At 70.9% G+C, this 55,388-nt stretch carries 53 protein-coding genes (1 of these 53 cut by a window edge); 29 read left to right on the top strand and 24 right to left on the bottom strand.

The genetic code is table 11. The features are described 5' to 3' along the window. Together BGO91_RS14945 and BGO91_RS14950 are read left to right on the top strand one after the other, a co-directional pair. Positions 1-1,002 (top strand): adenosylhomocysteinase (locus tag BGO91_RS14945; protein WP_290473525.1); only part of this gene is annotated, 1,002 nt, incomplete at its 5' end. Further along, on the top strand, positions 1,002-1,550 hold the full coding sequence (locus tag BGO91_RS14950; protein ID WP_290473526.1) for a GNAT family N-acetyltransferase: 549 nt from the start codon (positions 1,002-1,004) through the stop codon (positions 1,548-1,550). The genes BGO91_RS14945 and BGO91_RS14950, both read left to right, overlap by 1 nt. 5 nt (positions 1,551-1,555) lie before the next feature. Here BGO91_RS14950 and BGO91_RS14955 read toward each other — a convergent pair whose 3' ends face one another. Then, positions 1,556-2,470 carry a cyclase family protein gene (locus tag BGO91_RS14955; protein WP_290473527.1) on the bottom strand — a complete coding sequence of 305 codons (915 nt, stop codon included), beginning with the start codon at positions 2,468-2,470 and terminating at the stop codon, positions 1,556-1,558. 7 nt (positions 2,471-2,477) lie between these two features. Next, entirely contained in the window at positions 2,478-3,317 is an 840-nt protein-coding gene (locus tag BGO91_RS14960) for an RDD family protein (protein ID WP_290473528.1), read from the bottom strand. A 17-nt stretch (positions 3,318-3,334) separates the two neighbouring features. Between BGO91_RS14960 and BGO91_RS14965 the strand changes: the two genes are divergently transcribed. Then, positions 3,335-4,330, top strand: coding sequence for a stage II sporulation protein M (locus BGO91_RS14965; protein WP_290473529.1), 996 nt, complete (start codon positions 3,335-3,337; stop codon positions 4,328-4,330). A gap of 7 nt (positions 4,331-4,337) precedes the next feature. Here BGO91_RS14965 and BGO91_RS14970 read toward each other — a convergent pair whose 3' ends face one another. Genes BGO91_RS14970 through BGO91_RS14990 form a run of 5 tightly spaced genes read right to left on the bottom strand, consistent with a single transcriptional unit; the run spans position 4,338 to position 10,005 of the window. Further along, positions 4,338-5,669, bottom strand: a complete 1,332-nt coding sequence (locus BGO91_RS14970) for a DUF58 domain-containing protein (RefSeq protein ID WP_290473530.1) — start codon at positions 5,667-5,669, stop codon at positions 4,338-4,340. A 7-nt stretch (positions 5,670-5,676) separates the two neighbouring features. Then, the gene (locus tag BGO91_RS14975) at positions 5,677-6,675 is read right to left on the bottom strand and encodes a MoxR family ATPase (protein WP_290473531.1); all 999 of its coding nucleotides are present in this window, start codon (positions 6,673-6,675) and stop codon (positions 5,677-5,679) included. Beyond that, positions 6,672-7,943, bottom strand: a complete 1,272-nt coding sequence (locus BGO91_RS14980) for a DUF4350 domain-containing protein (RefSeq protein WP_290473532.1) — start codon at positions 7,941-7,943, stop codon at positions 6,672-6,674. The genes BGO91_RS14975 and BGO91_RS14980 overlap by 4 nt, the downstream gene beginning before the upstream one ends. Continuing rightward, positions 7,940-8,578 (bottom strand): DUF4129 domain-containing protein, encoded by a 639-nt coding sequence (locus BGO91_RS14985; protein ID WP_290473533.1) that lies wholly within the window; start codon positions 8,576-8,578, stop codon positions 7,940-7,942. The genes BGO91_RS14980 and BGO91_RS14985 overlap by 4 nt, the downstream gene beginning before the upstream one ends. 5 nt (positions 8,579-8,583) lie before the next feature. Next, on the bottom strand, positions 8,584-10,005 hold the full coding sequence (locus BGO91_RS14990) for a hypothetical protein (RefSeq protein WP_290473534.1): 1,422 nt from the start codon (positions 10,003-10,005) through the stop codon (positions 8,584-8,586). Between the two features lie 215 nt (positions 10,006-10,220). Between BGO91_RS14990 and mtrA the strand changes: the two genes are divergently transcribed. From mtrA to secA, 6 genes are all read left to right on the top strand, one after another. Then, complete coding sequence (gene mtrA, locus BGO91_RS14995) at positions 10,221-10,904, top strand: MtrAB system response regulator MtrA (RefSeq protein WP_290473535.1); 684 nt, start codon at positions 10,221-10,223, stop codon at positions 10,902-10,904. 16 nt (positions 10,905-10,920) lie between these two features. After that, positions 10,921-12,573, top strand: coding sequence for an MtrAB system histidine kinase MtrB (gene mtrB / locus BGO91_RS15000; RefSeq protein ID WP_290473536.1), 1,653 nt, complete (start codon positions 10,921-10,923; stop codon positions 12,571-12,573). Continuing rightward, a complete protein-coding gene (locus BGO91_RS15005; protein WP_290473537.1) occupies positions 12,570-14,264 on the top strand; it encodes a GerMN domain-containing protein in 1,695 nt (564 codons plus the stop codon). Before mtrB ends, BGO91_RS15005 begins: the two co-directional genes overlap by 4 nt. A gap of 91 nt (positions 14,265-14,355) precedes the next feature. After that, entirely contained in the window at positions 14,356-15,072 is a 717-nt protein-coding gene (locus BGO91_RS15010) for a ComF family protein (RefSeq protein ID WP_290473538.1), read from the top strand. A 110-nt stretch (positions 15,073-15,182) separates the two neighbouring features. Beyond that, positions 15,183-15,884 carry a ribosome-associated translation inhibitor RaiA gene (raiA, locus tag BGO91_RS15015; RefSeq protein WP_290473539.1) on the top strand — a complete coding sequence of 234 codons (702 nt, stop codon included), beginning with the start codon at positions 15,183-15,185 and terminating at the stop codon, positions 15,882-15,884. Between the two features lie 218 nt (positions 15,885-16,102). After that, positions 16,103-18,910 (top strand): preprotein translocase subunit SecA, encoded by a 2,808-nt coding sequence (secA, locus tag BGO91_RS15020; protein WP_290473540.1) that lies wholly within the window; start codon positions 16,103-16,105, stop codon positions 18,908-18,910. A 61-nt stretch (positions 18,911-18,971) separates the two neighbouring features. Here the strand turns inward: secA and BGO91_RS15025 are convergent, their stop codons facing one another. Beyond that, the gene (locus BGO91_RS15025; RefSeq protein ID WP_290473541.1) at positions 18,972-19,577 is read right to left on the bottom strand and encodes an Rv3235 family protein; all 606 of its coding nucleotides are present in this window, start codon (positions 19,575-19,577) and stop codon (positions 18,972-18,974) included. A gap of 274 nt (positions 19,578-19,851) precedes the next feature. Here BGO91_RS15025 and BGO91_RS15030 point away from each other — a divergent pair, with 274 nt between their 5' ends. Then, positions 19,852-21,345 (top strand): sensor histidine kinase, encoded by a 1,494-nt coding sequence (locus BGO91_RS15030; RefSeq protein WP_290473542.1) that lies wholly within the window; start codon positions 19,852-19,854, stop codon positions 21,343-21,345. A 146-nt stretch (positions 21,346-21,491) separates the two neighbouring features. Here BGO91_RS15030 and BGO91_RS15035 read toward each other — a convergent pair whose 3' ends face one another. Next, on the bottom strand, positions 21,492-21,740 hold the full coding sequence (locus BGO91_RS15035; protein ID WP_018190103.1) for a WhiB family transcriptional regulator: 249 nt from the start codon (positions 21,738-21,740) through the stop codon (positions 21,492-21,494). Between the two features lie 225 nt (positions 21,741-21,965). On the opposite strand from BGO91_RS15035, the gene BGO91_RS15040 reads away from it, so the two are divergent. The 7 genes from BGO91_RS15040 (at position 21,966) to BGO91_RS15070 (ending at position 28,198) form a co-directional block, all read left to right on the top strand. Next, on the top strand, positions 21,966-22,373 hold the full coding sequence (locus BGO91_RS15040) for a hypothetical protein (RefSeq protein WP_290473543.1): 408 nt from the start codon (positions 21,966-21,968) through the stop codon (positions 22,371-22,373). Positions 22,374-22,409: 36 nt separating this feature from the next. Then, complete coding sequence (locus tag BGO91_RS15045; protein WP_290473544.1) at positions 22,410-23,183, top strand: DUF1684 domain-containing protein; 774 nt, start codon at positions 22,410-22,412, stop codon at positions 23,181-23,183. 53 nt (positions 23,184-23,236) lie between these two features. Continuing rightward, entirely contained in the window at positions 23,237-24,739 is a 1,503-nt protein-coding gene (locus BGO91_RS15050) for an ABC transporter substrate-binding protein (RefSeq protein WP_290473545.1), read from the top strand. Positions 24,740-24,814: 75 nt separating this feature from the next. Beyond that, the gene (locus BGO91_RS15055) at positions 24,815-25,777 is read left to right on the top strand and encodes an ABC transporter permease (protein WP_290473546.1); all 963 of its coding nucleotides are present in this window, start codon (positions 24,815-24,817) and stop codon (positions 25,775-25,777) included. Continuing rightward, positions 25,774-26,652: an ABC transporter permease gene (locus BGO91_RS15060; RefSeq protein WP_290473547.1), complete on the top strand. Its 879-nt coding sequence runs from the start codon at positions 25,774-25,776 to the stop codon at positions 26,650-26,652. The genes BGO91_RS15055 and BGO91_RS15060 overlap by 4 nt, the downstream gene beginning before the upstream one ends. Continuing rightward, positions 26,649-27,437, top strand: a complete 789-nt coding sequence (locus tag BGO91_RS15065; protein ID WP_290473548.1) for an ABC transporter ATP-binding protein — start codon at positions 26,649-26,651, stop codon at positions 27,435-27,437. Before BGO91_RS15060 ends, BGO91_RS15065 begins: the two co-directional genes overlap by 4 nt. Further along, positions 27,434-28,198, top strand: a complete 765-nt coding sequence (locus tag BGO91_RS15070) for an ATP-binding cassette domain-containing protein (RefSeq protein ID WP_290473549.1) — start codon at positions 27,434-27,436, stop codon at positions 28,196-28,198. Before BGO91_RS15065 ends, BGO91_RS15070 begins: the two co-directional genes overlap by 4 nt. 24 nt (positions 28,199-28,222) lie before the next feature. Here the strand turns inward: BGO91_RS15070 and bcp are convergent, their stop codons facing one another. Genes bcp through aroA form a run of 3 tightly spaced genes read right to left on the bottom strand, consistent with a single transcriptional unit; the run spans position 28,223 to position 31,161 of the window. Next, complete coding sequence (bcp, locus tag BGO91_RS15075; protein WP_021759695.1) at positions 28,223-28,696, bottom strand: thioredoxin-dependent thiol peroxidase; 474 nt, start codon at positions 28,694-28,696, stop codon at positions 28,223-28,225. Positions 28,697-28,738: 42 nt separating this feature from the next. Beyond that, positions 28,739-29,797, bottom strand: coding sequence for a ribosome small subunit-dependent GTPase A (gene rsgA / locus BGO91_RS15080; RefSeq protein WP_179699757.1), 1,059 nt, complete (start codon positions 29,795-29,797; stop codon positions 28,739-28,741). Further along, positions 29,794-31,161 carry a 3-phosphoshikimate 1-carboxyvinyltransferase gene (gene aroA / locus BGO91_RS15085; RefSeq protein WP_290473550.1) on the bottom strand — a complete coding sequence of 456 codons (1,368 nt, stop codon included), beginning with the start codon at positions 31,159-31,161 and terminating at the stop codon, positions 29,794-29,796. The genes rsgA and aroA overlap by 4 nt, the downstream gene beginning before the upstream one ends. Positions 31,162-31,341: 180 nt before the next feature. Here aroA and BGO91_RS15090 point away from each other — a divergent pair, with 180 nt between their 5' ends. Further along, the gene (locus tag BGO91_RS15090) at positions 31,342-31,950 is read left to right on the top strand and encodes a sigma-70 family RNA polymerase sigma factor (RefSeq protein ID WP_021759688.1); all 609 of its coding nucleotides are present in this window, start codon (positions 31,342-31,344) and stop codon (positions 31,948-31,950) included. Further along, positions 31,947-32,192 carry a zf-HC2 domain-containing protein gene (locus BGO91_RS15095; RefSeq protein WP_021759686.1) on the top strand — a complete coding sequence of 82 codons (246 nt, stop codon included), beginning with the start codon at positions 31,947-31,949 and terminating at the stop codon, positions 32,190-32,192. The genes BGO91_RS15090 and BGO91_RS15095 overlap by 4 nt, the downstream gene beginning before the upstream one ends. 13 nt (positions 32,193-32,205) lie before the next feature. On the opposite strand, the gene BGO91_RS15100 is transcribed toward BGO91_RS15095, so the two are convergent. After that, a complete protein-coding gene (locus BGO91_RS15100; protein ID WP_290473551.1) occupies positions 32,206-33,138 on the bottom strand; it encodes an aldo/keto reductase in 933 nt (310 codons plus the stop codon). A 78-nt stretch (positions 33,139-33,216) separates the two neighbouring features. On the opposite strand from BGO91_RS15100, the gene BGO91_RS15105 reads away from it, so the two are divergent. Continuing rightward, the gene (locus BGO91_RS15105) at positions 33,217-33,804 is read left to right on the top strand and encodes a TetR/AcrR family transcriptional regulator (RefSeq protein WP_290473552.1); all 588 of its coding nucleotides are present in this window, start codon (positions 33,217-33,219) and stop codon (positions 33,802-33,804) included. 25 nt (positions 33,805-33,829) lie between these two features. Here BGO91_RS15105 and BGO91_RS15110 read toward each other — a convergent pair whose 3' ends face one another. Further along, entirely contained in the window at positions 33,830-34,606 is a 777-nt protein-coding gene (locus BGO91_RS15110; protein WP_290473553.1) for a VOC family protein, read from the bottom strand. A 109-nt stretch (positions 34,607-34,715) separates the two neighbouring features. Beyond that, positions 34,716-38,546 carry a multifunctional oxoglutarate decarboxylase/oxoglutarate dehydrogenase thiamine pyrophosphate-binding subunit/dihydrolipoyllysine-residue succinyltransferase subunit gene (locus tag BGO91_RS15115; protein ID WP_290473554.1) on the bottom strand — a complete coding sequence of 1,277 codons (3,831 nt, stop codon included), beginning with the start codon at positions 38,544-38,546 and terminating at the stop codon, positions 34,716-34,718. A gap of 135 nt (positions 38,547-38,681) precedes the next feature. Between BGO91_RS15115 and BGO91_RS15120 the strand changes: the two genes are divergently transcribed. The 3 genes from BGO91_RS15120 (at position 38,682) to BGO91_RS15130 (ending at position 41,575) form a co-directional block, all read left to right on the top strand. Continuing rightward, the gene (locus BGO91_RS15120) at positions 38,682-40,121 is read left to right on the top strand and encodes a GuaB1 family IMP dehydrogenase-related protein (protein ID WP_290473555.1); all 1,440 of its coding nucleotides are present in this window, start codon (positions 38,682-38,684) and stop codon (positions 40,119-40,121) included. Positions 40,122-40,252: 131 nt separating this feature from the next. After that, entirely contained in the window at positions 40,253-40,915 is a 663-nt protein-coding gene (locus tag BGO91_RS15125) for a DUF3105 domain-containing protein (protein ID WP_290473556.1), read from the top strand. Positions 40,916-40,918: 3 nt separating this feature from the next. Continuing rightward, entirely contained in the window at positions 40,919-41,575 is a 657-nt protein-coding gene (locus BGO91_RS15130; RefSeq protein WP_290473557.1) for a DUF305 domain-containing protein, read from the top strand. Here BGO91_RS15130 and BGO91_RS15135 read toward each other — a convergent pair. Continuing rightward, positions 41,572-41,997, bottom strand: coding sequence for a hypothetical protein (locus tag BGO91_RS15135; protein ID WP_290473558.1), 426 nt, complete (start codon positions 41,995-41,997; stop codon positions 41,572-41,574). The two genes, BGO91_RS15130 and BGO91_RS15135, sit on opposite strands and share 4 nt — an antisense overlap. A 205-nt stretch (positions 41,998-42,202) precedes the next feature. Here BGO91_RS15135 and BGO91_RS15140 point away from each other — a divergent pair, with 205 nt between their 5' ends. Beyond that, positions 42,203-43,543, top strand: a complete 1,341-nt coding sequence (locus tag BGO91_RS15140) for a hemolysin family protein (RefSeq protein WP_290473797.1) — start codon at positions 42,203-42,205, stop codon at positions 43,541-43,543. Beyond that, positions 43,536-44,573 carry a hemolysin family protein gene (locus tag BGO91_RS15145; RefSeq protein WP_290473559.1) on the top strand — a complete coding sequence of 346 codons (1,038 nt, stop codon included), beginning with the start codon at positions 43,536-43,538 and terminating at the stop codon, positions 44,571-44,573. Before BGO91_RS15140 ends, BGO91_RS15145 begins: the two co-directional genes overlap by 8 nt. 38 nt (positions 44,574-44,611) lie before the next feature. Here BGO91_RS15145 and BGO91_RS15150 read toward each other — a convergent pair whose 3' ends face one another. After that, positions 44,612-45,697: an NADH:flavin oxidoreductase/NADH oxidase gene (locus tag BGO91_RS15150; protein ID WP_290473560.1), complete on the bottom strand. Its 1,086-nt coding sequence runs from the start codon at positions 45,695-45,697 to the stop codon at positions 44,612-44,614. 2 nt (positions 45,698-45,699) lie between these two features. Then, positions 45,700-46,323, bottom strand: a complete 624-nt coding sequence (locus BGO91_RS15155; RefSeq protein ID WP_290473561.1) for an HAD family phosphatase — start codon at positions 46,321-46,323, stop codon at positions 45,700-45,702. A 69-nt stretch (positions 46,324-46,392) separates the two neighbouring features. Here BGO91_RS15155 and BGO91_RS15160 point away from each other — a divergent pair, with 69 nt between their 5' ends. The 3 genes from BGO91_RS15160 to BGO91_RS15170 are packed head-to-tail and all read left to right on the top strand — an operon-like array spanning position 46,393 to position 48,951. Further along, entirely contained in the window at positions 46,393-47,286 is an 894-nt protein-coding gene (locus tag BGO91_RS15160) for an ADP/ATP-dependent (S)-NAD(P)H-hydrate dehydratase (protein ID WP_290473562.1), read from the top strand. Between the two features lie 22 nt (positions 47,287-47,308). Next, positions 47,309-48,652, top strand: a complete 1,344-nt coding sequence (locus tag BGO91_RS15165) for a hypothetical protein (protein WP_290473563.1) — start codon at positions 47,309-47,311, stop codon at positions 48,650-48,652. After that, the gene (locus BGO91_RS15170) at positions 48,649-48,951 is read left to right on the top strand and encodes a thiamine-binding protein (RefSeq protein ID WP_290473564.1); all 303 of its coding nucleotides are present in this window, start codon (positions 48,649-48,651) and stop codon (positions 48,949-48,951) included. The genes BGO91_RS15165 and BGO91_RS15170 overlap by 4 nt, the downstream gene beginning before the upstream one ends. Before the next feature lie 15 nt (positions 48,952-48,966). Here BGO91_RS15170 and BGO91_RS15175 read toward each other — a convergent pair whose 3' ends face one another. Together BGO91_RS15175 and BGO91_RS15180 are read right to left on the bottom strand one after the other, a co-directional pair. Continuing rightward, entirely contained in the window at positions 48,967-49,932 is a 966-nt protein-coding gene (locus BGO91_RS15175) for a hypothetical protein (RefSeq protein ID WP_290473565.1), read from the bottom strand. Continuing rightward, positions 49,929-50,345: a hypothetical protein gene (locus BGO91_RS15180; protein WP_290473566.1), complete on the bottom strand. Its 417-nt coding sequence runs from the start codon at positions 50,343-50,345 to the stop codon at positions 49,929-49,931. Before BGO91_RS15180 ends, BGO91_RS15175 begins: the two co-directional genes overlap by 4 nt. A 287-nt stretch (positions 50,346-50,632) precedes the next feature. Between BGO91_RS15180 and BGO91_RS15185 the strand changes: the two genes are divergently transcribed. Then, positions 50,633-51,910 carry an MFS transporter gene (locus tag BGO91_RS15185; RefSeq protein WP_290473567.1) on the top strand — a complete coding sequence of 426 codons (1,278 nt, stop codon included), beginning with the start codon at positions 50,633-50,635 and terminating at the stop codon, positions 51,908-51,910. A gap of 15 nt (positions 51,911-51,925) precedes the next feature. Here the strand turns inward: BGO91_RS15185 and BGO91_RS15190 are convergent, their stop codons facing one another. The 4 genes in view from BGO91_RS15190 to BGO91_RS15205 are tightly spaced (at most 31 nt apart) and all read right to left on the bottom strand, a layout consistent with a single transcriptional unit that may run on beyond the window. After that, on the bottom strand, positions 51,926-52,579 hold the full coding sequence (locus BGO91_RS15190; RefSeq protein WP_025155480.1) for a response regulator transcription factor: 654 nt from the start codon (positions 52,577-52,579) through the stop codon (positions 51,926-51,928). Between the two features lie 31 nt (positions 52,580-52,610). Then, the gene (locus tag BGO91_RS15195) at positions 52,611-53,819 is read right to left on the bottom strand and encodes a hypothetical protein (RefSeq protein ID WP_290473568.1); all 1,209 of its coding nucleotides are present in this window, start codon (positions 53,817-53,819) and stop codon (positions 52,611-52,613) included. Further along, positions 53,816-54,982 carry an ATP-binding protein gene (locus BGO91_RS15200; protein WP_290473569.1) on the bottom strand — a complete coding sequence of 389 codons (1,167 nt, stop codon included), beginning with the start codon at positions 54,980-54,982 and terminating at the stop codon, positions 53,816-53,818. Before BGO91_RS15200 ends, BGO91_RS15195 begins: the two co-directional genes overlap by 4 nt. Before the next feature lie 15 nt (positions 54,983-54,997). Next, positions 54,998-55,388, bottom strand: the 3' portion of a protein-coding gene (locus tag BGO91_RS15205; protein ID WP_290473570.1) for a homoserine O-acetyltransferase. Its footprint extends 815 nt past the window's final position; only the last 391 of its 1,206 coding nucleotides appear in the window; its start codon lies off the right edge, out of view; it ends in the stop codon at positions 54,998-55,000.

Genomic DNA, 55,388 nt, shown 5'->3' on the forward strand with positions numbered 1-55,388 from the left:
CTCGTCCACAAGGGCCGCGAGTTCGAGGCGGCCGGCGCCGTCACGGCCGAGTCCGAGGGCGACAGCCACGAGTACCGCGTCATCCTGTCCGTCCTGCGCGAGTCGCTGGCCGCGTCGCCGGACCGCTGGACCCGCGTCGCCGAGGGCATCATCGGCGTCACGGAGGAGACCACCACCGGCGTCCACCGCCTCTACGAGCTCGCCAAGACCGGCGACCTGCTCTTCCCGGCGATCAACGTGAACGACTCGGTCACCAAGAGCAAGTTCGACAACAAGTACGGCATCCGCCACTCCCTCCCGGACGGCCTCAACCGCGCCACCGACGTGCTGATGGGCGGCAAGGTCGCCTTCGTCGCCGGCTACGGCGACGTGGGCAAGGGCGCCGCCGAGGCGCTCCGCGGCCAGGGCGCGCGCGTGATCGTCAGCGAGGTCGACCCGATCAACGCGCTGCAGGCGGCCATGGACGGGTTCCAGGTCGCACGACTGGAGTCGGTGATCGACCAGGTCGACATCCTCGTCACCGGTACGGGCAACCTGAACGTCGTCACCCTCGACCACCTGCTGGGCCTCAAGCACCTCGCGGTCGTGGCGAACGTCGGGCACTTCGACAACGAGATCGACATGGCGTCGCTCGAGGCGCTGCCGGGCGCGGAGAAGATCGAGATCAAGCCGCAGGTGCACGAGTGGCGCCTGCCGACCGGCCGCAGCATCCTGGTGCTGTCCGAGGGCCGACTGATGAACCTGGGCAACGCCACCGGCCACCCGAGCTTCGTCATGAGCAACTCCTTCGCCAACCAGGTGCTCGCCCAGCTGGAGCTGTTCGTCTCGAGCGAGAACTACCCCGTCGGCGTCTACGTGCTGCCGAAGCACCTCGACGAGAAGGTGGCGCGCCTCCACCTCGACGCGCTGGGCGTCGAGCTGACCGTCCTGACCGAGGAGCAGGCCGCCTACATCGGCGTGCCGGTGGACGGCCCCTACAAGGTCGACCACTACCGCTACTGATGACACTCGAATTCACCGACCGCGAGCTGCCCGGCGGCCTGACCCTGCGCGTGCGCACGGAGCAGGACGCCGCGGCCCTCGCGGCCGCATACGTCCGCAACCGCGGCCACCTGGCGCCGTGGGATCCGACCCGCACCGAGGAGTTCTTCACGGAGGAGGGGCAGCTCGCCCGAACGCGTGAGCTGCTCGCCCTGCGGGACCTCGACTCCGGCCTCCCGCTCGTCCTCGTGGACGGCGACGAGATCGCCGGGGGCATCGACCTCAGCAACATCGTCCGCGGCGCCTTCCAGAGCGCCATGGTGGGCTACTGGCTCGACCGGGCGCACACGGGCAAGGGGCTCGCCTCGACGGCGCTCACCGCCGTGCTGGACGCCGCCCGCGGGTTCGGCCTGCACCGGGTGCAGGCGGCGACACTGCTCGCCAACCACGCGTCGCAGTCCGTGCTGACGCGCGCCGGATTCGAGCGCATCGGCGTCGCGCCCGACTACCTGCAGATCGCCGGACGCTGGCAGGACCACGTGCTCTTCCAGCGCATCCTGCACGACTGAGGCGGTCAGACCTCCGCGAACGCGCGGACGGGGAACGTCCCGAACCCCTCGACGGCGGGCGGCGCGGCGGTGAAACGCGCGCCGCGTGCCGGGAGCTCGCCGAGGCGGGTGAGGTGCTCGACCACGTGCACCCCCTCGGCGAGGAGCAGCGAGTGGACCGGGCGGGAGCCCCCGCTCTCGGTGTCGTCGATGTTGAGCGAATCGATGCCGACCAGCGCGGCGCCCTGCTCGGCGAGGTAGGCCGCTGCCTCCTCGGTCAGGTACGGAGCGCCGCTCGCGTACGCGGGCGTGCCGAAGTGCGCATCCCACCCGGTGTGCACCAGGACGGCCGCTCCCGCGACGTCGCGGTCGAAGAAGACTTCGGCGGGAACGCCGCGGTCGGTCGCGTCGTCGACGTGCACGACCTCGGCCCGGAGGCCGACGAGCGTCGAGAGATCGAGCGACGCCAGATCGCCGCCGTCCGCGTAGCGGTGGTAGGGGCTGTCCAGGTAGGTGCCGGTGTTCCCGATCATGGTGATCACATCCATGGCGAACTCCGTCCCGGGCGCGTATCGCGCGCGGGAGTCCTCGCGGGTGAGGTGCGGCGTGATCACCGGCGCCGGGAGTCCGGGATAGGTGACCAGCCCGGCGCGGATGGGGTGGCTGAGATCGACGACTCTGCGGGCGGCGGGAGCGGCCGGCGTCTCGATGCCGCGACTCCCGCGGTGCTGCTCCGCGACGATGCTCAGGCCGGTCAGCTGGACGCTGCTCACCAGCGCCAGCCCGAGGTGCTGGACGAACAGCCGCGCGACGTCGTCCTCGGTGAGCTCGGCCGAGGGCAGGTCGAGCCGGAACCCCTCCGCACGGAGTCCGCCCCCGTTGGCGAAGGAGACGGTCGCGTCGAAGTGCGCGCGGTACTCGGCGGGTGCGGTCTCGGTCACGGTGCTCCTAGCGGTCGGGGAAGGCGTGCGGGAGTCCCTCCAGGACGGGAGAGAGACGGTCCAGGCGCTCCTGCTCGAGGGCGAGCCCCCGTGCATCGCGCTGACGGCGCAGCAGCGCCACCCCGACGAGGAACGTCTCCGCGTCCACATCCGGAAGGGGCGACACGAACGCCGACGTCTCCCGGGCGAGCTCGGTGCTCAGGCCGTAGCGGGCGGCCGGCGTGAGCTGCGGCGCCTGGCGCACGAACTGTGCGATCCGACGTGAGAGCCGGTCGGGGAGGCGGCCCACGTCGGCCGTCGTCGCCCAGCCGGCGAGTGCGGGCGAGAGGTAGAGGTCGAGGGGTCGCGGTGCGGGGACGCGCACGAGCTGGCTGTACGTCCCGGCGAGCAGATCGCCCAGCCGCTTGGACCGCGCGTTGAGCAGGCCGACCAGGGCCGCGATGCCGCCGACGGTCAGGAAGATCTCCAGGACGCCGGTCAAGGCCCGGATGAACGCGTGACGGAACCCGATCGCGCCGCCGTCGTCGCGCACGATGCGCGCTCCGACGGCCAGCTTGCCGAGCGAGCGGCCGCGCGAGGCGAGCTCGACGGTCAGCGGCAGCACGACGGTCCCGAGGACCAGGATCAGGACGACCAGGGCCTGCACCAGCGCGGCGTCCAGGCCGCCGCCGGTCGCGACGAGCAGCAGCACGCAGCCCAGCATGACGAGCACGTAGACGACCCAGTCGATGAACGTGCCGGCGGCACGCAGGATGTAGCTGGCCGGCTTGACGTCGAGGGTGACGGCCTCGCCGGTCACCAGTTCGCGCTCGACCGGCCCCGGGAACGCGTCCGCCGCTGCCGTCATGGCTATCATTCAAGCAGATGGATCTCGACGCATACACCGCAGCGCGCAGCGCCGACTGGGACCGGCTGGCCCAGCTGGCGAAGAAGGGGCGCCTGGACGGCCACGACGCGGATGAGCTCATCGATCTGTACCAGTCCGGCGCGGCCGATCTGTCGGCCATCCAGACGAGTGCGGGCTCGACCGCCGTGGGCGATCGGCTCTCGCTGACCCTCAGCACCGCGCGGCTGCGCTTCACCGGCGCGAGCGCCAACCTGTTCTCGCAGATCCCGCGCTTCTTCGCCCTCGAACTGCCCGCAGCGCTCTACCGCATCCGCTGGATCGCCGTCGCCGTCGCCGCCGTCACCATCGTCATCGGGACGCTGTACGCGCTGTGGATCACCGGCAACCCGGACGTGCTGCGCAACCTCGGCAGCGATGCGAACCTGCGCCAGTACGTCGACCACACCTTCATCGACTACTACTCGAACAACCCCGCGTCGTCTTTCGCGGGCCAGGTGTGGACGAACAACGCCTGGATCGCCGCCCAGTGCATCGCCTTCGGGATCACGGGCCTCTGGGTTCCGTACGTCATCGTCCAGAACGCGGTCGGCGTCGGGACGGCTGCGGGCGTCATGTTCGCCTACGGCCGCGGGGACGTGATGTTCTCCTACATCCTCCCGCACGGTCTCCTGGAGCTCACGAGCGTCTTCGTCGCCGCAGCGGCCGGCCTCCGCATCTTCTGGGCGTGGATCGCCCCCGGTGCCCGGACCCGGGCGCAGGCGCTCGCTGAAGACGGTCGCGCCCTGTTCACGGTCGCCGTGGGCTGCGCGATCAGCCTGTTCGTCTCCGGCCTGATCGAGGGTTTCGTGACGCCCTCGTCGCTGCCGGTGTGGGCGAAGATCGCGATCGGTGCACTCGCGCTCGCCGCCTTCCTCTTCTACATGATCGTCGTCGGGCGCCGAGCCGTGCGCCTGGGCGAGACGGGGGACCTCGGCGAGTTCGACGCGGGAGCGCGCCGCATCGTCGCGGGCTGACCGGCGTCTACAGCCGTCCGGCCGCCTTGAGCGCCAGGTAGCGGTCGGAGAGCGCCGGAGGCAGGTCCTCGGGCGAGCCCGTCACGACGTCGCCCCCGAGCCGCTGGACGGCCGCCGTCACCCGGCTGATGTCGAGCAGCGAGCGCTCGGCCGCTGCAGCGCGGTACACGTCCGTGCGGTCGGCGCGCTCCCGGGTGGCCAGCAAGGTGTCCGGATCGGTGACGCTCGCCACGACGACGATGTGCTTGCGGGTCAGCTGGGGCAGCACCGCCAGCAGTCCGCGGGATCCGCCGGGGGCGTCGAGCGAGGTCACGAGCACGACGAGCGAGCGCTGGCTCGTCATCGCGGCCACCTGCCCGGGCACCGCGGACCAGTCCATCTCGATGAGCGCCGGGTCGATGGTGGCCATGACGTCGACCATCCGCGAGAGCAGCTCGGGGCCGTTCGCCCCGTGCACCCGTCCCCGCACCACGCGGTCGTAGGCGAGGAAGTCGACGCGATCGCCCGCGCGCGTGGCGAGGGCGGCGAGCAGGAGGGATGCCTCGAACGCCGTGTCGATCCGCGGCTCGTCGGCGATCCGGGCGGCGGAGGTGCGGGCCGTGTCGACCACGACGACCACGCGGCGGTCGCGCTCGGGGCGCCAGGTGCGCACCATGACGCGCGCTCCGCTGCCGCCGGTCGGGTCGTGCCGCCGGGCCGTCGCGCGCCAGTCGATGGAGCGGACGTCGTCCCCGCGCACGTACTCGCGGAGTGAGTCGAACTCGGTGCCCTGTCCGCGCAGGAGCACGCTCGTGGTGCCGTCGAGCTCACGCAGCCGCGCCAGCCGGGAAGGCAGATGCTTGCGGGACGAGAACGGCGGGAGCACGCGGATGCGGCCGGGTGCGGCGAGCGTGGCCTGCCGGGCCCAGAGATGCAGGGGGCCCCAGGCCCGCACGGTGACCTGGGTCACCCGGCGCTCTCCGCGCCGCCACGGCCGCAGCGCGACCGTGAGGCGCCGGCGCTCGCCCGGGGGGAGGTGGAGGGCCTGGCGGGACGTCGAGGCACCCGCCGAAGGCTCCCAGGCGTCGCGCAGCGTGCCGCGGATGGTGCGCCGGCCGGTGTTGGTCACGAGCAGCTCGGACACCGTCTCGGCGCCGAGGCGCACGCGATCCGGCAGGGAGCGTTCGAGGACGACCCGGCGCGGCGAGGCGGCGACGGCGAGGTCGACGACGCCCAGCACGAGGCAGAGCGCGACCCAGCCGCCGAGGGCGGCATAGGCGAGCGGGGCCTCCCCGCCCAGCAGCACGACGGGGACGACGCCGAGCGCGAGCAGGGCGACGAAGCGTCCGGATACGGTCATGGCGGGCCTAGATCGGAACCTGGACCTGCTGGACGATCGAGCGCAGGATCGCGTCGGCGCCCACTCCCTCGAGCTCCGCCTCCGGCCGCAGCTGGATGCGGTGCCGCCAGACCGGGACGAGCATCGCCTGCACGTGGTCGGGCGTGATCGACTCGTAGCCGGACAGCCACGCCCAGGCCTTGGCCGCGGCGAGGAGCGCGGTGGTGCCGCGCGGGCTCACGCCCAGGCGGACCGACGGACTCCGGCGGGTGGCGCGGGCGAGGTCCACGATGTAGCCGAGCACATCGGGGTTCGCCCCGACGGCAGCCGCCGATTCGCGCGCGGCCTGCAGTTCGGCGGCCGTCAGGACCGGGGTGACGCCCGCGGCGACGAGATCGCGCGGGTTGAAGCCCGCGGCGTGACGTCGCAGCACCTCCACTTCGGTCTCGCGCTCGGGCACGTCGAGCGTGAGCTTGAGCAGGAAACGGTCCAGCTGGGCCTCGGGCAGCGTGTAGGTGCCCTCGTACTCGATCGGGTTCTGGGTCGCTGCGACGATGAACGGGTCGGGCAGGCGGCGGCTCACGCCGTCGACGCTCACCTGACGCTCCTCCATCGCCTCCAGCAGCGCGGACTGCGTCTTGGGAGGGGTGCGGTTGATCTCGTCCGCCAGCAGGATGTTCGTGAAGACCGGTCCTTCGCGGAAGACGAACCCGCCGGTCTGCGCGTCGTAGACCAGCGAACCGGTCACGTCGCCCGGCATGAGGTCGGGGGTGAACTGCACGCGCTTGGTGTCGAGGCTGAGAGCCTGGCTGAGCGAGCGCACCAGAAGGGTCTTGGCGACACCGGGCACACCCTCCAGCAGGACGTGCCCGCGGGCGAGCAGCGCGATGATCAGCCCGGTGACGGCTCCGTCCTGTCCGACGACGGCCTTGCCGACCTCGGCGCGCACGCGGGCGAGCGTCTGGCGCAGGGCGGCGGCGTCCGCGGGTGCGGGATGTGCGGGGGCTCCGGTCGTGACGTCGGTCATGGCTCCATTCTTCCGGTCGGGCCCGCATCGGCGGGGGAGACGGCGGCAGCGGCGGCTCGTTCGAGCTCCGCGAGGTGGTCGGAGAGGGCGACGAGGTCGCCGTCGGTGCGGGGGATGTCGTCGACCAGCAGCCCGCGGATCTGCTGGCGGTCCCGGCCGACGAGGGCCGCGATCGCGTCGGCGACCTCGGTGGTGGTCGCGGTCCGGGGGAGGCCGGCGACGGCGGCGAGCCGGCCGACGGTGCCGATGCGGAGGGAATCGGCGGCGCGCAGGCGCGCGGAGGACCGCTGGTAGAGCCGGGCCCGCCCCTCCCGCGTCTCGCCGGCGCGGACGACGACGGGGAGGTTCTCGACGACGAGCGGTCCGAACCTCCGGCCGCGCCAGACGGCCGCGGCGACGAAGACCAGGACGAGCAGGAGCAGCACGGGCGTCACCCAGCCCGGGGTGAGCGCGGCGATGTCGGGCGGCCCCGTCACCGGGCGGTCGTCCAGACCGGGCAGATACCAGACCAGCGTGCGGTGCTGGCCGAGGAGGGTGAGGCCGAGGGCGGCGTTGCCCTCGCGATCCACCCCGTCGTTCATCAGCAGCGGGGCCGAGCCGACGAGGTAGACGGTGGTCCCCGTGAAGGTCGTGCGCACGAGGGAGGCCGCACCGGACGCGTCGGCGAAGCACGCGGCGCCGTCGTCCTGGAGCCGGAACGTTCCCGGCACCGTCGACCCGGCGGTGTTGGCGGTGGCGCGGGGGTCGATCCGCTCGGCGCGCTGCGCGGCGGCCACTCCGCATCCGGCGTCCGCCGGTCCGGTCGGCTCGCCGCTCGCCCGTGCACCCGGCGCCACTTCGCGGAGGGTCTGGAACGAGGGCTCCACGATGACAATGGTCTTTGCGAGCTGCGCGAGCTCGCGGTAGGCGGACGCCTCGAGGTTGCCGGCGTCGTCGAAGACGAGGACCGTCGCGTCCCCGCCGGCGGTGTCCGTGCGGACCTGTTCCAGGGAGGTGGCGCTCCGGACGTCGACTCCTCGCGCGCCGAGCACCTGGGCGAGCGCCTTGCCGCCGGTGGGCGCCGCACTGCCCGGATCGAGCGGGGCGCCGGAGTGCGAACGGCCGCCCGTGAGGAGGATGCCCGCCAGCGCGACGACCACCGCGATCGCGCCCAGCACGACCCACGGCAGCGCTCGCCTGCCCGTCTGCCGCACCGTGGGCGAGACGGAGGTGGCCTCGACGGGAGCGGAGGTCTCCGTCGGGCGGTCGGGCGTACGGGTCGTCGTCATGACACCGCCACCGGCAGCGCGGGGCGGGCCTGCTGCAACCGCTGGTCGAGAGCGACGAGCTGCTGATAGGCCGCGGCCGTGCCGGGCCGGTCGAGGTAGCGCACGGCGTCGAACGACCGCGCGGCCTCCGTCAGCTGCTCCCGTTCCGCCGGGAGGACGGCGGCGGCCGTCGCGGCGAAGTGGGTCGCCGTGGTCCCCGGCGTCACCGCGACGAGGGTGCGCTCATCCAGACCGACCGCGATCGCCCGGAACTGCTCCTCGATCGCGAGCACCCAGTCCCCGCCCGAGGCGGCCTCCTGCGCCGACTGCCGCAGCTCGTGCGCGGAGCGCACGTCGTCTGCGCCGAAGAGCGGTCGCCGGTCGAGGGAGGAGCGCCGGTTGATGCGCGGTCGGCCGAAGATGACGAAGGCGGCGACGATCAGAGCCGCGATCACCAGGACGACCACCAGGAGCAGGACGGGTCCCGCGTCACCGGTCGGGCCCTGCAGGAGCGAGTTGATCCAGTCGGAGACCGCCTTCGAGGCGAGGTCGAACCAGGTCGGCTTGGCGGCCTGGTACTCGGGCCTGGCCAGCTCCTCCCTGATCCACTCCTGGGCCTGCGGGGAGGACGGATCGACGGGGATGTCGAAGCGCACGGGCCTCAGCTACCCGGCCAGGGTGGCGTCGTCGGGGCCGCGGCGGGCGCCGCGGGTGCGGGCACCACGTACGGGTCGGGGAGTTCTTGACCCGCTTGGCGCGCTTCCACGAATCGGACGAGCTGCAGGTCGAGCCCTTCCTTCCGCATCCGCAGGTCGAGGTAGAGCAGGGAGACCGCGGCGGTCTCCACGACGCTCCCGATCGCTCCGACGACGGCGCCGACGACGCTCGCCAGCGCGCTGACGCCGAGCTGGCCGACGATGACCTGGGTGAAGGAGGACGCGTCGTCGGTGCTCAGCGAGGTGGGGGCGAAGATGCCGCCCAGCATGCCGCCGATGAGGCTGAAGGGTGTCGCCACGATCTGGGTGACCATGTAGATGATCACTCCGATCAGGGCGATCAGGCCGAACGACTTCCAGAAGTAGCCGTTCGTGAGCCGCCAGGACCGGGCGACGGCCTCGCCGATCCGGAGCCGCTCGAGAACGATGGCGCTCGGCACCAGTGCGATCTTGGTGTTGATCCAGATCGCCAGGGCGACCAGGCCGAAGCCGCCGAGGATGCCGACGGCGACGGCTCCGACGACGCCCGCCCCTCCACCGAGGGCCGCCAGAGCGAAGACGACGGCGACCACGAGGGCGATCGCCACGAACCAGGCGAACGACACGAGGAAGGTCCAGCCGATCAGCGCACCGATCCGGCCGCGCACGAGCTGCCAGAGCGACCGGAACGTCAGCTTCTCGCCGAGCGTCTCGCGCGCCACCTCTCCGACGACGACGCCCTGCAGGAGGGCGCCGGAGATCGCGGAGACGACGAGCGAGAGCAGGCCGAGCACGACGGTGCCGCCGATGGCGCCCGCGAGCAGGGTGTTCCGGTCGGACGCGTCGGAGTTGACCACGCGCTCGAGGAGGAAGTAGACGGCGCCGGCGAGGACGACGGAGACCAGGATGGTCGGGATGCCCTGCAGCAGCAGCGCCGCTCCGACGGTGATCTTGGGGTTGCGGCGCAGCGCCTGGAAGGGGGCGCCGATCAGTGTCCCGAACGACAGCGGGCGCAACGGGATCAGTCCCGGCTTGGGCGGCGGCGCCCAGCCCGGCTGCTGACCGTATGGGCCGTACTGGCCGCCGGCCTGCTGCCACCCGGGCTGCTGCTGCCACGCGGGGGGCTGCTGGCCGTAGCCGGGCTGCTGTCCGTAGCCGGGCTGCTGTCCGTAGCCGGGCTGCTGTCCGTAGGCCGGAGGCTGCTGTCCATAGCCGGGCTGCTGTCCGTACGCCGGAGGCTGCTGCCCGGCCGGCTGCTGACCGTATCCCGGCGCGTACTCGCCGTAACGCGGCTGCTGCTGCCCCTCCGGCGCGCCCGGAGGCGTGCCGCCCTCCGGCGCCGTCCCCCCGGCTGCCTGCGGTGTCTGACCGATCTGCTCGTCGCTCACGCCGTGCCCTCTCATCCCCGCCCGTCGTGCGTTGCTCCCATGCTGGCACATCCGTCGCCGCCGCACTGCCCCGTCCACAGGGGGCGGGAGGCTCGCTCCTTCTCCACAGCGATCGTGCGGACGCCTTCCACGGCTCGACCAGGGGACTCGACTACAGTTGTGCCGTTGCATCCGCGGCCGCCGGCCGCCCGAGAGGGGTTCAGGGAACTTCGCACATGACTAGTCGCATCCTGGTGGTCGACGACGACACCGCCCTCGCCGAGATGATCGGCATCGTGCTGCGCACGGAAGGGTTCGACCCGGTGTTCTGCGAGGACGGCGCACAGGCCGTGGAGACGTTCCACGCCGCCAAGCCCGACCTCGTGCTCCTCGACCTCATGCTGCCCGGTCTCGACGGCATCGAGGTGTGCAGCAGGATCCGCGCCGAGTCGGGGACCCCGATCATCATGCTGACGGCGAAGTCCGACACGGCCGATGTGGTCAAGGGGCTCGAGTCGGGTGCGGACGACTACATGGTGAAGCCGTTCAACCCGAAGGAGCTGGTGGCGCGCATCCGCACCCGTCTGCGCCCGGCCGCCACCACGCCGCCCAGCGAGCAGCTCCGGATCGGCGACCTCGTCGTCGACGTCGCCGGGCACGAGGTGCGCCGCGGCGAGCAGCGCATCGCCCTCACCCCGCTCGAGTTCGACCTCCTCCTGGCCCTGGCCTCCAAGCCGCAGCAGGTGTTCACCCGCGAGATGCTGCTGGAACAGGTCTGGGGATACCACTACAAGGCCGACACGCGTCTCGTGAACGTGCACGTGCAGCGGTTGCGCGCCAAGGTCGAGAAGGACCCGGACAACCCGAAGATCGTCATGACCGTGCGCGGCGTCGGCTACCGCGCCGGCGCGGCGACGTAGCGCGGAGCCGGTCGCGATGCGGTTCCGATGGCCGGACAGGGAGTGGTGGCGGCAGGCGCCGTCGCGCCTCTCCCGGCAATGGCGCCGGTCGCTCCAGCTGCGCACCGTCGCGATCACCCTGGCGCTGACCGGCGTGGCCATCCTGGTAACCGGGATCTACATGGCCCTCAGCATCTCGAACGACCTCTACCAGTCGCGGCTCGACCAGGCGCTGCGCGATTCCAGCCGCGCCACGACCGCCGCCCAGACGACGATGAACGCGTCGGACGTGTCGTCGGCGGACGGCGGACGCAACCTCCTGAACTCGGCGCTGCAGTCGGTGCAGACGTCGACCTCGAGCCGCCTCGTCGCGGCCTACCGGGTCCCGGGGCAGGACACCAGCGTCCTCGCCCCTCCCGACCGGGGGAGCCCGGCGTTGAACTCGGTCATCTCGGAGTCGCTCCGGGCGAAGGTCCAGGGCGGCGGGACCCAGCAGTTCTACCAGTCCGTCGCGCTGCCGGGAGCCTCGGGCGCGACCGATCCGGGCATCGTCGTCGGCACGCAGCTCACCCTTCCGTCGTACGGGCGCTACGAGCTCTACATCGGCTACAACCTGCGGGATTCGGAGAACACCCTCCTCTTCATCCAGAACACGCTCCTGCTCGCCGGGCTCGCCCTGATCGTCCTGATCGGCGCGATCACCTGGGTCATCGTGCGGTTCGTCGTGGAACCGATCCGCGTCGCCGCACGCACGAGCGAGCGGCTCGCCGCCGGCGATCTCGCGGTGCGCATCCCGGAGCGGGGGGAGGACGTCTTCGCCACCCTCGCGCGCTCCTTCAACGGGATGGCGGACAGCCTGCAGAGTCAGATCAACCAGCTGGCGACGCTCTCGCAGCTGCAGCAGCGCTTCGTCTCCGACGTCTCCCACGAGCTGAGGACGCCGCTGACCACGATCCGGCTCGCGGGCGACGTCATCTACGATCAGCGCGCGACCTTCCCGCCCGCGACGGAGCGCACGGCCGAGCTGCTGCACACGCAGGTGGAGCGGTTCGACCGGCTGCTCTCCGACCTCCTGGAGATCAGCCGCTACGACGCGGGGTCCGTCGTGCTCGACCCCGAGCCCACCAATCTCGTCCGGCTCGCCGAAGACGTGATCGACGAGCTCCGCGCGCTCTCCGAGCAGAACGGCTCGCCGCTGACCCTCGACGCCCCCGGAGGTTACTTCGACGTCGGGATGGATCCGCGGCGCATCCGCCGGGTCGTGCGCAACCTCATCGGGAACGCGATCGAGCACGGCGAAGGCCGGCCCGTCGTCGTCACCGTCGACAGCAACGAGACGGCCGTCGCGCTCACCGTCCGCGACTACGGCATCGGGATGAGCCACCAGGACGTCAACCACGTCTTCGACCGGTTCTGGCGCGCCGACCCCTCGCGCAAGCGGACGCTCGGCGGGACCGGCCTCGGGCTGGCCATCTCCCTGGAGGACGCGACCCTGCACTCCGGGTGGCTGCAGGTCTGGTCGATGCCCGGCCAGGGGTCCTGCTTCCGGTTGACCCTGCCGCGCGTCCCCGGCCGCGAGATCGTCGCCTCGCCGCTGCCGCTGCCGCCGGCGGACGCGGGGGAGCTGCCGGACGGCCTGCCGACCGGGGACGCCGCCCTGCCCGCGACCGAGAGCGAGGCCCGCGCATGAGCCGCCGCCCGATCCGCGCGCTCGCCGCGGCCCTCGTCGTCGCGGTCGCCCTCGTGCTCTCCGCGTGCGCGAGCATCCCGGACGCCGGGCCGGTGCGCCCGGGCGGGACCGTCGCGCAGGTGGACGACCCGCTCGACCTCGACTTCAACCCCTCCAAACCCGAGAAGGGCGCCTCCCCGCAGCGGATCGTGCAGGGCTTCATCGACGCCGCCTCCAGCCCGAAGAACAATTTCCAGATCGCTCGCGAGTACCTCACCAGCGCGATGGCGGCGACCTGGAACCCGGACGAGTCGGTGACGGTCGACGACGGCCGCAACCGCACCTACGACCATGACGGCGACCAGTGGAGCGTCGAGGTCGACCCGGTCGCGAGCGTCGACTCCGTCGGCACCTACCACCCGGCGACGACCAAGGCGCCGATCGGTCTGCGCTACGAGCTCGTCAAGCAGGACGGGGAGTGGCGCATCGCCGTCGCCCCCAACGGCGTCGTCATCGACGATCCGACCTTCCGCGCGGTCTACACGCAGCAGACCCTGTACTTCTACAGCCCGGACTTCGGCTACCTCGTCCCCGACGCCCGGTGGTTCCCCGCCCGCGTCGCGACCTCGGCGACCCGGGTGGCGAGCGCCGTCCTCGCCGGCCCGGCGAAGTGGCTCGCGGGAGCGGTGAGCAGCGCGTTCCCCGACGGCACCCAGCTCGCCGTGCCGTCGGTGACGACGGCGGGCGGTGTCGCGCAGGTCGATCTCAGCTCCGAGGCCGGTCGCGCCGACACGGTGCAGCTCCAGCGCATGCAGCTGCAACTGGAGCAGAGTCTGGGCAGCCTGGCCCAGTCGGTGCAGCTGTCCATCGAGGGCAACGTGGAACAGATCTCCCCGCTCAGCTCGGGAGCTGCTCCCCAGCAGGATCCGCCCGTGGACTCGCATCCCATCGTCTACCGCGGAGACACGTTCGGGCTGCTCTCCGGCTCGAGCGTCGCCTCGCTGAGCGGGCTCGGCGACCGGGTCGTCGCGCTGCAGCCCACGGCGGTCGCGTTGGACGCCGCGCGCGATCAGGCCGCCGTGCTGTCCGCCGGCGGCGCCTACCTCGTCAGGCGCTCCGGGGACACGGTGCGGGTGGATGCCCGACCCGGCCTGATCGCGCCGACCATCGACAACAGCGGCTGGGTCCTGTCGGTCCCCGGGGACGCACCGGCCGCCGTGCAGGCGACCGGGTCGAACGGGGAGGCCCACGCGGTCGCCACCGACTGGCCGACGGCCGTCGGGATCCAGTCGATCGCGGTCTCCCGCGACGGCACGCGGATCGTCGCGCTGCTGCAGACCTCCACGGGCTACTCGCTCGTCGCGTCCGGGATCGTGCGGGGCTCGGGGGGAGTCCCGACCTCGCTCACCCAGCCCGTCGAGCTCGCGGTCGGGTCGGGCACGCCGCTCTCGGTCGCGTGGACGAGCGAGCTGAGCGCGGTGCTGCTCACCTCCACGAACGGCGACGCCACGAGCATCGTCGAGCAGACCATCGGCGGTGAGCAGACCGTCACGACCGGACCCGGCGGCGGCCGGACGATCGTCGGGGCCAACGGCCTCGCCCGGTACCTCGTCCTCACGTCGGAGGGGAGCCTCCAGGCGCCGACGGGCACCGGGTGGCAGGCCCAGGCCGACAAGGTGGGAGCGGTCGCCGTCCAGCTCGGGCAGCCGTAGCCGGTCCTCCACAGGGCGTCGCTGTGGGCGCGTCCTCCACAGATCCGGAGATCGTCGCCCCGAGGCCGCCCGGCGTCGCGAGGCTGGACGCATGACTTCACTCACCCTGATCCGTGAATCCGTCCGCGACGCCGCCGCCGTCCTGCTCCCGGTGCGATGCGCCGGGTGCGGCGAACCCGACCGGAGCCTCTGCTCCGCCTGCCGGCGCGCGCTCGCCCCGCGGGTCACGGCGGCGGCCGCCGGCGGCGTGCCGCTCTGGGCGGCGCTCGAATACTCCGGGGTGCCGCGGAAGGTCCTCCTCGCGTTCAAGGAATCGGGGCGGGTCGATGCCGCGCCTGCGCTCGGCCGCGCACTCCGGGCGGCGATCGTCGAGGCCCAGCGCGCGAGCCCGGCGCCGCTCGCCGGGCGGGCGGATGCGCTCCTGCCCGTGCTGATCCCGTCGACCGCCGCCGCGCGCCGGAGACGCGGGTTCCATCCGTCCAGGATGATGCTCGCCCGGGCCCGCATCCTCGTGCCTCCGCTCTGGCGGGCGCTGCGCCTCACCCGGCAGACGCAGGACCAGGCGGGGCTCTCCTCGGCGGGGCGCGCGGCGAACCGCGACGGCAGCCTGGAGGCGTCCCGGCGGCTCCGCGGTCGTCGCTGCCTGATCGTCGACGACATCGTGACGACCGGGGCGACAATCGCCGAGGCGGCGCGGGCCATCGAGGCCGTCGGAGGGGTCGTCGTGGGCGCGGCGGCGGTCGCGCGGACGCCACGCCGGGGTGCGCAGAACCTCCCAGAAGGATTCCGGATGCCTCCCAGCGAATAACATTCGTTTTCCGGTTCCCATACCCAGGGGGGAGCACTACGGTGGTCGAAAAGGCGCGAGGGTCGCCCACCGTGATCAGGGCGGCACCGCGTCGGATCAGGGAGGTCTCCATGGACATCAACATCATCGGACGCAACCTGGGAATCACTGATCGCTTCCGTGAATACGCGACCGAGAAGTCGGACAAGGTCGCGCATCTGGCAGAGCGGGCCATCTCCTTCGAGATCAAGGTCAGCCGCCACAACGAGAAGCTCGGTGGCCAGAACGGGAACGACCGGGTTGAGCTGACGCTCGTCGGACCGGGGGCGGTGGTGCGGTCGGAGGCGACCGGCACCGACAAATACGCGGCGTTCGATCTCGCGCTGGGAAAGCTCCTCGAACGCGTGCGCCGGGCCAAGGACCGCCGCAAGGTGCACCGCGGGCAGCATCGCCCGACCTCGCTGCGCGAAGCGAGCACGGACGGCTTCAGCGCCGTGGGGCTCGCGGCGGCGCCGGTGGCGGTGCTCGACCAGGTCAGGACCGGAAGCGTCCCGGTGGTGCAGGACGAGGAGACGAACGACGAGGCCGGCGAAGAGGAGTACTCGCCCGTCGTGATCCGCAAGAAGGTCTTCGCGTCGCTTCCGATGACCGTCGACGACGCCCTCTATTACATGGAACTCGTCGGGCACGACTTCTACCTGTTCGTCGACCAGGAGACCGAGCGGCCGAGCGTCGTCTACCGACGCAAGGGCTGGGACTACGGCGTGATCGCGCTGGACGACGACGCGGATGAGCTGCAGGAGGTGGCGACCGCCAGCCGCAAGCTCGGCTGACGGCAGCGAGCCGATGGCGTCCGCCCGGGCGGCGGCCGCCATCGGCGCTCACATCCCACGGATTCACCCTCCATTCGGCTGCCTTTCAGCTGACGCAGGAGGAACCGGGCGGCTGATCCCGTACGATGTCTCTAACGTCGGCGGTGCCAGCCGTTCGGCGTGCGTCCGACAGGGACGCGGGCACGATCGGCCCGACCGAACACAAGTGGAGTGCATCAGTGGCCTCAGTTCTGGAAAAGGTTCTCCGTCTCGGCGAGGGGCGCACCCTCCGCCGGCTCGAGGCGTACGCGAAAGCGGTCAACGCCCTCGAGGACGACTTCTCGGCTCTCACCGACGAAGAGCTCATGCACGAGACGGTGGAGCTCCGCGAGCGGTACAGCAACGGCGAGTCGCTCGACGACCTCCTCCCGGAGGCGTTCGCCGCCGTCCGCGAGGCGGCGAAGCGCACCCTCGGCATGCGGCACTTCGACGTGCAGCTCATGGGTGGGGCCGCGCTCCACCTCGGCAACATCGCCGAGATGAAGACCGGTGAGGGCAAGACCCTCGTCGCGACCACCGCCGCGTACCTCAACGCGATCGCCAGCCGCGGCGTCCACGTCATCACGGTCAACGACTACCTGGCCAGCTACCAGTCGGAGCTCATGGGCCGCGTGTTCCGCGCGCTCGGCATGACCACCGGCGTCATCCTCTCCGGTCAGACCCCGGAGGAGCGCCGCGAGCAGTACGCGGCCGACATCACCTACGGCACGAACAACGAGTTCGGCTTCGACTACCTGCGCGACAACATGGCCTGGCAGGCGCAGGACATGGTCCAGCGCGGCCACTACTTCGCGATCGTCGACGAGGTCGACTCGATCCTCATCGACGAGGCCAGGACCCCGCTCATCATCTCCGGACCGTCGTCCGGCGAGGCGAACCGCTGGTTCGTCGAGTTCGCCAACCTCGCCAAGCGCCTCACGGTGGGCGAGGACTTCGAGGTCGACGAGAAGAAGCGCACCATCGGCGTCCTCGAGCCCGGCATCGAGAAGGTCGAGGACTACCTCGGCATCGACAACCTCTACGAGTCGGCGAACACCCCTCTCATCTCGTTCCTGAACAACGCCATCAAGGCCAACGCGCTGTTCAAGCGCGACAAGGACTACGTGGTCATGAACGGCGAGGTGCTCATCGTCGACGAGCACACCGGCCGCATCCTGGTCGGCCGCCGCTACAACGAGGGCATCCACCAGGCGATCGAGGCGAAGGAGGGCGTGGAGGTCAAGGCCGAGAACCAGACCCTCGCCACCGTCACGCTGCAGAACTACTTCCGTCTCTACAAGAAGCTCTCCGGCATGACCGGTACGGCCGAGACCGAGGCCGCCGAGTTCATGAGCACCTACAAGCTCGGCGTGGTCCCGATCCCGACGAACAAGCCGATGCAGCGCATCGACCAGCCCGACCTCGTCTACAAGAACGAGCAGTCCAAGTTCGAGCAGGTCGTCGAAGACATCGCCGAGCGGCACGAGAAGGGCCAGCCCGTCCTCGTCGGCACGACGAGCGTCGAGAAGAGCGAGTACCTCTCGCGCGCACTCGCCAAGAAGGGCGTGCGCCACGAGGTCCTGAACGCCAAGAACCACGCGCGCGAGGCCGCGATCGTCGCCCAGGCCGGGCGTCTCGGCGCCGTCACCGTCGCGACCAACATGGCCGGCCGCGGTACGGACATCATGCTGGGCGGCAACGCGGAGTTCATCGCGGTCGCCGAGATGAACGCGCGCGGGCTTTCGCCGGTGGAGACGCCGGACGAGTACGAGGAGCAGTGGGACGAGGTCTTCTCGAGCGTCAAGGCGAAGGTCCAGGAGGAGGCCGACAAGGTCATCGACGCCGGCGGCCTGTACGTGCTCGGCACCGAGCGCCACGAGTCGCGCCGTATCGACAACCAGCTCCGCGGTCGTTCCGGCCGCCAGGGCGACCCGGGCGAGAGCCGGTTCTACCTCTCCCTGACGGACGACCTGATGCGCCTGTTCAACGCCGGCGCGGCCGAGAGCCTGATGGGCCGCTCCAGCGTGCCGGACGACATGGCGATCGAGTCCAAGGTCGTGAGCCGCGCCATCCGCAGCGCCCAGTCGCAGGTCGAGGCGCGCAACGCCGAGATCCGCAAGAACGTCCTGAAGTACGACGACGTCCTCAACCGCCAGCGCGAGGCCATCTACGGCGACCGCCGCCAGATCCTCGAGGGCGACGACCTGCACGAGCGCGTGCAGAAGTTCCTCACGGACGTGATCGACGACATCCTCGACCAGCACACGGGCGAGGGCAACGGAGACGACTGGGACTTCGACGCGCTGTGGGCGGAGCTCAAGACGCTCTACCCGATCGGCGTGAGCATCGACGAGGTCATCGCCGAGGCCGGCAACAAGGGCCGGATCAACCGCGAGTTCATGCGCCGCGAGATCCTCTCGGACGCCCGCATCGCCTACCAGCGTCGCGAGGAGTCGCTCGGGGAGCCCGCCATGCGCGAGCTCGAGCGCCGCGTCGTCCTGTCGGTCATCGACCGCCGCTGGCGCGAGCACCTCTACGAGATGGACTACCTCAAGGACGGCATCGGCCTGCGCGCCATGGCACAGCGCGACCCGCTGGTCGAATACCAGCGCGAGGGCTACGCCATGTTCCAGCAGATGATGGGCGCCATCCGGGAGGAGACCGTCGGCTTCCTGTTCAACCTGGAGGTCGAGGTCAACCAGGCTCCCGGCGAGGTCGAGTCGCCGTCCGTCGCCGCCAAGGGCCTCGCCCGCGGCGAGGGGGAGCAGGCCCTCAGCTACTCCGCGCCCGGCGAGGGCGGTGGCGTCGAGGTCCGCAACCAGCGCGGACAGATCGAGAAGGCCGCCACCGCGCGGGCCCAGCGCGCGCAGCAGCAGGCCGCCCCGCAGGCCGCGGCGCCGCAGCAGGCGGCGACCCAGCGCGGAGCGTTCGGCCAGGCCGTCCCGGCCGACGCCGACGAGGCGCCCGCCAACCGCGCGGAGCGTCGCGCGCAGTCCAAGAAGCGCTGACCCGAAAGGTCTCGCAGTACCGTATGGCGGCCCTCCGGGGCCGCCATACGGCGTTTGCGGGTCAGAGGACGCTGATCGCGGTCGCCCGCCAGCGAGCACGGTGACGTTCGAGCCGGAGGGCGATGGCCCGCGAGCGCGACGCCTGATGCACCATCACGACGGCTTCGACGACCCCCTCGGCCGGATGGGTGAGCAGCGGGGTGCCGATGGAGAACCTCGGTCGCATGGCCTCCTGGGCGGAGACGGCGCGCGAGCGCGCGGCGATCACCGTGCGCCGCAGCAGGTGGACGAAGACGGAGTCGGTGACCCACCGGCCGATCTGGTCGAGCGCCCGGGCGCCCGCCAGGATCTCGACGACGCACAGGGCGAGATTGGCGCACAGCAGCGCAGGGTCCTGGTCGAGCCTCGCCTGCTCGGCGTCCTCGTCGGCAGCGCTCTGCGCGGACGGAGCGGCCGGCCGTGAGCGGGCGGCGGCGGCCGGGCCGCCGGCGGCCCGACCGCGGGGCCGGTGGTTGACGGGGTGCGCCACGAACGACCGTCGGGCCGCCTCCGGTAGCGCGTCGTGCAGACGCCCTCGCTGGTCGTGCCACGTGGTCGTGGCCTCCTCCGCCGGGGTCGCGCGTCCGCGCGGGGCGAGTCGTTCGATCGTCGTCGCTCTCGTCGACATGGGTCTCCTTGTGCTGTGCTGGGTGTGGTGCTGCGTGCGCCGCGACGGCGATGGGGGACGCGGCGGAGACCGACCGCCCGCCGGACATGCTGCCGAGCCGGTGCCGATGCGCGCTGGAATGACTGTGCTCACGATGCCCCCTGATCTCCGTCACGGCCCCCCGGCCGTGGTTCGCACGACCTCACTCAAGCAGTGGCGGGCGGGGGAGTCCAGGGTGCCAACGCGCGTGTGGATAACCGGCGTCCGGCTTCGGGGGTCCGCCTACACTAGGGGGGTGTCGACGCTCAGTGATCTCATCCATGCCCAAGGCCGTTCGTCCGAGGCCGACGTGGAATGGCTCCACGGACTGGTCGGAGACTGGCAGCTGCTCGCCGATCTGGCGTTCGCCGACATCGTCCTCTGGGTGCCGACGACGGACGACGACTTCGTCGCGGTCGCGCACGCCCGCCCCTCCAGCGCGGCGACCCTCTTCTACCGCGACTTCGTCGGCCAGCGCATCAAGCCCGAGTGGAAGCAGCAGGTGACGGACGCCTTCCGCACGAAGGAGATCATCGACACCTCCGCTCCCGACTGGTACGAGGAGACTCCGACGCGCGTCCGCGCCGTTCCGGTGATCCGCCGCCTCACGGTCCACTCGCCGAACACCGCGGACGAGCCGATCGCCGTCATCACCCGGCACACCAACCTGAGCGAGGCACGAACTCCGAGCCGCCAGGAGCTGACGTTCAACGAGTGCGCCAACGACCTGTTCAGCATGATCGCGACGGGCGACTTCCCGGACCTCGGGGCCCCCGCGGCACCACGACGTGGGGCTCCCCGCGCGGCGGACGGCCTCATCCGGCTCGACGTCGACGGCACGACGACGTTCGCGAGCCCCAACGCGCTGAGCGCCTTCAACCGCATGGGCTTCACGGGGGAGCTGGAGGGTCAGTCGCTGGCAACGGTCACGACGGGTCTCGTCGCGGGGACGCTCACGGTCGACGAGTCGCTGCCGCTGGTCGTCACCGGCCGCGCCCCGTGGCGCACCGACATCGAGGCCCGCGGGGTCACGGTCTCGCTCCGCGCCATCCCGATCCGCAACCGCGGGGAGCGGGTCGGGGCCATCGTCCTCTGCCGCGACGTCTCCGAGCAGCGTCACCAGGAGCGCGAGCTGATCACCAAGGACGCGACGATCCGCGAGATCCATCATCGCGTGAAGAACAACCTGCAGACCGTGGCGTCCCTCCTGCGTATCCAGGCCCGCCGGACGCACTCGGAGGAGGCCCGCGAAGCGCTCAGCCAGGCCATGCGCCGCGTCGCCGCGATCGCCGTCGTCCACGACACGCTCTCGACCGGCCTCGCTCAGATCGTGGACTTCGACGACGTGTTCGATCGCGTGCTGCTGCTCGTCGCCGAGGTCGCCGCCAGTCACACGACGACGGTGCACCCGAAGAAGACGGGGTCCTTCGGAACCCTCCCGAGCGAGTACGCGACGCCGCTCGCCCTCGCGCTGACCGAGCTGGTCACGAACGCAGTCGAGCACGGGCTCGCCGGACGCGAGGGACAGGTGGAGATCATCGCCAACCGGTCGGCGGAGTCGCTGACCGTGAAGGTCGTCGACAACGGCTCCGGCCTGCCGGAGGGCAAGGTCGGGTCGGGCCTGGGGACGCAGATCGTCCGCACGCTCATCCAGGGCGAGCTGGGCGGCGCGATCGACTGGCACACGCTGATGGGGCAGGGGACCGAGGTCACCATCGAGGTCCCGCTGCGCTACCTCACCACGATCTGACCCGGGAACCGCCCCTCGACGAGAAAAGCCGAGGGGCGCTCCGCGGAGTCGGTGCTGTGCGGGGTGCTAGGTGTCCGTCCAGCTGGCTGCGGAGCGCCGCCTCGGCGGTGCTGTGGTGCGTGGTGGTGAGTCGGTGGGGCGCGGCGCTAGGACGCGCGGCGTGCCCGAGCGGCGCGGCGCTTGAGAGCGCGGCGCTCGTCCTCGGAGAGACCACCCCAGACGCCCGAGTCCTGGCCGGTCTCGAGTGCGTACTGCAGGCAGATCTCGGTGACGGTGCAGCGCGCGCAGACCGCCTTCGCCTTGTCGATCTGGTCGACGGCGGGACCCGTGTTTCCGACGGGGAAGAAAAGCTCGGGGTCCGCGGTCAGGCAGGCGGCTTTGTCGCGCCAATCCATGAAGATATGCTCCTTGTTTGCTGAATGTTTCCTGGCCTGAATGGCCTAGAATGCAGATAAGCAGTCGGGTTACAGGGTTCTTCAGATCCGTTGGGAAAAAGACCTGCCCACCACCCTGTGAGCACTAACTCGACCTCCAATATGCTCCCATAGCGCTTAACTCGAATCAATAGTTTTGTATGGGATAACGCTGAGAACACAAGACAGAAATGGTGGGGTGGTATAGTGCCCGGTTCGGCCACGCGTCCGCCGGCGCTCCTGGCGCTCGCGGTGATCCTGTTCCTGGAGGCTGCGCTGGTCACCGGACTCGCCGTCTGGCTCCTGATCGATCTGCTCACGCTGACGCCGGAGTACCTGACGACCGCGATCGCGATCTTCGTGCTGACCGCCCTGGCGGCGGTCTGGGTCATCGTCACGGCGGTCGGCATCCTGCGCAAGCGGGCATGGGCGCGGGCCTCGACGGTGACCATCCAGATCCTGCAGATCGCCGTCGCCGTCGGCTGCTTCCAGGGCCTCGTCGCGCGCCCCGACCTCGGCTGGGCGCTGCTCATCCCCGCGATCGTCGCGGGCGTCCTCGCGCTCACGCCGTCGGTCGTCCGCGCCACTGTGCGCAACACGGAGCAACACGAATGAGCATTCGGCGGGAACAAGACGCAGACTGAGTGCGTTATGCCCGACATCGTGACTGATCTCTCCGCCCCGCAGCAGACCCCCGCACCCTCCACCGCCTCGCCGGCCTCCGTCGACGCCGCCCGCGCCGGTTACGACGCCTGGCGCCAGACACGGCTCTCCTCGGTCGTCGGCCCGACCGGCAACCTCGCGCTCATCGAGACGCGCTGGCTGGCCGTGGGCGACACCACCACCGCGGAGGAAGCGCTCGCCGGGCAGCCCGAGACCGTCACGGCCACCGAGCTCAGCCGCCGCAACCTCGAGACGGGCGAGCCGGAGCGCGGCATCCGCCTGTGGGACGCGGCGTCGCCCGCGATCCGCGCCTTCGAGACCATCGACGCCTTCCCGTTCGACCCGTCCTGGGTCGTTGAGGCGGAGTTCCACCCGGTCGCGGCCGACCGCACCGTGCCGTTCGAGCACCTGCGCGACAACGGCCTGACCCGCGAGCTCGTCGTCCCCGGTGACATCACCTTCAGCCGCGACGGCGCGGACTACACGCTGAGCGCCTTCGACGACGACGGCACCCTCCTGCTCGTGTTCGCCGACGCCACGAACGGCGCCGAGGGGGAGAGCGGGACGTACGCGTCCGGCCGGTTCCTCTTCGTGCAGCGCGACGGCGACCGCGTCGTCCTCGACTTCAACCGCGCATTCGTGCCTCCCTGCGGCTTCTCGGACCAGTACAACTGTCCGCTGCCGCCGCGGAACAACCGCTTCTCCGTGCCCGTCCCCGCGGGTGAGAAGCGTGTCGTGCTCCGCGCGGGCGGCGCGCACTGAGCGCATCCGGCACCGACAACCCCCACCCCTCCCCACAGCACAGGAGAACTCCGTTGAGAAAGACCCCCCTGCTCGCGACCCTCGCGATCGGCCTCGCCACGGCGCTGGCCCTCGCCGGGTGCTCGGGCGCCTCGTCCTCGTCGTCCGCGTCCGGTACGGATGCGACGATCGCCGTCGGCTCGCAGAACGAGCCGGTGCACCTCGACAACACGGCCGGCAGCGGCAGCGGTGTGACCGAGGCGTTCAACGGCAACGTCTACGAGGGCCTGTTCAAGCTCACCGACGACGGCAAGGTCGAGCCCCTCCTCGCCACCAAGTACACGACCAGCGAAGACGGCCTCACCTACACGTTCACCCTCCGCGAGGGCGTGAAGTTCCACGGCGGCTCCGCATTCACCAGCGCGGACGTCAAGCGCAGCATCGAGCGCGTGACCGCCGACGACTCCCAGTCGGCGCGCAAGTCGCAGCTCGCGGTGATCTCGGGCATCGAGACCCCGGACGCGCACACGGTCGTCATCACGCTGAAGAGCCGGTCGATCTCGCTGCCGTACAACCTCAGCTACGTCTGGATCTACGGCCCGGGCGTCAAGGACTACAAGACCGCGGAGGACGGCACCGGACCGTACACGCTCGGTACGTGGAAGCGCGGCAGCTCGCTCAGCATCGAGCGCTGGAGCGGCTACTGGGGCGCCAAGGCGAAGAACAAGGAGGTCGTCTTCGACTACTTCACCGACGCCTCCGCGCTCTCGAACGCGCTGCTGACCAACCAGGTCGACATCGTCACCAACATCCAGAGCCCGGACTCCCTGGCGCAGCTCAAGGGCAACAAGGACTACACGATCAACGACGGCAAGTCGACGGTCAAGGAGCTCCTGGCCTTCAACGACCGCGTAGCGCCGTTCGACAAGGCCGAGGTCCGCAAGGCCGTCTACTCCGCGATCGACACCAAGAAGCTGCTGAACTCCATCTGGGGCGACTACGGCACGCTGATCGGCTCGATGGTCCCGCCGAGCGACCCCTGGTACGAGGACCTCACCAAGGTCAACCCGTACGACGTCTCGCTCGCCAAGAAGGAGCTGGCCGAGGCCGGCTACCCGGACGGCTTCACCTTCACGCTCGACACCCCGAGCTACGACCCGCACCCCGCGGTCGCCGAGTTCGTGAAGAGCGAGCTGGCGAAGGTCGGCATCACGGTGAACATCAACACCATCTCCGCCGACGAGTGGTACTCGAAGGTCTTCAAGGAGAAGAACTTCGAGGCGACGCTCCAGGAGCACGTGAACGACCGCGACGTGGTCTGGTACGGCAACCCGGACTTCTACTGGGGCTACAACAACCCGCAGGTCACCCAGTGGGTGAACGAGGCCGAGCAGTCGTCCACGACCGCGGAGCAGACGGCGAAGCTGAAGCTGGTCAACGAGCAGATCGCGAAGGACGCGGCGAGCGTGTGGCTCTACCTCACGCCGCAGATCGTCGTCGCGTCGAGCGACCTCTCCGGCTACACCGTCAACGGGCTGAACTCGACGTTCTACACGTACGACATCGTCAAGAAGTAGCGCCCCGCGCGAGTTATCCACCGATCGCCCGGGGAGTCCGCGACGGACTCCCCGGGCATCTACGCTGAAAAGACCATGGCTCCTTATCTGTTGCGTCGCACCGCGTTCCTCGTGGTGTCGTTGCTGCTCGCCATGGTCGCCCTGTTCTTCCTTCTGCGGGTCCTGCCGGGCGACCCGGCCAACGCGCTGCTCTCGGTCAACGCGACTCCGCAGCAGATCGCGGCGGCCCAGGAGCAGGTCGGCAGCAACCGGCCGCTCGTCGAGCAGTTCTTCTCCTGGTTCGGCAGCCTCCTCTCCCTCGACCTGGGCGAGTCGTTCATCACCTCGCTCCCGGTCGGGCCGGAGATCGTCTCGCGTCTCGCCGTGACGGTCCCGCTGACGCTGATCTCCTTCGTGGTCGCGCTCGTGCTGGCGCTCCCGATCGGCTTCATCGCCGCGTGGAAGGCCGACCGCTGGTACGGCATCGCGCTGTCCGCGTTCTCGCAGCTCGGGATCGCCGTGCCGGTCTTCTGGGTCGGCATCCTGCTGGTCAGAGTCTTCTCGATCAACCTGCGCTGGTTCCCCTCCGGCGGGTTCCCGCGCGACGACTGGGCCGATCCGGCGGCGGCGCTGCAGTCGCTCGCGCTGCCGATCATCACCATCGCGATCGTGATGAGCGCCTCCATCGCCCGGTACGTCCGGAGCGCGACGCTCGACGTGATCGGGAGCGACTACCTGCGCAACGCCCGCGCGCTCGGCTCGGGTTTCGGTGCGGCGATGTGGCGTCACGGTCTGCGCAACGGCGCCGTGCCGGTCATCTCCATCCTCGGCATCGAGCTGGCCACGACCTTCCTCGGCGCGGTGGTCGTCGAGAGCGTCTTCACCCTCCCCGGGCTCGGGAGCATGCTGCTGCGGGCGATCGAGCAGCACGACTTCCAGAGCATCCAGGGCATCCTCTTCGTCTCGACCTTCGCCGTGCTGATCATCGGCTTCGCCGCCGACGTCGTGCAGCGCCTCGTCGATCCGCGCCTGCGGCAGAGCATCTCGGGCAACCGATGAGCGCGGTCGTCGATCAGGCCGCGGCGCAGGGCGCCGCTCCGCAGCCGGGCGTGCGTCGCCGCGGCCGCCGCTCCGTCACCCTCGGGATCGGGCTGACGCTCGTCGGCCTGGTCGTGATCGTGGCGCTCGTGTCGTTCTTCTGGCTCCCGTACGCGCCCAGCGATACGGCCGGCAGCCGCCTCGAACCACCGGGCGCGGCGCACTGGCTCGGCACCGACAAGCTCGGCCGCGACCTCCTGTCGCAACTGATGGTGGGCGCCAGGATCGCGCTGGCGGTCGGCCTCGGAGCCGTGCTGATCGGGGCCGTGGTCGGCATCACGATCGGCCTGCTGGCGGCGTTCGCATCGACGTGGCTCGACGACACCATCTCCGCGGTCCTCGACATCCTGATCGCCTTCCCGACCCTGCTGCTGGCGATGCTGATCGTCGCGGCCCAGGGTGCGTCCCTCGGCACGGCGATCCTCGCGATCGGCTTGGCGATGTCCGCCGTGATCGCGCGTCTCACGCGGGTGCTGTCGAAGCGCGTGCTGTCGCAGCAGTACGTCACGGCCGCTCGCACCTCTGGCACGAGCTGGCCGGGAATCGTCGCGCGCCACATCCTCCCCAACATCTGGCCGACCCTGCTCGTCAACCTGGCGCTGCAGTTCGGGATCGCGGTGCTCGCGGAGGCGAGCCTCTCGTACCTGGGACTCGGCGCCCCGCCGCCGAACGCCTCCTGGGGCCGCCTCCTGCAGGAGGCCCAGGGGACGGTGGCCGTCGCGCCCGTCGGCGCCATCGCGCCCGGCATCGCCCTCGTGATCCTCGTGATCGGCGTGAACCTCGTGGCCGACGGGCTGCGCGACGTCGCAGACCCGACCAGGAGGCGATCGCGATGATCCTCGACGTGCGAAACCTCTCCGTCGCCGCGCGCGACGGGTCACCGCTCGTGCGCGACGTGTCGTTCTCGATCGGCGCGGGGGAGCGGGTGAGCCTGATCGGCGAGTCCGGGTCCGGCAAGTCCCTGACCTCGTTCGCCGTGGCCGGGCTGCTGCCCGACGGGCTGACGGCGGCCGGCAGCGTCGAGCTCGACGGCGTGCAGGTCGTCGGGGCCAAGGAGCGCGACCTCGTCCCGCTGCGCGGCCGGACCGTGTCGTTCGTCTTCCAGGAGCCGCTCACCGCGCTCGACCCGCTCATGCGGCTCGGCCAACAGGTCGCGGAACCGCTGAGGCGCCACCTCGGCCTGCGCGGGGCCGCGCTGCGCAGCGCCGTCCGGGAGGCGCTCGACGAGGTCCGCCTGCCGGACCCCGAGCGCATCGCGCGGGCGTACCCGCACGAGATCTCGGGAGGCCAGCGCCAGCGGGTCGCCATCGCCGCCGCGCTCGCCTGCCGCCCGCAGCTGCTGATCGCCGACGAGCCGACGACCGCCCTGGACGTGACCGTGCAGGCCGAGGTGCTCTCCCTGCTCGACACGCTCATCGCCGACCGGGGGATGTCGCTGCTGTTCGTCAGCCACGACCTCGCCGTGGTGTCCCGCATGACCGACCGTGCGCTCGTCCTCCGCGGCGGACGCGTGGTGGAGGAGGGCGCCCTCCAGCGCCTCCTCGACGCCCCCACGGACCCGTACACGATCGAACTCGTGCGCAGCGCCCGTGAACTCGACGCCGCACTGGAGGTGCCGTGACCGCCATCCTGGAGCTCCGTGACGCCGGATTCCGCTACCGGCGTGCGACCGGTGCCGCCCTCGAGGGCGTCTCGCTGACCGTCGAGGCCGGCCGCAGCGTCGGACTGGTCGGCGAGTCCGGCGCGGGCAAGACCACCATCCTCTCCCTGCTGCTCGGCCTTTCCAGCCCGACGAGCGGCGAGGTGCTGTTCGACGACGCGCCGCTCGACCGCCGCGACCGCGCGCTCATGCGCGAGTTCCGACGCAGCGTGCAGACGGTCTTCCAAGACCCGTACTCATCTCTCGATCCGCGGCAGAGCGTCGGGCGGATCGTGGGCGAGCCGCTCGCCTCCCTCCGGCTCGCTTCCGGAGCCGAGGCCCGCGACCGCGTCGCGGCCGCGCTCGAGGCCGTCGCGCTCCCCGCGGATGCAGCCGGCCGCTACCCGCACGAGTTCTCCGGCGGCCAACGCCAGCGCATCGCGATCGCCCGCGCCATCGTCTCGCGCCCGCGGGTGCTGCTCGCGGACGAGCCCGTCAGCGCTCTCGACGTGACGACGCGCATCCAGATCGTCGAACTGCTCGGACGGCTGGCCGCGGATGAGGGGATGACCGTGGTGATGGTCTCGCACGACCTCAGCGTCGTCGCCTCCCTCTGCGCCGAGACGGTCGTGCTGCAGGGCGGCCGCATCGTGGAGCAGGGGCCGACCCGGGACGTCCTGCGCTCTCCGGCCGACCCCTACACGCAGCGGCTGCTGGCGTCGGTGCCGCGGCTCCCGGCCTAGCCGGCAGCGGGCACCGGGCGACCGTCAGTCGAGGCCGAGCTTCTTGCGGAGCGAGGCGACGTGCCCGGTGGCCTTGACGTTGTAGAGCGGCAGCCGCACCGAGCCGTCGGGGTCCACGACGAAGGTGGAGCGGATGACGCCCTGCACGACCTTGCCGTAGAGCTTCTTCTCGCCGTACGCACCGTAGGCGTTGTGCACCGCGAGGTCCTCGTCGGACAGGAGCGGGAAGTTGAGCCCCTCCTGCTCCTGGAACTTCTTGTTCTGGGCCGGGGCGTCCTTCGAGATCCCGATCACCCGGTAGCCGCTGGACTTCAGCGAGTTGAGGTTGTCGCGGAAGTCGCAGGCCTCCTTGGTGCAGCCCGGCGTCATCGCCGCCGGGTAGAAGTACACGATCACGTTCTCCCCGGCGTAGTCGCCGAGCGAGACGGGGGAGCCGTCCTGGTCGGTCAGGGTGAACGCGGGTGCCGTGTCGCCGGCTTCGAGTCGCACGTCAGTCATGCCTCCATTCTGGCGCACGCGTCGCGTGTGCCGTGAGGAGGATCAGCGGGCGAAGGTCGTGAGGAGGCGCTGCAGCGAGTCGAGCCTGGCCTTGCCTGCCTCGCCCAGGGCGCCGGACTCGACGGCCTCCATGATGGCGCAGTCCGGAGCGTCGGGCAGGTGCGTGCAGCCGCGCGGGCAGTCTTCTGCCAGCAGTGCAAGGTCGGTGAACGACTTCAGGATGCTGTCGGTGTTCACATGACCGAGGCCGAACGAGCGGACGCCGGGGGTGTCGATCACCCAGCCGTGCCCCTCGCCGTTCTCGACGCGGAGGGAGACCGTCGACGACGACGTGTGCCGCCCGCGCCCGGTGACGACGTTGACGTGCCCGGTAGCCCGGCGGGCTCCGGGGACGATCTCGTTGACGAGCGTGGACTTGCCGACACCCGAGTGTCCGACGACGACGGTGTCGTGACCGACGAGGGCGGCCTTGATCTCGTCGACCGGGATGCGGTCCTCCCGGCTGGTGAAGACGGGCAGGTCCAGCCCGGCGAAGTTCTCGAGGAAGGGGCCGGGGTCGGCCAGGTCGATCTTCGTGACGCAGAGCATCGGCGCGATCCCGGCGTCGTAGGCGGCGACCAGGTAGCGGTCGACCAGCCGGGTGCGGGGCTCCGGGTTCGCGGCGGCGACGACGATGAGCATCTGGTCCGCGTTCGCGACGACGATGCGCTCCACCTCGTCGGTGTCGTCGGCGCTGCGGCGCAGCAGGGTGGTGCGCTCCTCGATGCGGACGATGCGCGCGAGCGTCCCTTCCTCGCCGGTGGTGTCGCCGACGACGGCGACGCGATCGCCGGTGACGATCGGCTGCCGGCGCAGCTCGCTCGCGCGGGCGGCGGTCAGCTGGTGCTCGTCGCCGGAGTCCTCGTCGAGCAGAACGGTGTAGCGGCCGCGGTCGACGCCGAGCACCCGCGCGATGCGGGCGTCGGCGTGCTCGGGCCGGGTCTTGGTGCGCGGCCGGTTGCCCTTCGGGTTCGGCCGCGACCGGATGTTCGACTCGTCGTAGACGTCGTACTCGTCGTCCTCGTCGTCATCCGCCCACCAGGCGCCCGTGTTCTCGGTCACTGCGGCGTCGTGCCTTCCGCGAGCATCCTCGTCCAGAGCTGGGTGAACTGCGGCAGCGTCTTCGCCGTGGTCGCGACGTTCTCGATCTCGACGCCGGGGACGACGAGCCCGACGATCGCGCCCGCGGTCGCCATACGGTGGTCCTCGTAGCTCTGCCACACTCCGCCGTGCAACGGGCGCGGCTCGATCCGGAGACCGTCCTCGAGCTCCGTGACCGCACCGCCGAGACCGTTGATCTCGGCGGCCAGTGCAGCGAGCCGGTCGGTCTCGTGGTGGCGGATGTGGCCGATGCCGGTGATCTCGCTCGGTCCGTCGGCCAGCGCCGCGATCGCGACGAGGGCCGGAGCGAGCTCGCCGCCGGTCGTGAGGTCCAGGTCGACGGCGCGGACGCGCTCGGGACCGGTGACCGTCAGACGGTCGCCGTCCCGCGTCACGGTCGCACCGAACAGAGGGAGCAGGTCGGCGAGGTCGGCTCCGACCTGGGTCGTGGTCTCGGGCCACCCGGTGATGGTGACCGAGCCGCCGGTCACGACCGCCGCCGCCAGGAACGGCGCAGCGTTGGAGAGGTCGGGCTCGATGTCGACGTCGAGCGCCGCGATGGCGCCCGGGCGAACGATCCAGCGGCCGACCTCGGGGGACTCCACCTCGACGCCGCGCGCGGCCAGCGCCGCGATGGTCATCTCGATGTGGGGGAGGCTGGGGAGGCGCTCGCCGGAGTGGGTCAGGTCGAGCCCGTCGTCGAACCGGCTGGCCGAGAGGAGCAGCGCGCTGACGAACTGGCTGGAGCTGGACGCGTCCACGCTGATCGCACCGCCGGAGACGGAACCGGTGCCGTGCACCGTGAAGGGGAGGGAGCCTCGGCCGTCGTCGTTCACATCGACGCCGAGCGCGCGGAGGGCGGCGATGATCGCGCCCATCGGGCGGCCGCGGGCGGAGTCGTCCGCGTCGAACGACGTCGGGCCGAGCGCGAGCCCGGCGATCGGCGGCACGAAGCGCATGACCGTACCGGCCTGACCGCACTCGATCGTGGTGCTGCCGAGCAGCTCCTCGGCGGGCGTCACGAGCAGGTCGGCGCCGAACTCGCTGTCGCCGCCCTTCTCCTCGATGCGCACCCCGAGGGAGCGGAGCGCCTCGATCATGTTGGCCGTGTCGCGGGAGTGCAGCGGCGCACGCAGCAGCGACGGGCCGTCGGCGAGGGCGGCGAGGACGAGCTCGCGGGCGGTCAGCGACTTCGATCCCGGCAGGGACACGGACGCCGAGACCGGCCCGGAGGCGACGGGAGCGGGCCAGAGCGTGTTCGGCTCCTCCGTGCGGGCGTCGCCGTACGGATCGAAGTCGGGAGCGGAATATTTCGAGATCAGCATTGTTGTCAAGGGTATCCGTGTTCCCGTCTGAAGGAAGGACATCCCGTGGCATCCAGGACCGCCGTTCTCGACGCTCCACGCGTGGCGACGACCCGTCGCGCAGCCCTCGGGACCCGCTCCGGCGGGGCGGCGCGCAGCCGTCGGGGCGCTTCGGCGGCGGCACAACTAGACTTGCCCCTGATGAGCACCGAAACCGAGGACAGCGGTCGCCTCTTCGAGGAGCAGGCCCTGCCGTTCATGGACCAGCTGTACGCAGCGGCCCTCCGCATGACCAGGAACCCGGCAGACGCACAGGACCTGGTCCAGGAGACGTACGTCAAGGCGTACGCCGCGTTCGCGCAGTTCCAGCAGGGCACGAACCTCAAGGCGTGGCTGTACCGCATCCTCACCAACACGTTCATCAACACCTACCGCAAGAAGCAGCGCGAGCCGTATCAGGGGACGATCGACGAACTCGAGGACTGGCAGCTCGGAGGGGCGGAGTCCATCTCCGCGTCGTCCAGCCGGTCCGCCGAGGCCGAGGCGATCGACCACCTGCCCGACAGTGCCGTCAAGGACGCGCTGCAGGCCATCCCGGAGGACTTCCGGCTGGCCGTCTACCTCGCCGATGTGGAGGGATTCTCCTACCAGGAGATCGCCGACATCATGAAGACCCCTATCGGCACGGTGATGAGCCGGCTGCACCGCGGTCGCAAGATGCTGCGGGAACTCCTCACCGACTACGCGCACGAGCGCGGGCTCTCTGCTGTCCAGCCCGCCGCCGTGCAGACCACCAGGAGCACGAAATGACGGACTGCGGCTGCGACAAGGCCAAGAAGGACCTCGAAGAATACCTGCGCAACGAGCTCTGCCGCGAGGATGCGGCGGACATCCGTGAGCACCTCGCGAACTGCGACGGCTGCACGAACGAGGCGCACCTCAACGTGGTGCTGACCGAGGTGGTGCAGCGGGCGTGCAAGGAGACCGCGCCCGAGACGCTGCGCACCGAAGTGCTGCTGCGCATCCGGTCCTTCCAGGCGACCGCCCACTGACCCCGCTCGTCGGTCAGTCGGTCCACTGAGGGGTCGGCTCGCCGGCCCCCGCGAACCGCGCCTCCCAGATCCCGTCCAGCTCGGCCGTCGTCGACGCGTCGAGGGCGATCGCTCCGACGGCCACGTTCTCGGCCAGGTGCTCGGCGCTCGAGGTGCCGGGGATGAGCAGCGCGTTCGGCGCGTGGCCGAGGAGCCACGCCAGCCCGACCTGCGCGGGCGTCGCCCCGAGCCGCTCCGCCGCGGCGATGACCTCCGGCTGCTCCGTCGCCTTCGGGATGCCGGGGAAGCCGGAGCCGAGCGGGAAGAAGGGCACCCAGGCGATGCCCTCGGCGACGCACAGCTCGAGCATGGGCTCGAACCGGCGCGCGACGATGCCGTAGGCGTTCTGCACGCACGCGATGCCGGCGGGCAGCGCGCGGCGGAGCGTGTCGATGTCGACGGCGCTCAGGCCGATCGCGCCGATGACGCCGGCATCGCGCAGCGCGAGGAGCTCGGCGAGCTGGTCGTCGAGGTCCACGAGCTGGTCACCCTCCGCGACGATCCCGGGGCCGACATCCAGACGCCGGAGGTTGACGATGTCCAGGCGCTCGTGCCCGAGCGTGCGGAGGTTGTCCTCCACCGCCTGGCGCAACTCCTGCGGCTTCTGGCCCGGCCGCAGCGGGATCGGGCCGCCGGGGTTCTTGAGCGCGCCCACCTTGGTGACGACGAGCACGTCGTCCTCTGGCCGGATCGCGCGCCGGATGAGGTCGTTGGCCACGCTGTCGCCGTAGAAGTCGGCCGTGTCGATGTGGTCGACGCCGAGCTCGACCGCGCGGCGGAGCAGACGCTCGCCGGACGCCGCATCCGTGGCGAACCGCTCCAGCGCCATCGCGCCGTAGCCGATGCGCATGACCGGGTGCCCGGCGAAGTCGTAGGTGCCGCCGGGGCGGAGGGACGTGTCGCTCATGGAGGGACTCTTCTCTATACTCGTCAGAGAGCGGAGGGACCTCCGCTTACTCATCCACTATACGGAGGAGCCTCCGTTTTGTCATCCCCCGAGACCGCGACGACCCGTTCGCGCGCACCCCGCGCCGATGCCGCCCGCAACCGCGCGCTTCTCGTCGACGCCGCACGCGCCGCGTTCGCCTCCGGAGGCGAGCAGGTCTCCCTCGAGGCGATCGCCCGGGAGGCCGGAGTGGGGATCGGCACGCTCTACCGCAACTTCCCGACCAGGGAGGACCTCATCGCGGCGGTCTACGCCAGCGAGCTCGACGCCGTCATCGCCGCGGCGGACGGCCTGCACGACGCCCGACCGGCCGACGTGGCCCTGCGGACGTGGCTGGACCGCTACGCCGCCTTCGTGATGACCAAGCGCGGGATGGCGGAGTCGTTGCGCGCCGGCGCGCTCGCCGACGCCGCGAACACTGCGCACACCCGCGAGCGCGTGAACGGCGCCGTGGGAGCCTTCCTCCAGGCCGGAGCGCAGACCGGGGTGCTGCGCGGCGACCTCGCCGCCGACGACGTCACGACCGCGCTCGTGGGGCTCTTCCTCGCCACGCGGGACGTCGCCGACCCGGCGCAGATCGCCCGCCTGCTCGACCTGCTCGTCGACGGCCTCCGCGCGCGTCCCTGACGATCGGCGGACGCCGCAGCGCCGATCAGCTGCCCGTGCCCACCTGGTGCAGGAAGAAGAGCGCGCCGAGCGGATCGGTCGCCTGAGCGAACCTCCCGAACTCGCTGTCCCACGGGTCGCGCACGATCGTTCCGCCGAGTTCGACCACGCGCTGCGATGCGGCCTCGGCGTCCGCGACGCCGAAGTACACGACCCAGTGCGACGGGACACCCGGCGGGAGCATCCCGTCGGCGTCGTAGATGCCGCCGCTCGGGGCATCCGGGTCGCCGAACGTCGCGTAGCGGAAGTCCGCGGTGTCGCCGAGGACCTGCGTCTGCCAGCCGAAGACCTTCGTGTAGAAGTCGACCTGGGCCGGGTAGGCGCGCGCGTAGAGCTCGTGCCACGCGATGCCGCCGACCTCGGTGACGAGCTCGAAGCCGCGGTGCTCCCGCGGCTCCCACAGTCCGACGACCGCGCCGCCCGGATCGGCCACGACGGCGAGACGACCCTGGTCGCCGACGTCCATGGTCGGGGCGAGGGACTGCGCACCGTTGTCGCCCGCGGCCTTCTCCGCCTCCTCGGCGTCCTCCACCAGCAGGTGGGTGAGCCACGCGTCCGGCTGTGCGCCCGGCATCGCGGGGCCGAGCCCTGCGACGGTGCGGCCGTCCTTGCGGAAGGTGAGGTAGCCGCCGTACTCCGCCCCGGACTCGTCGGCGGTCCAGCCGAAGAGGGCCGTGTAGAAGTCGCGGGCGCGCGGGGCGTCGGACGAGGCGAGATCGACCCAGCAGGGCTCGCCGAGGCGGTGATTCGTCAGCACGGTCATACGCTCAACGTACGCCGGGTCCGGTGGCTCGCGGAAGGCCCGCCGGACAGCGAGAAGGGCTGCCGGACCGAGGTCCGGCAGCCCTTCGACCGCTCCGCGTCCGGCGCGGCTAGAGCGTGAGCGCCCGCTGGATCAGCACCGACTGCTCCTGCGCGTGGCGCTTCGCCGAACCGGCGGCCGGAGCGGCCGACGGCGGGCGGGAGACGACGCCGAGCGGGCGCGGGCCCAGCTTGGAGGTCTCCAGGATCATGTACGGCCAGGCGCCCTGGTTCTCGGGCTCGTCCTGCACCCACACCAGCTCGGCGTTGGGGTAGGAATCCACGACCGCCTTGATCTCGGCGCCGGGGAGCGGGTAGTACTGCTCCACGCGGACGAGCGCGATCTCGGGGTTGGGGTTCTTGTCCAGCTCGTTCAGCAGGTCGTAGTAGAGCTTGCCCGCCAGGAGCAGGACGCGCTTGACCGCGGCCTTGTCCGTGATGCGGGCGTCGTCGATGACCGGCTCGAACTTGCCAGAGGTGAACTCGGACACATCGCTGGTCGCACCGCGCAGGCGCAGCATCGCCTTCGGCGTGAAGACCACCAGCGGGCGGCGCGGGCGGGCGTAGGCCTGACGGCGCAGCAGGTGGAAGTACGACGCCGGGGTCGACGGCCGGGCCACGGTCATGTTGTTCTCGGCGCACATCTGCAGGTAGCGCTCGATGCGGGCGCTGGAGTGGTCCGGTCCCTGACCCTCGTAGCCGTGGGGGAGGAGCAGGACGAGCGACGAACGCTGGCCCCACTTCTGCTCGGCGGAGGAGATGAACTCGTCGATCACGATCTGGGCGCCGTTGGCGAAGTCGCCGAACTGGGCCTCCCACAGCACGAGCGCGTCCGGCCGTTCGACCGAGTAGCCGTACTCGAAGCCCATCGCCGCGTACTCGCTCAGGAGCGAGTCGTAGATCCAGAACCGGGCCTGGTTGTCGCTGAGGTTGGCGAGCGGCAGCCACTCCTGGCCGTTCACGCGGTCGTGGAGGACGGCGTGGCGCTGCACGAACGTGCCGCGGCGGGCGTCCTGACCGGCGAAGCGCACCGGGGTGCCCTCGATGAGCACGGAGCCGAGGGCCAGCAGCTCGCCGAAGCCCCAGTCCACGCCGCCGTTGCGGCTCATGTCGCTGCGCTTGTTGAGCAGCTGCTGCAGCTTGGGGTGCACGGTGAAGCCCGCGGGCGGGTTGTTGAACGCGTCGCCGATGAGCTGGATGACCTGCTCCGTGACGGCGGTGGTCTCCGGCTCGCCCACGTTGTCGTCGGCCTGCTGCGCGGCCGGCTGCTCGAGCCCGGCCGCGACGCCGTCGGCGGTCACGATCGGGGTCGAGTTGGTCTGCGCGGCGTGCGTCTCCATGAAGGCGCGCTCCAGGCGCTCCTGGAAGTCGCGGTGCGCCTGCTCGTACTCCTCCTCGGTGATATCGCCGCGGCCGACGAGGGCCTCGGTGTACAGGCGGCGCACGGAGCGCTTCGCCTCGATGAGGTTGTACATGAGCGGCTGCGTCATCGACGGGTCGTCGCCCTCGTTGTGACCGCGGCGGCGGTAGCAGATGAGGTCGATGACGACGTCGCGCTTGAACTCCTGGCGGTACTCGAACGCCACCTGCGCGACGCGCACGACGGCCTCCGGGTCGTCGCCGTTCACGTGGAAGATCGGCGCCTGGATGGTCTTCGCGACGTCGGTCGAGTAGACCGAGGTGCGGCCCTCACCGGGAGGCGTCGTGAAGCCGACCTGGTTGTTGATGTTGACGTGGATGGTGCCGCCGGTGCGGTAGGCCCGCAGCTGCGACATCTGCATCTGCTCGACCACGATGCCCTGGCCCGCCATCGCGGCGTCGCCGTGGATGAGGATCGGGAGGGTGAGGAAGGTGCCGGCGGGGCGGCGGTCCTGCTTGGCGCGGACGATGCCCTCGAGCACGCCGTCGACGGCCTCCAGGTGCGAGGGGTTGGCGGCCAGGTAGACCGGCATCTCCTCGCCGGCGGCGCCCTTGAAGGTGCCCTCGGTGCCGAGGTGGTACTTCACGTCGCCGGAGCCCTGCACGGTGCGCGGGTCCTGGGTGCCCTCGAACTCGCGGAAGATCTGGCCGTAGGTCTTGCCGGCGATGTTCGTCAGCACGTTGAGGCGGCCGCGGTGCGCCATGCCGATCGCGGCCTCGTCCAGCCCGGCCTCGGCCGCGCCCTGGAGGATCGTGTCGAGCAGGGCGATGGTGGACTCGCCGCCCTCGAGGCTGAACCGCTTCTGCCCGACGTACTTGGTCTGCAGGAAGGTCTCGAACGCCTCGGCCTCGTTGAGCTTGCCGAGGATGCGGAGCTGCTCGTCGTGGGTCGGCTTCTCGTACGCGCGCTCCAGCTTGTCCTGGAACCACTTGCGCTGCGCCGGGTCCTGGATGTGCATGTACTCGATGCCGACCGTGCGGCAGTACGAGTCGCGCAGCACACCGAGGATGTCGCGGAGCTTCATCGTGCGCTTGTCGCCGAACTGGCCGGTGACGAACTCGCGGTCGAGGTCCCAGAAGGTGAGGCCGTGGGTCTCGATCTCGAGGTCGGGGTGCGACCGCTGCTTGTACTCGAGCGGGTCGATGTCGGCCATCAGGTGGCCGCGCACGCGGAACGAGTTGATGAGCTCCTGGACGCGCGCGGTCTTGTCGACGGCGCTGGCCAGGTCGACGCTGATGTCCGGATTCCAGTTGATGGGCGCGTACGGGATGCGCAGCTCGGCGAAGATGTCCTCGTAGAAGGTGCGCTTGCCGATCAGCAGCTCGTGCACGATCTTGAGGAACTCGCCCGAGCCCGCACCCTGGATGACGCGGTGGTCGTAGGTGCTGGTGAGCGTGATCGTCTTGCCGATCGCCAGGCCGGCGAGGGTTTTCTCGCTGGAGCCCTGGAACTCCGCCGGGTACTCGAGGGCGCCGGCGCCGATGATCGCGCCCTGCCCCTTCATCAGGCGGGGGACCGAGTGCACGGTGCCGATGCCGCCCGGGTTGGTGAGCGAGATGGTGGTGCCTGCGAAGTCGCCCGCGGTCAGCTTGTTGGCGCGCGCCTTCTGCACGAGCTCCTCGTACGCGGCGAGGTAGTCGCCGAAGCGCATCGTGTCGGCGCGCTTGATGCTGGGGACGAGGAGGGCGCGGCTGCCGTCCGGCTTGGGGATGTCGATCGCGATGCCGAGGTTGATGTGCGCCGGGGCCACGACCGACGGCTTGCCGTCGACCTCGTCGTAGTAGACGTTCTGGCTCGGGAACTCCTTGAGCGCCTTGATCAGCGCCCAGCCGATGAGGTGGGTGAAGGAGACCTTGCCGCCGCGGGCGCGCTTGAGGTGGTTGTTGATGACGATGCGGTTGTCGATCATCAGCTTCGCCGGGATGGTGCGCACGCTGGTCGCGGTGGGGACCGTGAGCGAGGCGTCCATGTTCGTGGCGAGCGACTTGGCCATGCCGCGCAGCGGGGTGACCTTGTCCTCGGCCTCCTCGCCGTCGCCGACGACGGAGTTGGGGGAGGTGACGGGGGCGTCGGCCGGGACCGGCGCGGGCTTCGGCGCCACCGAGGTGGTGCGCGCGACGGGCTGGCTGCCGATCACCGGGATCGGGGTGGTGACGGGGTGGGCGTCGGACGGGGCCGTCGGCTCCGCGGGCGCGGGGACCGTCGGTTCGGCGGGCGACGGGGCCGTCGGCTCGCTGGGGGTCGGGACGACCGGTTCGGCCGGGGTGGGGGCGGGGGTCTCGTCAGGCGAGGGCAGGGAGGCGTCCGCGTCGCCCTCCTTGACCGTGGGGCGGTAGCTCTCGAGGATCGGCCACCAGGACTTGTCGACCGAGTTCCTGTCCTTGACGAACTGCTCGTACAGCTCGTCCACGAGCCATTCGTTGGCCCCGAACTCGCCCGACGATCCGTCGTCGGTTCCCACTCCGGTCAATTGGCTCGACACAGCCGCTCGCCCACTCTCTCCATTGATTTCGTCCGATCGGGCGGCTCGTGACCGCCCGCTTCCATCCGAACATCAAGCCTAATCCCATCGGCGCATCCGTGCAGGCGCCCAGTCGGGGGCGATACCGTTATTCCCATGCAGTTCTATGGAACGACGCCGCGCCACGATCTCACCTACTCGGACGTCTTCCTCGTCCCGTCCCGCTCGGACGTGACGAGCCGTCTGGACGTCTCGCTCGCCCCGGGGGACGGCACCGGCGCCACCATCCCCATCGTGTCGGCCAACATGAACTCGGTGACGGGCAAGCGCCTCGCCGCCACCCTCGCCCGCCGCGGCGGCCTGGGCGTCCTCCCGCAGGACATGCACCTGCAGGACCTCGACGACGCGATCCGCTGGGTGAAGTCCCAGCCCGTCGCCTTCGACACCCCGTACCCGGCCGCTCCGGAGGAGACCGTGGCGGACGTGCTCCGCCGCATCCCGGCCGTCGAGGGCCACGGGATCGTCGTGCACGACCAGTCGGGCGCGTTCCTCGGCTGCCTCGCCGCGGTCCAGCTCGGCTCCGCCCTGCCCGACGCGCGCATCGGCGACCTGCTGCACGGGACGCTGACCGCGCTCGACGCCGAGGACCTCACCGACGGCCGCGCCGCGTTCGAGGTGATGGATGCCGCCGGGCTCGAGTTCGCGCCGGTGCTCGACCACGGCCGTCTCGTCGGCACGCTGAGCAAGAAGAGCGCCCTGCGCTCCACCATCTACACGCCCGCGGTCGACGCCTCCGGCCGTCTGCGCGTCGCCGCCGCCGTCGGCATCAACGGCGACGTCGCGGGCAAGGCCACGGCGCTCGCCGCTGCGGGCGTCGACGTGCTCGTGATCGACACGGCGCACGGCGACCAGGACGGCATGCGGCGCGCGCTGCACACGGTGAAGGGGCTGGGTCTCGGCCTGCCGATCGTCGCGGGCAACGTCGTCACCGAGCAGGCCGTGCGCGACCTCGTCGCCGCCGGCGCGGACATCCTGAAGGTCGGTGTCGGCCCGGGCGCCATGTGCACCACCCGCATGATGACCGCGGTCGGCCGGCCGCAGTTCTCCGCGGTGCTCGAGACGAGCGAGACCGCCCGCGAGCTCGGCGCCCACGTGTGGGCCGACGGCGGGGTGCGCTACCCGCGCGACGTCGCCCTCGCCCTCGCGGCCGGCGGAGCCTCGGTGATGATCGGCTCCTGGTTCGCCGGCACGATCGAGGCGCCCGGCACGCTCGACCGCGATGAGCGCGGCGCCCTCTACAAGGAGAGCTGGGGCATGGCGAGCACGAAGGCCGTCAACGGGCGGTTCGAGCGCCTCGACGCCTACGACCTCGCGCGCAAGACGCTCTTCGCCGAGGGCATCTCCAGCTCGCGCATCTACCTCGACCCGCTCCGCCCGTCGGTGGAGGACCTGCTCGACATGATCACCACCGGCGTCCGCAGCTCCTTCACCTACGCCGGGTCGCGCAGCGTCGCCGAGTTCCACGAGCGCGCCCTCGTCGGCATCCAGTCCGCCGCCGGCTACGAGGAGGGCAAGGCGCTGCCGGTCAGCTGGTAGCGCGCGCCCCGCCGGGCTGAGAAGGCTCTGTGAGCGGCGGCCCGGCGGAAATGCGAGACTCTGGCGAACGGGTTGTCCCCGACGAACCCACCCCGTCGGAGCGAGCGCTCCACGTCGAAATGAGGCCCGTCGTGACCCCATCCCCGTCCGCCCCGAACCGCAAGCAGCGGCAGGCAGAGGCCCGAGCGGCGAAGCTCGAGCAGTTCAAGAAGGAGCAGGCGCGCCGCACGCGCAACCGCCGGATCGGGATCGGGTCGGCCATCGCCGGCGCGGTCGCCGTGGTGGCGCTGGTCGCGACGATCATCGTGACCGCGCCGAAGGCGGCGACGTACGAGGCGGGCGGCAAGAGCGTCTCGATCGAGGGCGTGAAGACGTTCGACAACACGGCCGGCCACGTGACCGGTGCCGTCGACTACAAGCAGACGCCGCCCGCGGGCGGCGAGCACAACCCGATGTGGCTCAACTGCGGCGTGTACGACCGGCCGGTGCCGAACGAGAACGCCGTGCACTCGCTGGAGCACGGAGCGATCTGGGTCACGTACTCGCCCGATCTCCCCGCCGGCCAGCTCGACCTGCTGAAGACGAAGTTCCCGCGCACGTACGCGGTGCTCTCGCCGTACGACGGCCTCCCGGCCCCGATCGTGCTGAGCGGCTGGAACGTGCAGCTGCAGGTGCAGAAGGCCGACGACCCGCGCATCGCGAAGTTCTTCGAGGCCTACTGGCAGAGCCCCTCCGTCCCGGAGCCGGGCGCGTCCTGCACGGGCGCGTTCGACGCTCCCGGCAAGGTCTCCTAGCCGATGGGCCGCGCGCCGGGACGGGCGTGGCCGCTCGTGCTCGCCGGTCTGGTGATCGTCGCGGTCACCGGCGTGCTCGCCTTCTCCGCGGGCCGGCTGAGCGTGGGCGCCCCGCGGACACCGGGGACGACGAGCGCCGAGGCCGGCTTCGCCCGCGACATGCAGGAGCACCACCAGCAGGGGGTCGAGCTCGCGATGATCGTGCGCGACCGCACCGACGACGCCGAGACGCGCCTCCTCGCCTACGACATCGCCACCACCCAGAGCCAGCAGGCCGGTCAGCTGTACGGCTGGCTGACCGGCTGGGGACTGCCGCAGGCCGCGACTGAGCCGTCGATGACGTGGATGACGCGCCCGGCGACGGTCGGCGGGACGGCGGGGGCCCACGACCACGGCGGCGGCGCCCACGTGCCGGGGGAGCCGATGCCGGGGCTGGCGACGCCGGAGCAGATCGCCGCGCTGCGGGCGGCCTCGGGCGTGGAGGCCGAACGCGTGTTCCTCACGCTGATGATCGCCCACCACCGCGGCGCGGTCGAGATGGCCGATGCGCTCCTCGCCCGCAGCGAGGACCGCACGGTGCGCACCTTCGCCGCCGGCGTGGTCTCGAGTCAGAACGCCGAGATCACGCTGATGGAGTCGATGCTCGCGGCGCGCTCCTAGGAGCCGTCGCCCTGCTGGGTGGTGCCCCCGCTGCCGCCGCCCTGCTGGGTCGAGCCGCTGCCGGTGCCGCTGCCGTTCCCGCCGCCGAACTGGCGCGGGTCGAAGTTCTGGTTCGTGCCGAAGCCTCCCCGCTGCGGGCCGTCGGTCGCGTGGCCGGTGAAGAAGCCGGCGAAGAACACGATCGCGAGCACCGCGACGGCGCCGACGACGATGGCGGTGTTCTGCGCCCAGACCGGCCAGCGGCGCAGGATGCTGCCGTCGGCGGCAGGCTTCGCGGCGGCCGGCTGCTGCCAGGTCTGGTGCGGCGCGGGCTGCGGGGGCGCGTAGTGCGGCGCGGGCTGCTGCGGCGGCGCAGGCTGCTGCGGCCAGCCTGCGGGGACGCCGGGGTTCGGGACGGCGGCGTTCGGGTCGGCGGTGCTCATGACGGTTCCTCTCGGTCGGTGCTGAGGTCACTGTCGGAGCCGGCCCTGCGCGACGACTATGGCCGTTCGATGGGGACGCTGGGAATCCGCCCCGCATCCGCTGCGACGCCTCGCAGACCGCGCCGCTATACTGGCCGGGAAATGGACGACCCTCCTTCTTGTAGCCCATTCCAGCTCCCGAGTCCGCCGTGCCGGCGTGAGCGGGGTGACCACCGTGCTCGCTGAGTGGCTCCTCCTCGGCGTCGGATTGCTCTTGACGATCGGCACCGGCCTCTTCGTCGCGAGCGAGTTCGCGCTCGTGAACCTCGACCGCGGTGACCTCGAGGCCCGGCGCGCGCGCGGCGAGTCCCGCCTGTCGATGACCATCGCGGCGCTGAAGATCACCTCGACCCATCTCTCCAGTGCGCAGCTGGGCATCACGCTCACCACGCTGCTCACCGGTTACACGATGGAGCCAGCGATCAGCACCCTCCTGCGCGGGCCACTGCTCGCCACCGGCCTGCCCGAGGCCGCGGTGACGCCGATCGCGACGATCGTGGCCATCCTGGTCGCGACCCTGCTGTCGATGATCCTGGGCGAGCTGGTCCCGAAGAACTTCGCGCTCGCCCTGCCCATCGCGACGGCCAAGCTCGTCATTCCGTTCCAGACCGTGTTCACCACGGTGTTCCGGCCCTTCATCGCGCTGCTGAACGGCACCGCGAACGGCTTCCTGCGCCTGCTCGGCATCGAGCCGAAGGAGGAGCTCTCGGGCGCCCGCACCGCCGAGGAGCTGTCCTCGCTGGTGCGCCGCTCGGCCAGCGCCGGGGTGCTGGAGGCCGACACGGCCACTCTGCTGAGCCGCACCCTCGCCTTCTCCACCCGCAACGCCTCGGACGTGATGACCCCGCGTCCGCGCATCGAGACCGTCCGCCGCACCGATCCGGCGCAGGCCGTCATCGGGCTGGCGCGGAGCTCCGGCTTCTCTCGATTCCCCGTCGTCGACGAGGACGTGGACGACGTCGTCGGGTTCGTGCACGTCAAGCAGGCGGTCGCCGTGCCGCGCGAGCGCCGCGCCAAGGTGCCCGTCTCCGCGCTGCAGACCGACGCCCTGCGCGTGCCGGAGACGATGAGCCTGGAGACCCTGCTCGGCGAGCTGCGCGGCCGCGGCTACCAGATGGCCGTCGTCGTCGATGAGTACGGCGGCACCTCCGGCATCGCGACCCTCGAAGACCTCGTCGAGGAGATCGTCGGCGAGGTCGCCGACGAGCACGACCGCACCCGCGCGGGCGTCGTGCGCGGCCGCGACTCCATCACCTTCCCCGGCATCCTGCGCCCGGACGAGCTCGAGGAGCGCGCCGGGGTCACCGTGCCGGAGGAGGGCCCGTACGAGACCGTCGCCGGCTTCGTCATGAACGAGCTCGGGCGCCTGCCCAAGGTGGGCGACGAGGTCCCGATCGAGGGCGGCACGCTGCGCGTCGAGCGCCTGGAGGGGCGGCGCGTCGACCGCATCCGGTACACGCCCGACCCGGTGACGGACCCGACCGCGGAGGGGGTGCGCCATGAGTGACTGGATCGGGATCGTCTGGCTGGTCGTGCTCCTGCTGGTCAACGCCTTCTTCGTCGGCGCCGAGTTCGCCGTCATCTCCGCGCGCCGCTCGCAGATCGAGCCCCTCGCGGAGCGCGGCAAGCGCAGCGCCAAGACGGCGCTCTACGCGATGGAGCACGCCACGCTGATGCTGGCGACCACGCAGCTCGGCATCACCGTCTGCTCGCTCCTCATCCTGAACGTCTCCGAACCGGCCATCCACCACCTGCTGGAGGTCCCCCTCCACGCGACGGGATGGTCGGAGGAGGTCATCGGCACGGTCGCGTTCATCGTGACGCTGGTGCTGGTGTCGTTCCTGCACGTGGTCTTCGGCGAGATGGTGCCGAAGAACATCTCCTTCTCGATGCCCGACCGGGCCGCCCTGCTGCTCGCGCCGCCGCTGGTGGCGATCGGCCGCGCCGTGCGTCCGATCATCGTCGCGCTGAACGCCACGGCGAACAGCGTGCTGCGCCTGTTCCGGGTGGAGCCGAAGGACGAGGCCGCCAGCACCTTCACGCTCGACGAGGTCGCGACCATCGTGAACCAGTCGACGCGCGAGGGCGTGCTGATGGACCGCACCGGCGCGCTCACCGCCGCGTTCGAGTTCACCGAGAAGAAGGTGCGCGACGTCATGGTCCTCCCCGGGACCCTCGTCTCCCTGCCGCCGTCGCCGACCCCGGCCGACGTCGAGCGCGCGGTCGCGAAGCACGGCTTCTCCCGCTACGTCGTTCCCGACTCGGACGGCGAGCCCACCGGCTACCTGCACCTCAAGGACGTGCTCGACCTCGAGGAGACCGGCTTCGAGCTGCCCGTCCCCGGCAAGCGCGTGCGCCGGCTGGTGACGGTGTTCGTCGACAGCGACCTCGAAGACGCGCTCGCGACGATGCGCCGCTCGGGGAGCCATCTGGCGCGCGTCGTCGACGCCGAGGGCGAGACCGCCGGCGTGCTGTTCCTCGAGGACATCATCGAGGAGCTCGTCGGCGAGGTGCAGGACGCGACCCGGCGCTCCTGAGCGCCGGGTCGCGTCGCGGTGTCAGCGGAGCCGGGTGTTCAGCGCCACTGCGCGCGCAGGTACTGCGGCGGCCAGTAGTCGATGGTCGCGCCGAGCTCGTGGGCGGCCCGCAGCGGGAAGTGCGGGTCGCGCAGCATCGCGCGCGCCAGCATCACCGCGTCGGCGGCGCCGCTCTCGACGATGTCCGCGGCCTGCTGCGGCGTCGTGATGAGACCGACCGCACTGACCGGGACCTCGGCCGAGGAGCGCACGTGCTCGGCGAACGGGACCTGATAGCCCGGCCCGAGGGGGATGCGGATGCCGGCCGCGATGCCGCCGCTCGAGATGTCGAAGAAGTCGGCCCCGGCCTCCTGCGCCCAACCGGCGACGGTCGCGGTCTGCTGCTCGTCCCAGCCTCCCGGGGCCCAGTCGCTGCCGGAGAAGCGGACGAAGAGGGGCACATCGTCGCCGACCTCCTCGCGCACCGCGGTCACGATGCGCAGGAGCAGGCGGGCGCGGTTCTCGAGGGAGCCGCCGTACTCGTCCTCGCGGTGGTTGGCGAGCGGCGAGAGGAACTGGTGCAGCAGGTAGCCGTGGGCGGCGTGCAGCTCCAGGATGCGGAAGCCGACGTCGACGGCGCGGCGCGCGCCGGCGCGGAAGTCGTCGACGAGCGCGTCGATCCCGGCGAGGTCGAGCGCGACCGGCACGGCCATGTCGCCGAACGCCTCCGCCGACGGGGCGACGGTGGTCCAGCCGCCCTCGTCCAGCGGCACCGAGCCGCCGGTGCGGTCCTCGAAGCCCCAGGCCGCCCAGCTCGACGCCTTGCGGCCGGCGTGGGCGAGCTGGATGCCCGGTACCGCGCCCTGCCCGGCGATGAAGTCGACGATCGGACGCCACGCCTCGGCCTGCTCGTCGGTCCAGATGCCGGTGTCCTGCGGGGAGATGCGCCCCTCCGGGTTGACGGAGGTGGCCTCGGTGAAGACGATGCCGCTGCCGCCCGCGGCGAACGAGCCGAGGTGCACGAGGTGCCACTGCTGCGGGATGCCCGTGCGGTCGAGCACGGAGTACTGGCACATCGGCGAGGTCCAGATGCGGTTGCGCGCCGTCACGCCGCGCACGGTGAAGGGGTCGAAGAGAGTAGTCATCGTCAGTTCCAAGCCGCCAGACCCTCGAGATATGCCCGGAGGTCCGCAGCGGTCGTGAAGACGTGCCCGGTGATGCCGACCGCTTCGGCGCCGCGCACGTTCTCCTCCTTGTTGTCGATGAAGACCGTCTGCGCGGGCGTGACGCCGAGCTCCTGCAGCACGTGCTCGAAGATCGCGGCGTCCGGCTTGATGGTGCCGAGCTCGCCGCTCACGAACACCTGGTCGAACAGATCGCCGAGCGTCCCGTGGCGGAAGTAGGAGCCGAAGTCGCGCCCGGCGTTGGAGAGGAGCGCCAGCCGGGTGCCGCCCTCCTTGAGGTCGAGCAGCACGTCCAGCGTGCCCGGGTCGATCGTGAGCCAGCTGCGGAAGTCGGCCAGCCACAGCCGGTGGATGGTCGCGTCGTTCCACTGCTCGCCCAGCTCGCGCTCGATCCCGCGCCAGTACTGCTGGATGCCGAGCGTGCCCTGGTCGAGATCGTGCCGGTGCCGCCAATAGGCGGGCCAGAACACGTCGTGGTCGCCGCCCGCCAGCTCCACCAGCGCGGCACGGTCCGCCTCGGTGGGGGTGACGGAGATGACCTCGCCGTAGTCGAACACGACCACTCTGCCCGGGATGTGGATGCCCATGCTCCCAACTTATCGCGGGCGGACGGGCCCCTCGCGGCCGGAGAACCTATCGTGGGGGGAGGAGGTGCGATGAACGACGCGCAGAAGACCCGGGTCCGCCAATGGGGAGAGGCCGACGCCGCGGAGTGGATCGCGGCGCCCGGCGAGGCGAGCGACAAGTACTCCCGCGGGGTGCTCGGCGTGGTCACCGGCTCCGACCGCTACCCCGGAGCGGCGGTGCTCGGGGTGGAGGCCGCCGCCCGCACCGGTGTCGGGATGATCCGCTATCTCGGCGCCCCGCGACCGGCCGAAGAGGTGCTCCGCCGTCGCCCCGAGGCCGTCTCCGCCGGAGGTCGCGTGCAGGGGTGGCTGATCGGCTCCGGGATGGACGCCAGCGCCCGCCCCTCCGACGACCTGCTCCGCCTCCGCGCCGCGCTCGCCGACGGGACGCCCCTGGTGGTGGACGCGGGCGCGCTCGACCTCGTCCGGTCGGCCACCGGTCCGGTCGTGGTGACCCCGCACTACCGCGAGCTGGCCGGCATGCTCGCCGCGCAGGCGGACGACGACTCCGACGCGGTGACCGCGGCCGAGATCGCGGCGGACCCCGCGGCCTGGGCGGACCGCGCCGCGCGCAGCCTCGGCGTCACGGTGCTGCTGAAGGGACACACGACGCACATCGCCGTCCCGTCCGGCGGCCGGTTCACCGTCACCGCCGGGACGGCCTGGCTCGCGACCGCGGGCAGCGGGGACGTGCTCGGCGGCATCCTGGGCGCGCTGGTCGCCACGCACGCCGACGAGATCGCGTCGCAGCGTCACGAGGCGCTCGCCGCGCTCGCCGCGACGGCCGCGTGGGTGCACGGCCAGGCGGGGGAGCGCGCCTCCGACGGCGGCCCGATCGTGGCCCTCGACATCGCGGACGCCGTGCCCGCCGTGGTCCGTGATCTTCTCAGGGAGCAGCGCCGTGCTCTCAGCGGAGGGGCGTGAGCCGTCCCCTAGGATGAGGCGCATGGGGATGGACGCAGCGCCGATTTCGGCGTCGGCCGCTCCGGCGTCGGCCCCGGGGGCGCTGCGCCGGGCGCTCGCGCATCCCCTCGCGCTCTGGATCGGCTTCCTGCTCGTCCACCTGATCGTCGGCGGTCTCGCCCTGCACGGGGGCAAGGGCCTCGGCGACGTCTTCTTCGTGTACAAGCCGTGGGCGCAGCTGGCCGCCCAGGGCACCGAGATCGTCGGGGTGAACTCCGACTGGGTGTACCCGTTCGGCGCGCTCGTGCCCGTCATGCTGCCGCTGCTGTTCGGCGCGGACAACTACGTGGGCGGCTGGCTCACGCTGGTGCTCCTGCTCGACGCGGCGGCGTTCGCGACCCTCATCGTCGGCCGGGACCCGCGCCGGATCACCGCCGCCTGGTGGTGGCTCGGCTTCCTGCTGCTGCTCGGACCGGTCGCCGTCGGCCGCCTCGACTCCGTCGCGGCCGCGCTCGCGATCGTGGGACTGCTCTGGCTCGCCGTCCACGAGCGCGCCGCGGTGGTGGTGCTCACCATCGCCACCTGGATCAAGGTGTGGCCGGCCGCCGTGCTCGTCGCCGCCGTCGTCGCGCTCCGCTCCCGCTGGCACATCGTGCTGGTCGCCGCGGTCACCTCGGCCGTCATCGTGGCGGTTCCGCTGATCTTCGGCGCGGGGATGCACCTCCTCAGCTTCATCACCATGCAGACCGGCCGCGGCATCCAGATCGAGGCGCCCGTCAGCACGTTCTGGATGTGGCAGGCCGCCTTCCACGTCCCCGGCGCGGCCGTCTACTACGACTCTCACCTGATCACGTTCCAGGTGAGCGGCGCCGGCACGGAGCTGGCCGGGTCGCTGATGAACCCGCTGCTCGCGGTCACCTGCGTGGTCGTCGCCCTCCTCGGGATCCGCGCCCTGCACCGTGGGACGCCGTACACGCGCATCCTGCCGGAGCTCTCCCTCGCGATCGTGACCGCCCTCATCGCGTTCAACAAGGTCGGCTCGCCGCAGTACATGACCTGGCTCGTCGCCCCGGTCCTCATCGGGCTCGTCTACCAGGGCAAGGGGTTCCGCACCCCCGCGATCCTCGTCCTCGCCGCCGCCGGCCTCACCCAGGTGTTCTACCCGTTCCTGTACGACTACCTGCTGCTGCCCGACCCGGGGATGGTCGCCGTGCTGACCGTCCGCAACCTCCTGTACTTCGTCATCCTCGGCTGGGCGATCGGGGCGCTGTGGCGTCATCGGCACGCCGACGACGCCGTCTACGACACCGTGCCCGCCCGGGTCTGGCCGTTCCGCGCGCCCGTCGCCGCGGCGGCCGGCGCCCCGCTCCGAGAGGAAACACCATGATCGTCGCCTTCTCCGTCGCCCCCAGCGGCGGCCCCGACGGCTCCGACTCCGTGCACGACGCGGTCGCCGCCGCCGTCCGGATCGTCCGCGAGTCCGGGCTCCCGAACCGCACCTCCTCGATGTTCACCGAGATCGAGGGCGAGTGGGACGAGGTCTTCGACGTCGTCCGTCGCGCCACCGAGGCCGTCGGCGCGTTCGGCACCCGCGTCTCGCTCGTGCTCAAGGCCGACATCCGCCCCGGCCACACCGGCGAACTCGACGGGAAGCTCGAGCGCCTGGAGGCCGCGCTCGACGCCTGAGCGGGCCGGCACCGGTTAGCCCACTCCGTCCAGGTGTGTTGGCTGATCGTCAGCTCGAATATCCGTTAGTACGTACGTCTGTCGCGAGCGCGCGTTGGTTCCGGAGGGAATCCAACGAATAGTCCTGAACGTGGCAACGGCAGTTGTGTTCTCTGCGGAAAAATGCGCGATTGGATCAATGAGGTCCGGGTCAACGATCGCGGCTTCGATGGGACCACCCGTGTCTGGCAGAAACCACATGGCGCCGACCGAGCGGCGCTGGCCATCCACCCTTCCGCGCAGGGTGGCGGTATCTTCTTCGCTTGTCTTTGCATCCAAGGCGTCTAAAAGCGCTAGTGCGCCGCTTCGACGAATAGAGAGTACGAGTGGATCATCCTGCGGTCTCCTGAGCTCGCCCTCGACGTTCCAATCGGTCCGAGAAATTGCCTTCGCTGCGCGCCGCAGGCCTGCGTGGGCCTTAGTAGGCAGCTGGTTGGTCATACCGCCGAGAAGTGTGAAGCTTTCTTCTTCGTCGGAGTTTCCTGCGCGAGAAAGAACCGCTGCCACGATTCCGAGCGACAACGAATGCTGTGATTCAGTTCGAGCTTCGATGAAACTCCCGTCTTCCTCTTGGGGCGGCGGGACGCGGAGAACCAGATGAACTGATCCGGGAGTCGGAGCCACGATGTGCAGCGGAGAACGAAGACGCTGGCGCCCCATTGCCTGTTTGGAGATCTCTTTGACCGCGTCCGATACACCTCGAACGAATTCGGCGAAGCTGAACGCGTCGGTCTCGTGGCCAGGAACTGATTCACCAGAAAGATGAATGTCAAGTTCGGCTTGAAATCCGTTCGTCAACTCGAATAGAGCGTGGCGGAGTTCAGGAACTTGGCTCGCCGAAGCTTCGAGGGAAGTTCGAGCAATTCGCGACGCGAAGTCGTCGCCAGAGGCCGCATGCCATGCGCGACGGAGCTCACGCTCAAGCTCTTGCGAAGAACTCATGCGATCACCTCCAAATAGCCCTTTGAGACATTGTGGCGCGTGCCACCGTCGTCGGCGCGCACGGACGACCAAGTCTGGTGCCAGTAAGGCGCAGAATCCGGCTCCTCACGGATTGCGATGAATGCATCTACCAGGCCATTCATGGGCTGCAGGCGTCGTCCCGCCCCGTTCGACGTCATCAAGTGCGAGAGGGAGTCCTGCGAGTTCGGAGATAGATCGTTGAGTTCGATTTGTCGCGCTAGCACGACGACGTCGATGTCTTTAGGTGCGGCCGAAACTTTGTGTGTGACGAATCCTCCGTCCACCCAGTAACGATGGTTCGGGAGAAGCACAGCCATTTGACGCAACCACACGCTGAACGCATCGAAGATCAATTGACGTTGCGTCGCGAAGGGTGCGTTCGTCACAAACATGGCTTCAAGCTCATCGAGGGTCGCCCGGTGACGCCCCGCCGGTAATAGCCCTTCAGACGTGAGGCTGGGAATACTCAAATCTCCCCCAAATATGTCGTACCTGAGTGAGCTTATTGGAGGGTCTTGCCCTCAGGCACTCCCCAAAATGGGCTGCGCTGCATGTTTAGGACGATCCCGCATGCGTGAGGCCGCGCTCGACGCCTGAGCGGGCCGGATTTCACACGATCGTTACGTGGGACGACCCCTGGCGGGCATCGGGTCGAAACGATTCGATATAAGCTGTGCGAGTGAATCCCGGAATCGACGGGCCGACGCAGTTGTCGTCGGCCCGTACTCGTCTTGCGCTGCTCGCCCTCGCCCTGGGCGGGTTCGGCATCGGCTCCACCGAGTTCGTCGCGATGGGGCTGCTGCCCAACATCGCCCACGACCTCCTGCCGCAGGTCTACGCGGCGTCGTCGACCGACGCGATCGCGCAGGCGGGGTGGATCATCTCGGCCTACGCGCTCGGCGTCGTCGTCGGGGCCCCGACGATCGCGGCGGTCGCCGCGCGGCTCCCGCGCAAGAAGCTGCTGCTCTGGCTGCTCGTCGCCTTCACCGTCGGCACGATCGCGTCGGCGCTCGCGCCCACGTTCGGGCTGGTGCTGGTCGCCCGGTTCATCTCGGCGCTCCCGCACGGCGCGTACTTCGGCATCGCCTCGCTGGTGGCGGCGTCCCTCATGGGCCCGGGCAAGCGCGGGCAGGGCGTGGCCTTCGTGCTCTCCGGGCTCACCATCGCGAACGTGATCGGGGTGCCGTTCATCACCTGGGTGGGGCAGACCACCAATTGGCGTGTCGCGTATCTGGTCGTCGCGGCGATCTTCGCGCTCACCTTCGCCGCCGTCGCGCTCCTCGTGCCGTGGCAGGCGGGCGATCCGAAGGCGACGCTCCGCAACGAGCTGCGGGCCTTCGGGCGCCTGCAGGTCTGGCTGGCGCTGCTGATCGGGGCCATCGGCTTCGGCGGGTTCTTCGCCGTCTACACGTACATCTCGCCGATGGTGACCACGGTCACCGGGCTGCCGGAGTCCGCGGTGCCGTTCGTGCTCATCCTGATCGGCATCGGCATGACCGTCGGCAACATCCTGGGCGGACGGATGGCCGACCGCAGCGTGGAGCGCAGCATGATGCTGTTCTTCGTCGTGCTGCTGGTGGGGCTGGCCGTGCTGTTCTTCACGGCGGCGACGCTGGCCGGGCTGCTGATCTCGGTGTTCGTGATCGCGGGAGCCGCCTCGGCGCTCTCGCCCACCATCCAGACCCGGCTGATGGATGTGGCGCACGACAGCCAGTCCATCGCCGCGGCGCTGAACCACTCGGCGCTCAACATCGCGAACGCCTCGGGCGCCTTCCTCGGCGGCCTCACGATCGCCGCCGGATTCGGCTACGTCTCGCCGGTCGCCGTCGGCGCCGTGCTCGCCGTGGCGGGCATCGTCCTGGCGCTGGTGTCGTTCGGCATCGACCGCTCGCGCATCCACCGCGGCGTGGACACGGGTGTCGTGCACGCTCAGCGCCCGACGGTGCCGATCGACTGACGGACGCGCGAGGCGTCAGTCGTTCTGCAGCAGGATGCCGTCCTGGATGGCGCGCTTGCGCAGGGCGACCTTGGTGCCCACGTCGTAGCCGGCCACGCGGTACTTCTCGCGGATGCGCTTGAGGTAGCTCTTCGCGGTCTCGTCGGAGATGCCGAGCTGGAAGGCGACCGCCTTCACAGGCTCCCCGGCGCCGTAGAGCGCCATCACGCGGCGCTCCTGCGCGCTGAGCTTCGGGGCGCCGCCGACCTCGCCGGCGTTGAGCGCCAGGTCGAGCTCGGCCGAGATGAACGACTCGCCCTTGCTGGCGGCGCGGATGGCCTCCACGATCATCTCGGCGTCCTCGCTCTTCACCAGGTAGCCGAGCGCACCGGCCGCCAGGGCCTCGCGCACGACGGCCGGCTCCGAGTACGTGCTCATCAGCACGGTGCGGACGCCGGTCGTCTTCAGCGTCGAGAGCTTCAGCGAGACGGGGATGTTGTCCTTGAGGTCGAGGTCGAGCAGCACCACGTCGACCGGGAACTCCGGGTGCGTGAGCAGCTCGGGCCAGCTGGCGACGGCCGCGACCATGTTGATGTCGTCCGCAGCGTTGCGGATCCACTCGGTCAGGGCACCGAGCAGCATCTTGTGATCGTCGACGATGGCGATTCTGATGGGGGGAGCCTCGCTCACGAGCAGCCTCTCTTCGGTTCTGGTGCGGCCGTCAGGTCGGGTCGGCCGTGGTGTCGCTCACAGTGGTGATGTCGATCCGGAGCGTCGAGCCCGAGAACGACTCGACGAATCGACCCACTTTACGGATAGCTTGCCATGCCGCGGGGTCTACCCCGTTTCGCGGCACACCGGTACTCGCGATCGTGATGGCCATCGTCGTCCCGGCCGTGGGAGAGCCGGGGAGCTGGGTCGCGGGCCGCGAGATGTCGAGCGAGAGGCTGCGCGGCTGGCCGGCGCCGGTGCGGACCGGGTCGCTGATCAGCAGCCACACCGCGGTCAGCAGCCCGTCGCGCTGATCCCGCTTCAGCCCGGCCGCCAGCCCCTCGGGATCGGTCAGCGCCACGGTCGGCCCGAGCAGGGCGGACTCGGTCACCGCGTGGTACAGCCAGGTCTCCTTGCGGCCCTGGATGAGGTGCAGCCGCAGCTCGGTGGCGATGCTCGCCGCCGCATCCGCCGTCGCCTCGTCGAGGGGGAGCGGGGTGCGTCCGGTGGCCACGCCGTCGAGCAGGCGCTCCGCCGCGAGGTCGAGCCGGGCGAGCTCCTCCGACGCCATCATGCCGACGGCGTAGCCGGGGGACGACACCGTGCTCTGCACCTGCACGAGGTCCAGCTCCAGCTGGACGAGCGTGCGCAGCGAGCGGATGATCTGCATGCCGATGAGCGGGGGTGCGACCGCGATGGCGATGGTCACGACGCCCGGCCCGAGCATCCGGACGTCGGCGCCCGATCGCAGCACGAGCACGACGGCGAGCACCAGGCCCAGGGCCGCCGTGACGATCACGATGTCGCGTGCGGGTCGCACGGGAACGCAGAGGAGGAGGGCCGGCCCGACCGCCGCGGCGGCCGTCAATGGGACCCAGTCCGGCGAGGAGGTCCCCACGACGTCGAGGGCGACCGCCGCGGCCCAGAACACGAGGGCGGCCGCGAAGAGCCAGGCGGGCAGCTCCTCGGGGAGGCGGAATCGCAGCACGAGCGCGGCCACGAGGGTGGCGGCGATCAGGGTCCACGCCGCTATGCCGAGGGGGAGCGCGGGATAGGCGCCGACGTTCAGCACGAAGAGCACGAGCAGGAACGCGATCAACGCGAGGGAGGCGACGTTGAAGCCCAGATCGAGGCGGGCGCGGCCGAGCGCGTCGCGTTCCTCGCCGCCCGGGCGGGCGAGCCCGGGGCGCCGGATGGTCGCTTCGTCCGCTCGTCTCATTTCGGCACCTCCAGCACCACGGTCGTCCCGCTGCCGGGGGAGGAGAACAGGCGGGCGTTGCCTCCGACGTCGCGCAGCCGCGCGACGATCGACTCGGTGTAGCCCAGCCGGCCCTCCTCGATGCTCGCGACGTCGAAGCCCTTGCCCGCATCGGTGACCATCGCGCGCACGGTGGTCTCGTCGTCGGTGATCGTGACGTGCGCCTCGTTCACGCCCGAGTGCCGGCGGACGTTCTCCAGGCACTCGCCGAGGGCGAGAAGGAACGAGTCGAGCACGTCGCTCGGCAGCAGCACCTGGCCGGAGCCGTGCCAGTTGACCTCGAGCCCCATCCGGCGGAAGCGCTGCTTGACCGACTCCAGGGTGTTGCCGAGGGTCGACTCCTCCACGGGCTTCAGCCGGTAGTCGCCCGAGCGGGCGGGGTCGGGGGTGAAGCCGAGGCGCAGCTGGCGCAGCAGCGCGGCATCCTCCGCCGCCTGCTCGCGGAGGGCCCCGACGCCCACGCCGACGCCCGAGTGGGCGAGGAGGGTGAGGGTGGCGAGCACGGTGTCGTGCAGCAGACGCGCGCCCTGGCGGCGCCGCGCCTCGGTCTCGCTCGCCTGACGCTCCACGCGGTAGGCGCGGCTCATCGTCGAGATGCGCTTCAGCGTGCGCGGCACGGTGCGGGACAGCCACACGCCGGTCGCGGTCAGGGCGACCCAGCCCGCGACGACGAGCAGCACGGGCTCGGCGAGGCGGGACTGGGTCACGAGGAGGGTGGCCAGGACGGCGGCGAGGGTGACCACCGCGGCGCCGATCAGCACGAAGAGCCGCGCGCGCGAGGTGATCGAGAGCACGGACAGGCACGCGATGCCCACCGCGCCGACGACGCCGACCACGCTCAGCGCGGACGGACCGAGCGGCTCCATCGGCAGCAGGTTGACGAGCACGATCGCGGAGCCGGCGACGACGATCACGCAGATCCACAGGGTCGGACGCAGCAGCGTGCCGAGCTGGAACTGGGCGTACGCGAGGCAGGCGAGCAGGACGAGGGAGGCCAGGTAGAGCGGCAGCGGCAGCGTGCCGGGGATGCTCAGGCAGACGAGGGCGGTCGCGCTCGCGGTGAGCCCCACGGTGCGGGCGGTCGCTGCGAGGAGCCGATCACGCTCCTTCTGGATGCGCGACATCCTCCTCCGTTCCGCTCAGGCCGCGAACAGGCGCCGCAGGTGCTCGCTGACGGCGTCGTCTTCGATGAGGAACCCGTCGTGGCCGAAGTCCGAGCGGATCACCACAGGAACTCTACCGTCGATCGTATCGGGCAGGTGGGAGGCGATGACCTCCTGCCCCTCGACCGGGAACAGGCGGTCGCTGTCGACCCCGAGCACGAGAGTCCGCGCGGTCACCCGAGAGAGGGCGGCGGCGACACCCCCGCGATCGCGCCCGACGTCGTGCGAGTTCATCGCCTGCACGAGGGTGATGTAGCTGTTGGCGTCGAAGCGGCGCGTGAACTTGTTGCCGTGGAAGTCGAGGTACGACTCGACGGCGAACCGCCCGCCGCCGCCGAGCGGGCTGATGCCGCTCTGCCAGGTGCGC

It is taken from the genome of Leifsonia sp. 71-9, assembly GCF_001898805.1.
Classification (GTDB): Bacteria; Actinomycetota; Actinomycetes; order Actinomycetales; family Microbacteriaceae; genus Leifsonia.

What these genes read in the sequence shown, in the direction of transcription:
- BGO91_RS14965 (WP_290473529.1), top strand. Translation starts at nt 3,335, where the DNA reads ATGGATCTCGACGCATACACCGCAGCGCGCAGCGCCGACTGGGACCGG.
- aroA (WP_290473550.1), bottom strand. Translation starts at nt 31,161, where the DNA reads ATGCTGATCTCGAAATATTCCGCTCCCGACTTCGATCCGTACGGCGAC.
- BGO91_RS15010 (WP_290473538.1), top strand. Translation starts at nt 14,356, where the DNA reads ATGACTTCACTCACCCTGATCCGTGAATCCGTCCGCGACGCCGCCGCC.
- BGO91_RS15120 (WP_290473555.1), top strand. Translation starts at nt 38,682, where the DNA reads ATGCAGTTCTATGGAACGACGCCGCGCCACGATCTCACCTACTCGGAC.
- BGO91_RS15180 (WP_290473566.1), bottom strand. Translation starts at nt 50,345, where the DNA reads ATGTTTGTGACGAACGCACCCTTCGCGACGCAACGTCAATTGATCTTC.
- BGO91_RS14960 (WP_290473528.1), bottom strand. Translation starts at nt 3,317, where the DNA reads ATGACGGCAGCGGCGGACGCGTTCCCGGGGCCGGTCGAGCGCGAACTG.
- BGO91_RS15100 (WP_290473551.1), bottom strand. Translation starts at nt 33,138, where the DNA reads ATGAGCGACACGTCCCTCCGCCCCGGCGGCACCTACGACTTCGCCGGG.
- BGO91_RS15195 (WP_290473568.1), bottom strand. Translation starts at nt 53,819, where the DNA reads ATGAGACGAGCGGACGAAGCGACCATCCGGCGCCCCGGGCTCGCCCGC.
- BGO91_RS14950 (WP_290473526.1), top strand. Translation starts at nt 1,002, where the DNA reads ATGACACTCGAATTCACCGACCGCGAGCTGCCCGGCGGCCTGACCCTG.
- BGO91_RS15170 (WP_290473564.1), top strand. Translation starts at nt 48,649, where the DNA reads ATGATCGTCGCCTTCTCCGTCGCCCCCAGCGGCGGCCCCGACGGCTCC.
- BGO91_RS15150 (WP_290473560.1), bottom strand. Translation starts at nt 45,697, where the DNA reads ATGACTACTCTCTTCGACCCCTTCACCGTGCGCGGCGTGACGGCGCGC.
- BGO91_RS15160 (WP_290473562.1), top strand. Translation starts at nt 46,393, where the DNA reads ATGAACGACGCGCAGAAGACCCGGGTCCGCCAATGGGGAGAGGCCGAC.
- BGO91_RS14970 (WP_290473530.1), bottom strand. Translation starts at nt 5,669, where the DNA reads ATGACCGTATCCGGACGCTTCGTCGCCCTGCTCGCGCTCGGCGTCGTC.
- BGO91_RS15045 (WP_290473544.1), top strand. Translation starts at nt 22,410, where the DNA reads ATGCCCGACATCGTGACTGATCTCTCCGCCCCGCAGCAGACCCCCGCA.
- BGO91_RS14975 (WP_290473531.1), bottom strand. Translation starts at nt 6,675, where the DNA reads ATGACCGACGTCACGACCGGAGCCCCCGCACATCCCGCACCCGCGGAC.
- mtrB (WP_290473536.1), top strand. Translation starts at nt 10,921, where the DNA reads ATGCGGTTCCGATGGCCGGACAGGGAGTGGTGGCGGCAGGCGCCGTCG.
- BGO91_RS15005 (WP_290473537.1), top strand. Translation starts at nt 12,570, where the DNA reads ATGAGCCGCCGCCCGATCCGCGCGCTCGCCGCGGCCCTCGTCGTCGCG.
- BGO91_RS15145 (WP_290473559.1), top strand. Translation starts at nt 43,536, where the DNA reads ATGAGTGACTGGATCGGGATCGTCTGGCTGGTCGTGCTCCTGCTGGTC.
- BGO91_RS15065 (WP_290473548.1), top strand. Translation starts at nt 26,649, where the DNA reads ATGATCCTCGACGTGCGAAACCTCTCCGTCGCCGCGCGCGACGGGTCA.
- bcp (WP_021759695.1), bottom strand. Translation starts at nt 28,696, where the DNA reads ATGACTGACGTGCGACTCGAAGCCGGCGACACGGCACCCGCGTTCACC.
- raiA (WP_290473539.1), top strand. Translation starts at nt 15,183, where the DNA reads ATGGACATCAACATCATCGGACGCAACCTGGGAATCACTGATCGCTTC.
- mtrA (WP_290473535.1), top strand. Translation starts at nt 10,221, where the DNA reads ATGACTAGTCGCATCCTGGTGGTCGACGACGACACCGCCCTCGCCGAG.
- BGO91_RS15165 (WP_290473563.1), top strand. Translation starts at nt 47,309, where the DNA reads ATGGGGATGGACGCAGCGCCGATTTCGGCGTCGGCCGCTCCGGCGTCG.
- BGO91_RS15200 (WP_290473569.1), bottom strand. Translation starts at nt 54,982, where the DNA reads ATGTCGCGCATCCAGAAGGAGCGTGATCGGCTCCTCGCAGCGACCGCC.
- BGO91_RS15090 (WP_021759688.1), top strand. Translation starts at nt 31,342, where the DNA reads ATGAGCACCGAAACCGAGGACAGCGGTCGCCTCTTCGAGGAGCAGGCC.
- BGO91_RS15155 (WP_290473561.1), bottom strand. Translation starts at nt 46,323, where the DNA reads ATGGGCATCCACATCCCGGGCAGAGTGGTCGTGTTCGACTACGGCGAG.
- BGO91_RS15175 (WP_290473565.1), bottom strand. Translation starts at nt 49,932, where the DNA reads ATGAGTTCTTCGCAAGAGCTTGAGCGTGAGCTCCGTCGCGCATGGCAT.
- BGO91_RS15055 (WP_290473546.1), top strand. Translation starts at nt 24,815, where the DNA reads ATGGCTCCTTATCTGTTGCGTCGCACCGCGTTCCTCGTGGTGTCGTTG.
- BGO91_RS15110 (WP_290473553.1), bottom strand. Translation starts at nt 34,606, where the DNA reads ATGACCGTGCTGACGAATCACCGCCTCGGCGAGCCCTGCTGGGTCGAT.
- BGO91_RS15135 (WP_290473558.1), bottom strand. Translation starts at nt 41,997, where the DNA reads ATGAGCACCGCCGACCCGAACGCCGCCGTCCCGAACCCCGGCGTCCCC.
- BGO91_RS15025 (WP_290473541.1), bottom strand. Translation starts at nt 19,577, where the DNA reads ATGTCGACGAGAGCGACGACGATCGAACGACTCGCCCCGCGCGGACGC.
- BGO91_RS15060 (WP_290473547.1), top strand. Translation starts at nt 25,774, where the DNA reads ATGAGCGCGGTCGTCGATCAGGCCGCGGCGCAGGGCGCCGCTCCGCAG.
- BGO91_RS15095 (WP_021759686.1), top strand. Translation starts at nt 31,947, where the DNA reads ATGACGGACTGCGGCTGCGACAAGGCCAAGAAGGACCTCGAAGAATAC.
- BGO91_RS15035 (WP_018190103.1), bottom strand. Translation starts at nt 21,740, where the DNA reads ATGGATTGGCGCGACAAAGCCGCCTGCCTGACCGCGGACCCCGAGCTT.
- BGO91_RS14980 (WP_290473532.1), bottom strand. Translation starts at nt 7,943, where the DNA reads ATGACGACGACCCGTACGCCCGACCGCCCGACGGAGACCTCCGCTCCC.
- BGO91_RS15130 (WP_290473557.1), top strand. Translation starts at nt 40,919, where the DNA reads ATGGGCCGCGCGCCGGGACGGGCGTGGCCGCTCGTGCTCGCCGGTCTG.